Here is a 54,727-nt window from a genome sequence, read left to right on the forward strand (position 1 = left end):
ATTCCGACGGCCAGCGCGATGCCTATGCGCGGCGCGGCAACATGATGCGGCTCAACGGCGCCGATTCCGAACTGCTGGACCGCGAGGGCGTGCGCAAACTCTATCCGTTCCTGAATTTCGATGCGGCGCGCTTTCCGATCCAGGGCGGGCTCTTGCAGAAGCGCGGCGGCACTGTGCGCCATGATGCGGTAGCGTGGGGCTATGCCCGCGGCGCCAGCGATCGCGGCGTCGACGTGATCCAGAATTGCGAGGTCACGGGGATCGATATTGTCGATGGTCGCGCGGTGGGCGTGCAGACCTCGCGCGGCGCAATCAAGGCGAAGAAAATCGGCATTGCTGTCGCCGGATCGTCGTCGCGCGTCGCGGCGATGGCGGGGATGCGGCTGCCGATCGAGAGCCACGTGCTGCAGGCCTTTGTCTCCGAAGGGTTGAAGCCGATCATTCCCGGCGTCATCACTTTCGGCGCCGGGCACTTTTACATCAGCCAGTCCGACAAGGGCGGCCTGGTGTTCGGCGGCGATATCGACGGCTACAACTCCTATGCCCAGCGCGGCAATCTGCCTGTCGTCGAGGACGTCTGCGAAGGCGGCATGGCGCTGATGCCGGCGATCGGCCGCGCGCGGATGCTGCGCAACTGGGGCGGCCTCGTCGACATGTCGATGGACGGTTCGCCGATCATCGACCGCACCCACGTCAAAGGGCTCTATCTCAATGCCGGCTGGTGCTATGGCGGCTTCAAGGCGACGCCGGGCTCGGGCTTCGTCTTCGCGCATCTGCTGGCGAAGGACGAACCGCACCCTGCCGCCAATCGCCTGCTGCTGGACCGGTTTCGCTCAGGCCACATCGTCGACGAAAAGGGCCAGGGCGCCCAACCGAACCTGCACTGAGGCCCCATGCGTATCCCCTGCCCTTATTGCGGATCCCGTCACGCCTCGGAATTTTCCTATTCCGGCGACGCCACGCAGACGCGGCCGCCGGCGGAGAATGCCGATGCGATGTTCGACTATGTCTATCTGCGCGACAATCCCGTCGGCGTTCACAGGGAATACTGGTATCACGCCGCCGGCTGCCACGCATGGCTGACGGTGACGCGCAACGTCTCGACGCATGAGGTGATCGACGCCGTGCTGGCCCATGATGAGGCTGCATCATGAGCATCTCGCGTCGCCTCGCCTCCGGCGGATTGATCGACCGATCGAAGCCGATCAATTTCACCTTCGACGGCAAGACCTATGGCGGCTATGCCGGCGACACACTGGCGTCCGCGCTGCTCGCCAATGACACAATGCTGGTCGGCCGGTCGTTCAAATATCACCGGCCGCGCGGCATCTTCTCCGCCGGGCCGGAAGAGCCGAATGCGCTGGTGACGCTGCGCTCGGGCGCGCGCGCCGAACCGAACACCAAGGCCACCACAGTCGAGCTGTTTGATGGCCTGGACGCATCGAGCCAGAACTGCTGGCCGTCGCCGAATTTCGACCTGCGCGCCGTGCATCAGCTCGCCGGGCCGCTGCTCAATGCCGGCTTCTACTACAAGACCTTCATGTGGCCGGCGGCGTTCTGGGAGAAATTCTACGAGCCCGCCATCCGTGCCTCGGCGGGTCTGGGCGCACTCAGCGGTCTCGATGACCCCGATACTTACGAGAAATCGTACGCCTTCTGCGATCTGCTGGTGATCGGCGCAGGTCCCGCGGGCCTCGCCGCTGCGCTTGCGGCGGGACGCGCCGGCGCGCGCGTGATCCTCGCCGAAGAAGACTTCGTTCTGGGAGGTCGTCTGCTCGGCGACACCGCACAGATCGATGGCGTCACAGCAGCCTCATGGGCCGCGCTGGCCGAGGCTGAACTCGGCACCCTGCCGAATGTCTGCATCTTCAAGCGCACCGCAGTGTTCGGCGCCTATGACGGCGAATACGGCGCCATCGAGCGCGTCAGCGATCATCTGCCAGTGCCGCCGCCATTCATGCCGCGGCAGCGGCTGTGGAAGATCGTTGCGAAACAATGTGTGCTCGCCGCTGGCGCGCAGGAACGCCCACTGGTGTTCCCCGCCAATGACCGGCCCGGCATCATGCTGGCCTCGGCATTGCGCACTTATGCCAATCGCTTTGGCGTGGTGCCGGGCCAACGCGTTGCGATCTTCACGACATCGGATGATGGCTGGCGCAGTGCGTTCGACTTGCAAGCGGCCGGTGCCGAGATCGCTGTTGTGGTCGATGCACGGACAGACGTTGCGCCTGACGTGCGCAAACTCGCAGGCACCGTACCTCAATTCCTCGGCGCGCATGTCTCGGACACATCGGGCTATCGCCGGCTGACGAATATCGAGATCACCGACCGTGCCGGCCCAACGCGTTCTGTGGCCGTCGATACGCTCGGCGTGTCCGGCGGCTGGTCACCGAGCATCGGCATCGCCACGCATCTCGGCGGCAAGGGCAACTGGTCGGAGGAGCGATCGGCATTTCTCTGCAGCGACACGCCACCGGGCATGCAGATCGCGGGAGCCGCAGCGGCGCAATGGACGCTGACGCGGGCATTGGAGAGCGGTGCACTGGCCGGCGCGAAGGCGGCCTCGTATGTCGGCCTCGGCCTGCAGACGCAGAAGCCCATCACCGCCAGCGACGAGGCATCTGGCACCAATCCGGTCTGGCTGTTCGCGGGATCGCGCCGCAAGGCATTCGTCGATCTGCAGAACGATGTCACCGCGACCGACGTCGCCCTCGCCGCGCAGGAAGGCTTCCGTTCGGTCGAGCAGCTCAAGCGCTACACGACTTTGGGCATGGCGACCGATCAGGGCAAGACGTCCAACGTCAATGGGCTCGCGATCCTGGCCGGCGAAATCAAAAAGACCATCGCCGAGACCGGCGCGACGCGGGCGCGCCCGCCGCATGTACCCGTCGCTATCGGCGCTTTCGCGGGCCTGCACAGCGGCAAGCATTTCAAACCGGTGCGACTGACGGCGAGCCACGCGGCCTCCGCTGCGGCGGGCGCCACCTTCGTTGAAGCCGGCCAATGGATGCGCGCCCAATGGTTCAATGCGCCCGGCGAGACTGACTGGCTCACGAGCGTCACCCGCGAGGTGAAGGCTGTGCGCTCCAGCGTCGGCATCTGCGATGTCTCGACGCTCGGCAAGATCGCGTTGTGCGGATCGGATGTCGGAACGTTCCTCGATCGCGTCTATATCAACACCTTCTCGACGCTCTCCATCGGCAAGGTGCGCTACGGCGTGATGCTGCGCGAGGACGGTTTCGTCATGGATGACGGCACCACCGCGCGGCTCTCCGCCGATCACTATGTGATGACGACCACCACGGTGAATGCCGGCAAGGTGATGCAGCATCTCGAATACTGCCATCAGGTGCTGTGGCCCGAACTCGACGTGCAGATGGTCTCGGTCACCGAGCAATGGGCGCAGTATGCCGTCGCCGGGCCTAAGTCGCGCGAGCTGCTGCAGGCCCTGCTTGGCGATGCCTTTGACATCTCCAACGAAGTCTTCCCCTATCTGGCTTGCGCCGAGTTTCGTGTCGGCAACATTCCGCTGCGGCTGTTCCGCGTCTCGTTTTCCGGCGAACTCGCTTATGAGATCGCCGCGCCCGCGGGCTATGGCGAGGCGCTGTTCAACGCGCTGATGCAGGCCGGCAAGCCGCTCGGCGTTACGCCCTATGGCACCGAAGCGCTGTCAGTGATGCGGATCGAAAAGGGCCATGTCGCCGGCTCCGAACTCAACGGCCAGACCGTGGCGCGTGATCTCGGGCTTGGACGCATGATGTCGGTGAAGAAGGACTATATCGGCCGCACCATGGCGGCGCGTGAAGCGCTGATCGATCCCGACCGCCCTACGCTGGTCGGCCTGCGCCCCGTCGATCGCAGCCAGCGCCTGCGCAATGGGTCACTGCTGTTCGCGCGCGGCGTGACGCCTGCGCCGGACAACAATGCCGGATTCATCACGTCCACGGCCTTCAGCCCGGGCAATAATCACTGGATCGGCCTTGGCCTGCTGACGCGCGGACCGGAACGGCATGGCGAGATCATCCGCGCCTGGGACCCCGTACGCTCCGGCGATCTCGAACTTGAGGTCGTCGATCCCGTCTTCGTCGATGCAGAAGGAGCGCGGCTGCGTGCTTGATCTCGCTCACATCTCTGCCTTCGCTGAGTTGCGCTCCATGGGCGATGGCCGCGGCGTCATTGCGCGGGAGCGTCGCGGCATCGCCATCGCCACCGTCATGACGCGCAAAGGCCAGGATGCCGCGCTCGCTGCTGCCGTGAAGGAACAGTTCGATATCAATCTGCCACTGGGACCGCACGGTTCCGGCAGCGATGCGACCTCGTTTCTCGGCACCGGCCCCGGCCGCTGGCTGGTGACCCACGATGCGGGCACACCGCGTTTCGTCGATAGCCTTGCGCAGCAGCTCGATGGCCTTGCCTCGGTGGTCGATCAGTCTGATGGTGTGGGCCTGCTCCGGCTGTCAGGTCCGGCCCTGCTCGATGTGCTGGCCAAGGGCGTCGCCGTCGATCTCAGCGCCGCGGCGTTTCCGGCCGGCAGCGTTGCCGTCACGCAAATCGCGCATATGGGTGTGACGCTGTGGAAGGTGGATGAAGCGCCGACGATTCACATCGCCGCCGCGCGCAGCATGGCAAGGAGTTTCCTGCACTGGCTGGAAGCGTCGGCGGCGATGACGGGATTGGCGGTGGAGTAAGGGGCCTAGCGCCATTCTCTCGGTCGTCATGCCCGGCCTTGTGCCGGGCATCCACGCCTTTCTTGACTCGTCCAAAGACGTGGATGGCCGGGACAAGCCCGGCCATGACGGAGTGTTAGTAACCTCTCCCGCGATCCACCGAATCCTTCGGCTGCACACCGGCCTGTACGGCTTCCGCAGTGGCGAGGATGGTGTCGCCGATGGCGGTCATGGTGACCTCGCAGGCGTCATGCGGCGTCAGCACGATCTGCGGATGCGACCAGAACGGATGGTCCTTGGGCAGCGGTTCGGTGTGGAAGACATCGAGTGTCGCGCCGGAGAGCTGCCCGCTGGCGAACGCATCGAGGATATCCTGCTCGACGGAGTGCTCGCCGCGACCGACCTGAATGAGGTAGCTGCCGCGCGGCATCTTCGCAAACAGGCTTGCATTGAGAATGCCGCGGGTTTCCTCGGTCAGCGGCAGCAGGTTCACCAGCACCTCGGAACCCGCGAGCATCGCGTCGAGCCCGTCGCTGCTGTGGAAGCCCGTTACGCCCGGCGTCGTCGGCTTGGCCGAGCGGCTCCAGACCCGGACGGGAAAGCCGAGCATCGCCAGATCCGACGCGACACGTGCACCGATGGCCCCGTAGCCGAGAATGCCGATCGCAACCTCGGACGGGCGGCGTCCGCCGCCGAGGCGCTTCCACACGTGATCGCGCTGGTTCTGCAGATACGTCCCGAACTGGCGCTGGTGATAGATCACGTTCCAGATCACGAAGCCCGACATCATCTGCGCCTGTGCCGGCTCGACCACGCGCACCACGTCGATGCCGTCGCGCAGACTCGGACAGTTCAGGATGCTGTCGGCACCGGCGCCGATTGAACACGCCGCCTTTAGGTTCGGATAGTGATCGAACGCATCCGCATGCGGATGCCAGCTCACCGCCATGTCAATTTTAGCGGGATCGGTGCCGTCGAGGTGATCGACAAAATTGACCTTGCCGTCGAGCCGGGCGATTTCGTTGGCGAGGTATTTGCGCAGGTTGATGGTCCTGCTCAGGAAAACGCAAGTCGCGGGAGACGTCGGCATAAGGATCAGGCGGCCTGGGATGGCGAACTCTGGCCGGGGACGGCACCGAGCAATTCGCGGGTGTAGGGATGTTCCGGCGCCGCAAACAATTGCGCCGTCGGCTTCAGCTCGACGATCACGCCGCGCTGCATCACCGCGATACGGTCGCAGATCTGCGCGGCAACGCGCAGATCGTGGGTGATGAAGAGCATCGACAGACCGAGGCGGGCCTTGAGGTCTTCGAGCAGCTTCAGCACCTGCGCCTGCACTGAGACGTCGAGCGCGGAGACGGCTTCGTCGGCGACGATGATCTCCGGATCCATCGCAAGCGCGCGGGCGATGCCGAGACGCTGGCGCTGGCCGCCGGAGAACTCGTGCGGATAGCGGTCGAGCGAACCGGCATCGAGGCCGACCATGCCAAGCAGATCACGCGCACGCTGCATCGCGATCTTGGGATCGGTGCCGCGGGCGATCGGGCCATCGGTGATGATCTGGCCGACCCGGCGACGCGGATTGAGCGAGGCGAACGGGTCCTGGAAGATCATCTGGATGCGATGGCGTTGCGCGCGCAGCGCCTTGCCTTCGAGTGCCGTGAGATCGACATCGCCGATGCGCACGGTCCCGCGGTCGGCCTCGATCAGACGCATCACCAGGCGCGCCACTGACGATTTGCCCGAACCGGACTCGCCGACCAGGCCAACGGTCTCGCCCTGCATGATGGAGAACGTGACTTCGTTCGCCGCCTGCACGCGGCGATCCGGCTTGAACCAGCCGCCCGAGGTCACATAGGTCTTGTCGAGGCCGATGACCTCGACAGCCTTCGCATTTTCATCCAGCGACGCGCGCATCGGCGGGTGCATCGACGGCACAGCAGCCAGCAGCGCCTTGGTGTAGTCATGCTGCGGATTCCTGAAGACAGCGTCGATCGAGCCTTCTTCCACGATCTTGCCATGGCGCAACACCACGACGCGGTCGGCGATATCGGCGACGACGCCGAAGTCGTGGGTGATGAACATCACCGCCATGTTGCGGCTGCGCTGCAGGTTCCGGATCAGCTTGAGGATCTGTGCCTGCGTGGTCACGTCGAGTGCCGTGGTCGGCTCGTCCGCCACGAGCACCGACGGCTCCAGCGCAAGTGCCATGGCGATCATCGCACGCTGGCGCTGACCACCGGAGAGCTGGTGCGGATAGGCGCGGATGATGCGCTCGGGATCGGGCAGACCGACTTCCTTGGCGAGGCTGAGGGCCTTGGCGCGGCGCTCCTTCGGCGTCAAAAGATTATGCGCCTCGAACATTTCCATCATCTGCTCGCCAATCCGCATCAGCGGATTGAGCGCGGTCATCGGCTCCTGGAACACCATGGCGATGCCGCGGCCGCGCACTTCGCGCCAGCCGCTCTCGTCGAGCTTCAGAAGATTCCGGCCCTCGAACAGAACTTCGCCGGTCTCGGTCTTCACCGTATCCGGCAGCAGACCCATCAGCGCATGCGCGCACATGGACTTGCCGGAGCCGGATTCGCCGACAACGCAGACGATCTCGCCGGGAATGAGATCGATGGACACGCCATCGACCGCATAAGGACGTTCGGCGCTCTTCGGCAGAGCAATCTTTAGGTTCTTGATGGAAACGGCGGGCGCTTTAGACAGCACTTGGGTCATCAGCGGCTATCCTTCGCCAGGCGCGGATTGAGCGCGTCGTTGAGGCCTTCGCCGATCAGGTTCATGCCGAGCACCGAAATCAGGATGGCGACGCCGGGGAAGACTGTGATCCACCAGGCCTGCCGGATCACCGTGCGGCCCGCGCCGACCATGTAGCCCCAGGACATCAGGTTGGGATCGCCGAGGCCGAGGAACGACAGCGAGGACTCCAGCAGGATCGCATTAGCCACCATCAGCGACGCCAGCACGATCACCGGCGACAGCGCATTCGGCAAAATCTCGCGCGAGATGATCCAGGTATTACTCTGGCCGGTGACGATGGCGGCCTGGACATATTCGCGGGTACGCAGCGACAGCACCTCGCCGCGCACGAGGCGCGCCACCGGCGGCCACGAGACGATGGCGATGGACCCAACAATGGAATAGATCGACGGCTGCAGGATCGCCACCAGCACAATGGCCAGCGGGAAGCTCGGAATGGTCTGGAAAAACTCGGTGAAGCGCATCAGGGCGTCGTCGACCTTGCCGCCGAAGTAACCGGCGATGGCGCCGAGCGGCACGCCGATGGTGAGCGCCACGGTGGTCGAAACGAGACCGACCAGCAGCGACACGCGGGCGCCATAGATCAGGCCGGCAAACACATCGCGGCCCAGCGCATCGGTGCCGAGGGTCACCATGGGATTGGTGAAGGGCGGCAAGAACGGCCGCTGCACCATCCGCCAGGGCGAGGTCGGAAAGATCATCTGCCCGAACAGCGCGATGAAGATCGCAATCGTGATGATGACCAGACCGATAAGGCCGCCTGGATTGCGCAGCATCAATTTCCAGAACTTCTTCATGATGCAAACTCGATGCGTGGATCGACCAGCCGATAAACGAGGTCGGTGACGAGGTTGAAGATCAGGACCATCGCCGAGCAGACCACGAAGACGCCGAGCAGAAGGTTATAATCGCGTTGCAAGAGTGCCTCATAGAGCAGCCGGCCGATGCCGGGCCATGCAAACACCGTCTCGGTGAGCACGGCGCCGCCGACCAGCGTACCGGAATGGACGCCGGCCAGTGTCACCACCGGCAGCAGCGCGTTGCGCAGTACGTGGCGGCGCTGGATGATGTTGTCGCGCAGGCCCTTGGCGCGGGCGGTCTTGACGAAATCCAGCCGCTTGACCTCGAGCATCGAGGCGCGCGTCATGCGCGTATAGGTCGCCATGAAGAACAGGCCGATGGTCATCGCCGGCATCACCAGATGCAGAGCCACGTCTTTCACATGTGCCCATCCGGTAAAGTTTCCACCGACGGTCTCGTAGCCGAAGCTCGGCAGCCAGCCGAGATAGACCGAGAACAGCAGGATCGACATCAGCGCGACCCAGAAGATCGGCGTGGCATAGAACAGCAGCGCCGAGACAGTGATGGCGGTGTCCGCCCATGTCCCCGCAAATCTCGCGGCCAGCGTACCGAATGTGATGCCCAGTAACAGCGATATGCCGAACGCCGTCAGCGTCAGCAGCAGCGTCGCCGGCAGACGCTCGGCGATCAGCTTCGCGACCGGCATCTGCTGGCGGAACGAGAAACCGAGGTCGAGGGTGACGACACCCTTCACGTAAATGAACAGCTGCTCCGGCAGCGGTTTGTCCAGTGAGAACTTTTCGCGCAGCTGCTGGACGAATTGCTCATCGCTGGCGCCGGCCTCACCGGCCATCACCGCTGCGGGATCGCCGGGCGCAAGGCGGATCAGGAAGAAGTTCATCACGATGATCGCAAGCAGGACGAACACGCCCTTCACGATCCTCTGGGCAACGAATGACAGCATCAGAGGTCCATCGCATTCAGGTCAGAGTACACAAAGAAAACCCGTGACGATCACAGAGATCGTCACGGGCATCAGGCTGAAAGCTTACTTGTCGATCCAGGCGTCGCGGAAGCCGTCATTGACGCCGATACCGGTCGTGATCAGGTTCTTGATCTTGCAGTTGGTGATGGTCGGGAACTGCAGTTCAAGCTGCCAGGCAACAGGCACATCCTCGACGAGAATCTTCTGGACCTTCTCGTAGATTTCCTTTCGCTTCGAATCCGGCGTGGCGACGGCGCCCTCTTCGAACAGCTTGTCGACCTCAGGATTGGAATAGCCCTCGAGGTTGTTGAAGAGCTGGCCCTTGGCGATTGCGCTCGTCACGTAGTTGCGGCCAACGCCGAGCGCTGGATCGCCGTACTGATAGAGATAGGTGAAGGAGATATCGTAATCCCACTCCATGTTCTTCTGGTTCGAACCAGGCACGTCGGTGGCGATGGTCTCGATATTCATGCCGACGTCGACGAGGTTCTGCTTCACAGCTTCACCCCAACGAGACCAGGTTTCGCCGTAAGGCAGCGGCATCAGGCGGACCTTCTCGCCCTTGTAGCCGGCTTCCTTCAGCAGCGCCTTGGCCTTGGCCGGATCGTACGGGTACTTCTGCACGTTGTCGGTGTAGAACTTGATCGCCGACGAGGACGGGCCGGTAGCCACCTTGCCGAGGCCGTTCCAGATCACGTCCCTGGCGAATTCGCGGTCCACCGCATACATGATCGCCTGACGAACCTTCTTGTTGGCGAGCACTGGGGTGCGGTTGTTGAGCCACATCCAGGCCATCGGCGAGAAGAACTCCCAGCCGTCGCCGGTGACGCAGGTGTTCGGCAGCTTGCTGACGCGCGGTACGTCGAAGTTCTCGATCGAACCGCCGGGCAGCACATCAACCTTGCCGGTCTCGTAGGCCACCGAACGCGCAGCGGCGTCCGGAATGATCTGCCAGTAGATGCCGTCGATATAGGGCTTGCCCTTGACGTGGTAGTTCGGGTTCTTCACCAGCTGGATGAATGAGCCCTTCTTCCATTCCTTGAACATGAACGGGCCAGTACCGATCGGCGTATTGTTCGCCGGATTGGTCTTGACGTCGGAGCCTTCATAGATGTGCTTCGGGATGATCGGCATCGAGCCGACTTCGAAGATGCCGATGAAGGGGCCAAAGGGCTGTTTCAGCGTGAAGACGACGGTGTAATCGTCCGGCGCTTCGACCTTGTCGAGCTGTACGAGGTTGTTGCGCGCACGCGCGTGGGTCACCTTCAGCGTCTCGATGGAGAACAGCACGTCGGCAGCGGTGAACGGCTTGCCGTCATGCCAGGTCACGCCCTGCTTGAGCTTGAACGTGTAGGTTTTCGCATCCGGGCTGATGGTCCAGCTCTCGGCGAGACCAGGCTGTGGCTCCAGTGTCTTGCTGTAGCGCAGCAGGCCTTCATAGATGTTGCCCGAGACCATCTGCGTCGGGCCGTTCTGGACGAGTGCGAGCATCAGGCCCGGCGGCTCAGGCTGGATCACCGCATTGATGGTGCCGCCCATCTTCGGCTCCTGCGCGAGCGCCATTGTACTCACGGTGCTCAGGGCCAAAGCCAGTACAAATTTCTTCAACATATCTTTCCCCTTAGTGCCGGCTGGCACGTAACCCAGATCAGTTGACGATGTGTAGCGGAAGTCGGATCAATTCTTGTAATCGGCGTCCGTGCGATCGAGCATGCGCTTGAACGCTTCCCACTCGCTGTCCGGCTTGCCGCCTTCGGTGCCATGCACCTTGTCGTAACCGCGGTCATACTGGCCGGCGGTGTGTGCGGCAATGGCGTGGGACGGGCGAATGACTTCTGCGCCGGTTGAAAGAATCGCGAGCTGCGCGCGGCAGGAGCGCTCCATATTGAACATCAGCTTGAAGGCCTCACCGACCGAGCGGCCGCAGGTGAGCAGGCCGTGATTGCGCAGGATGAGAACCATCTTGTCGCCGAGATCGGCGACAAGACGCTCACGCTCGGACAGGTCCAGCGCGATGCCTTCGAAGTCATGATAGGCGATGCGATCGGTGAACTGCATCGACCACTGGTTCAGCGGCTGCAGACCGTCCTTCAGGCATGACACGGCAACACCGGCAACGGTATGCGTATGCAGCACGCACTGCGCATCGTGGCGCGCAGCGTGAACGGCGCTGTGAATGGTGAAGCCGGCCGGATTGATGCCGAGGCCGAGCGGATCGTCGACAACTTTACCGTCGACGTCGACGGTGACGAGGTTGCCGGCCGTCACTTCCTCGAAGCGCATGCCATAGGGATTAATCAGGAAGCGGTCCTGGGTGCCGGGGACGCGCACCGAAATATGCGTGTAAATGCTGTCATCGAGGCCGAGGCGATGGATCAGACGATAGGCCGCAGCAAGATCGATACGAACCTGCTTGGCGGCATCGAGGGTCGGCGTAATGTTTGCATGCATATTCACAGGCGCGGTTCCCGGCTTTTTTTAAGGTGCGGGCAGGAAACACAATCGCATGGCAGCTCGCAAGATTAAACTGTCGACAATCGACGATTAATTCTTGTACAGGGGAAGAAACGGGTCCCCCGCATGCGTTTGATGTCTCCTCCAGTTGGTCTGACCGCCCTCGCCGACACCGATCTTGTCGGGCAGGTCACACGCATCCTGACCCAGGCCATCATCAAGGGGCAGCTGCTGCCTGGCGCCAAAGTCGTCGAAGCCGGCATTGCCCGCGAGCTCGGCGTCAGCCGCGCTCCTGTCCGCGAGGCTGCACGGCTGCTCGAGCAACAGGGCCTGCTGGTCTCGCATCCGCGCCGTGGCTTCTTTGTCCGCAAGCTCGAAGCGACGGATATCGACGAGGTCTACGACCTGCGCATTTGCGTCGAATGTCATGCCGGCGTGCTGGCCTCCAAGAACATGACGCCTGCCAATCGCGACATGCTGCGCCGGCAGATCGACGTCATGCATGAGACGGCAGCGATCGACGATCACGCACGACAGATCGAGGAAGACTACAAATTTCACCGCATGATCTGCGAAATCGCCGGCAGCAAACGCCTGTTGCGCTTGTTCGACGATCTCGCTTCCGAACTGCGGATGACGATTGGCCTGATCGGCCGGCTCTATGACGATCCGCACCGTATTGCGCAGACGCATGAAGCGCTGCTCGAAGTCCTCGAACAGGGGCATCCCGATATCATCACCGCGCGGATCGACTATCACATCGGCGCTGCCTGGCGCGAAGTCGGCAAGCTGGTCCGCGAACTTCCCTCCTCAACAAATGGAGCCGCCACGTGAAGGCAGTGTATTCCGACAAGCACAAGAGCCACGATCCGCAGTTCTTCCTGGTGCGCGGTCAGGTCCGTAAAACGACCGAGCAGCCGGAGCGTGCCGAGCGCCTGCTGAAGGGCCTCGCCGACGGCAAGCACAAGCTGGTCGCGCCGACCGAATTCGGCCAGGGCCCACGCGCCCGCGTGCACTCGCCGGAATATCTGCGCTTCCTCGAAGGCGCATGGGAGGAATGGATCAAGCTGCCGGATTACGGCCCGGAGATGATCGCCAATATCCATCCGAACCGCGTGGCAGGCAGCTATCCGACCCACATCACCGGCAAGCTCGGCTGGCACACCGCGGATACCGCAGCGCCGATCGGTCCCGGCACCTGGCTTGGTGCCTGCGCTTCCACCGATGTCGCCGTCACCGCGGCGCAGATGGTGATGGACGGCGAAGATGCGGTCTACGCCCTCTGCCGCCCGCCCGGCCATCACGCCTATCGCGACATGGCCGGCGGCTTCTGCTTCATGAACAATTCGGCGATCGCCGCCGAGCATCTGCGCACCAGGCATGAGCGCGTCGCGATCCTCGATGTCGACGTGCATCACGGCAACGGCACCCAGGGCATCTTCTATGCGCGTCCGGACGTGCTGACGGTGTCGATCCATGCCGATCCCGTCGGCTACTACCCCTTCGTCTGGGGCTATGCCCATGAGAAGGGTGAAGGCAACGGCCTCGGCACCAATCTCAACATTCCGCTCGCGCTCGGCACCGGTGACGATGGCTTCATAGACGCGCTTGCTGTCGCCGAGAAGACCATCAAGTCGTTCGCACCGACGGCGCTCGTGCTCGCGCTCGGCCTCGACGCGTCCGAACACGATCCGCTGGCGGCCCTGAAGGTCACGACGCCGGGCTTCAAGCGCATCGGCGAAGCCGTGGCGCGCATGGGCCTGCCTACCGTTCTCGTTCAGGAAGGCGGATATCTCTCCGACATCCTGGGCGCCAACCTGACCTCCACGCTCGCCGGTTTCGAAGCCGCGCGGTGATTGGACTTATCGAGTGAACACCAGCACGCCGCGCTTTCTTAACCTCCCCCCGCACTGCGCGGGGAGAGGTCGCCGCGTCTTCGCGGCGGGTGAGGGGCATGGCACGGCGCTCATCGCACGCACTGCACTTGCGGATCGCAAGAGCCCCTCACCCCACCCCTCTCCCCGCAAGAGCGGGGCGAGGGAGCCTACAGCGCCCGGCGCAGCAGCCTGCTCCATCCACTGATCCACACCCAACAACATCCAAGAAAACTCGAAGGACAAACTCGCATGCCAACCAACGCAGAAATCTTCGCACGCCGCGAAGCCGCCGTTCCACGCGGCATCGGCCATTCCACTCCGATCTCGGCGCAGCGCGCGCTGAATGCGGAAGTCTGGGACGTCGAAGGCAAGCGCTATGTCGACTTCGCCGGCGGCATCGCCGTGCTCAACACCGGCCACTGCCACCCGACCATCATGGCCGCCGTGCGTGCGCAGATGGAGAACTTCACCCACACCTGCTTCCAGGTGTTGCTGTATGAATCCTACGTGACCCTCGCCGAGCGCCTGAACAAGCTGGCGCCGATCGACGGCGCCACCAAGACCGCATTCTTCACCACCGGCGCCGAAGCGACCGAGAACGCCATCAAGATGGCCCGCGCCGCTACCGGCCGCGCCGGCGTGATCGCCTTCACCGGCGGTTTCCATGGTCGCACCCACATGACCATGACCATGACCGGCAAGGTGTTCCCCTACAAGAAGGGCTTTGGCGGCGCCATGCCGGAAGTCTGGCACGTGCCGTTCCCGGCCGCGCCGCTCGATGTCACCGTTGAGGAATCGCTGAAGTATCTCAGCTTCCTGTTCAAGGCCGACATCGATCCAGCCCGCGTCGCGGCCATCATCATCGAGCCCGTGCAGGGCGAAGGCGGCTTCCATCAGGCCCCGCCGGAACTGATGCGCGCGCTGCGCAAGATCTGCGACGAGAATGGAATCGTCTTCATCGCCGACGAAGTGCAGACCGGTTACGGCCGCACCGGCAAGATGTTCGCGATGGAACATTACGACGTGAAGCCCGACCTCATCACCGTGGCGAAGAGCCTCGCCGGCGGCTTCCCGCTGTCGGGCGTGATCGGCAAGGCGAAGATCATGGACGCTGCCGATCCGGGCGGCCTCGGCGGCACCTATGCCGGCAACCCGCTGGCGATTGCCGCAGCGATGGCCGTGCTCGACGTGTTCGAGAAAGAGAAGTTGGTCGACCGCGCCAACCATATCGGCGAGCGCATCACCACGCGCCTGAAGAAGATGCAGCAGCGTAACGATCTCGTGCCGATCGCCAGCATCCGCAATGTCGGCGCCATGATCGCCTTCGACATCGTCAAGGAACGCGGCTCGGACACGCCGGACGCGGAACTGACCAAGAAGGTGACGCAGAAGGCCACCGAAGAAGGTCTGATCCTGCTGTCCTGCGGCGTTAACTTCAACACCATCCGCGTGCTCGTTCCGCTGACCGCCCAGGACGAAATCCTCGACGAAGGCATGGACAAGCTCGAACGCGCGCTGACTGCCTGAGCCCTCTCACAAGAAAAGGAAAAACAACATGGCTCTCGATCCCGCCCTCCGCGACAAGATCATCGCCGCCGTCGACAAGGGCTTTGACGCCCAGGTCAAGTTCACCCAGGATATGGTGCGTCACGTCTCGACCCGCGGCAACGAACACACGATGCAGGACTTCATGTTCCGCGCCATGAAAACGCGCGGCTACAAGATGGAGCGCTTCGAGATGGACCGCGCAGCGCTCGGGCATCATCCCGGCGCCGGCGCCTGGGACGAATTGCATTCGACCGCGCCTATCGTGGTCGGCACGCATTATCCACGCGAGGAAAAGGGCCGCTCGTTGATCATGCAGGGCCATGTGGACGTGGTGCCGGAAGGCCCGCTCGACATGTGGGCCACGCCGCCCTACGATCCCGTCATCCAGGGCGACTGGATGCAGGGCCGCGGCGCCGGCGACATGAAGGCTGGCTGCGCCTCCAACATCTTCGCGCTCGACGCACTCAAGAGCCTCGGCCTGCAGCCGGCGGCGACGGTCTATCTGCAGTCGGTCGTGGAAGAAGAATCCACCGGCGACGGCGCGTTGATGACGCATCTGCGCGGCTACAAGGCCGATGCCGTCGTGGTCTCCGAGCCGTCGCACGAGACGATCACCCGCGCCAATATCGGCGTGGTCTGGTTCCAGGTCGAGGTCCGCGGCGTGCCGGTGCATGTGCAGCGCATGGGCACCGGCGCCAACGCCATCGACGGCGCCTATCGGATCATCGGCGAATTGCGCAAGCTGGAAGCCAAGTGGAATGCGACAAAGGACCAGCACGAGCACTTCAAGAACATCGAGAAGCCGGTCAACCTGAACATCGGCAAGATCGCCGGCGGCGACTGGGCCTCATCGGTCCCGGCATGGTGCAAGGTGGACTTCCGTATCTCGCTGTTGCCCGGCAAGACGGCCGAAGCTGCGAAGAAGGAGATCACCGACTGCGTCGCCGCCTTCGCACATCAGGATCCGTTCCTGTCGAACATCCCACCGACCGTGACCTTCAACGGCTTCCAGGCCGAAGGTTACGAGCTCAAGCCGGGATCTGATGCAGAAGCCACACTGGCCGCAGCGCATGAAGCGGTGTTCGGCCAGAAGCCAAAGCCGGAAATCTCGCTCGCCTATCTCGACAGCCGCGTCTATGCGCTGTTCGACAAGGTGCCGACGTTGAACTACGGCTGCATCTCGCGCGGCGTCCACGGCTTCGACGAAGGCGTCAACCTGCCCTCCTTGAAGAAGACGACGACGGCGCTGGCACTGTTCATCGCTGAATGGTGCGGCGTGGAAGAGATCAAGGCCTGATCATTCAGGCCTCAGCCTGAAGACCGAATGGGCGGCGGAGCAATCCGCCGCCTTTTCATTTCTGCCAGCTGCAGATGCCACCTGTGCGGCACGGCCAGACCTGCACCCGCGTGTCCGCCGCATTAGCGTTCAGCGGATTGCTGCGACGGGCAACCTTCTTCTGCGCAGCGGCGCGCTGTGCCACCGGCTTCGCAGACTGCGCGCGCACAAGACGCGGTGCTGCCTTCGCCGGATCAGCTTTCACATTCGCCTTCGCATCGGCCTTGGCCTGGATCTGCACCTGCTCGAATGACGCGGGCGGGCCCAGCAGTTTCGGCGACAGCACGGCCTTCTGCAGGTCGAGCAGCAAGAATTCGCCGGGCTTGTATGTGTCCGCTTGCGCGGCACCGACGCACGCCAGCAGACTGACGCCGGCCGCAATCATACTCAAACGCTTGCAACTCATTTACGCCTCCTGAGGCCGGTTCCCGGCTTCTGGACTAACAATGTCTCTAAGTTAAGCATGGATAACGTTGAATCCAGCCTCGAGTTTCCCCGGAAAGTGCCTGCGGCGCAGGCATTTCTGGCGGTAAGACTAACCGTCCATGGCGCACCCACCGATTGATCCAGCGCAATGCGACTCCGCGCTGCTGCGCAGACCCTTCGCTCAATCACTCTCAGCAGCGGAGACCGCCATGACATCCGTCCAGCCCTATCCCGTCGTCAGCAATCTCATCGAACGCATTGGCGACTGGTTGATCCAGCGTCGCCAGCTCAACGAACTCGGTGCGCTCGACAGCGGCGAGTTCAAACGCATGGCCCATGAGCTTGGCCTTGCGCCAAGCGATCTCGATACGATCGTGCGCAGAGGCGTGAACGGTGCGGAGGAATTGCCGCAGATGCTCCGTGCGCTCGGTTTTGACGAAGCCGCCATTGCCAAGATCCGGCCGCCTGACATGATGGAGATGCGCCACGCCTGCGCCAGTTGCGCACACAAACGGGCCTGCGGCGCCGACCTCGCAGCCAAGACGGCGGCGGCGAACTACGAGAACTATTGCGCCAATGCCAACGACATCACCCTGCTGGCCCGGGCTGCGGAGTAGATTATTCTCCACCTTTACTAAAAATGCTCGAAAAGCCGGCCAGGTAAGCCTAATCGGTTAGGTTAAGATTTGGTTTAAGTTGCGACAAAACCCGGCTGGGATAGCGTCGATCGCGTCGCGCAGTGGGGTGCGGAAGTCGCTTTCCAACCCCGAATTTCAATGCACGGCACGGGACCGCCGTTATTACCTGCGTCGGCGGTCCCACCCCTTGGCCGACAATCCTGACCACCCAAACACGCAGCCGTTACCCATCACGCGACCTGCGTCGTGCTGTGACTGCGTGCGTCCGATCACGTGCAGAGCATCGGTGACGCCTAGATATCAGCGAACACCTCCAACAAATTCCCGTCGGGATCGCGAAAGAACAGCGTGCGATGTCCAAAGACCTGATCGGTCGGCGGTGACACGAGGCTGATATCTTTCCGTATCAATTCCTCGGCACACGCATCGACCTCCGCCACGGAAACCTTGAAGGCGAGCTGAAGTGCTGCACTGCCAACCGGGACCGGACGATCCGACGCGGTGCGGCTTGGTATGGCCAGAGCTAACGTGTTGCCGCCGATGCGAAATTCTATCCAGCCGGACGACAGCACGCGCTGCAGCGAAAAGCCGAGCAGCGTCTCGTAGAAGTGCCGCATCGCGTCCATGTCGCGGACGAAGATGACCGTGTAGTCGATGGCGCGAATGGCTTGAAAGGCTGACTTGGTGCCTGCACCCTGTTCATCCATTCCGGCCTCTCCATGTTCATCCCTCGAGATGATCCATCAGCGTCAAGCCTCGCACAGCCGGCTGCGCGCCTACAACTGCAAGGCACATTGCGCCTGCGCGTCATCGCAACGCAACAGAAGTACACGTTGTGAATGCTCGCAATTTAATCCGCGACACAGTGTTGCTGCGCGCAATCTTCCTTGACTTGCTCTCGCCGCACTTGGCAGTCTGTGATCACACAAAAAAGCATCGGGCAACGACCCAGATGCCTCTAGGGAGAGACACCATGGACTCATTTCTGAGGCCGCTTGCGGCTGCGAGTATGATTGTTGCTGGCGCCCTTGCTTCCACTGCTCCAGCATCTGCCCAGCAAGCGCCTATCAAGATCGGCATTCCGACGTCGGTCCAGCTGCAGGTCGGCCGCGACACCCAGAACGCCGCGAAGCTGGCCATCGAAGAGATCAATGCCAAGGGCGGGTTGCTCGGCCGCAAGCTCGAAATGGTTGTCGCTGACGAGACCGAGAATCCCGAACAGGGCATCGCTGCAATCAAGAAGCTCACCGCCGATGACAAGGTCAACGTGCTGATCGGCGGCTATACGTCAGGCGTCACACTGGCCCAGCTGCCGCATATTTCCAACGCCAAGACGATCTATCTCGGCGTCGGCGCGGCCTCCCCGGCCATCACCGCAAAGGTGAAAACAGACTATGAGAACTACAAATACATCTTCCGCGCCTTCCCCATCAACGCGGCGCATCAGGCGCGCGCGCTGGTCGACTTCATCAACGGCAAGCTGAAAGGCGAGATGGGCCTGAAAAAGATCGCCATTGTCGGCGAAAATGCAAAATGGGTGCAGGATCTCGTGCCGATCCTGAAGAAGGGCGCGACCGACGGCGGCACCGACGTGACGCTGGCCGAATTCTTCGACACTTCGACCTCGGATTTCTCGCCGCTGTTCGCCAAGGTGAAGAATTCAGGCGCGCAGTATCTGATCGTCGTGCTCTCGCATGCCTCGTCGGACATCTTCGTCAAGCAGTGGCATGACGCGCAGGTGCCGATTCCGATCGGCGGCATCGACGTCAAGAGCCAGGACGCCGACTTCTTCACCCGCGTCAGCGGCAAGGCAAATGCCGAAACCGTCGGCATGTTCGCCATCCGCGCGCCGCTGACCCCAAAGACCATTCCGTTCTGGGATGAATTCGTGAAGCGCTTCGGCACCGCGCCCGTCTATACCGGCATCGGTGCCTATGACGCCGTTTATGTCTATGCCGATGCCGTGAAGCGCGCCAACTCCATCGAGCCCGATGCCGTCATCAAGGAGCTGGAGAAGACCGACCATGTCGGCATCGCCGGCAAGCTGGTGTTCGACGAAGTACACGATGTGAAGACCGGCCCGGGACTGCAGAACCTGCTGTTCGTGCAGTGGCAGAAGGACGGCGCCCGCGTCGTGGTCTGGCCGAAGGAAGCCGCTACCGGCCCGATGATCGCACCGCCCTGGATGAGCAACTGATTTGTTGATGGCGGTCATCTGACCGCAGCGTAACCGCGCGGCCGGCGATCCCTCGCCGGCCGGAAAACGGGAGAAGCGAGCCCGAAGAAGTTCGCCCTCCGCCGTCCGGTCTTCAACAGCGGGTTCTCATGCTTCAGATTCTGATCTACGGCGCGGTCTCCAGCGCCATCTATGCGATGCTGGCCGTTGGTTTCACCCTGATCTTCGGCGTCGCCCGCATCCTCAATCTCGCCCATGGCTCGTTCTACGCACTCGGCGCCTATGCGGCCTATGTCCTCACCTCGCTGCTCGGCGTTCCGCTCTTCATCGCAGCTCCGCTGGCGGTATTGATCGTCGCAGGCTTCGGCGTGGTGATGGAGCGTTTTCTGGTGCGTCCGTTGCGCTCGTCTCAGCTCGCCGTGCTGATGATCACCCTCGCCGTCTCGCTCGCGGTCGAACAAGCGCTGTTCATCACTTTCGGCTCCGAATATCGCAACGTCCCCTCATTTGTCGCTGACAAGCTCTCGATCGGCGGGGTCGATATCTCCGGCCAGCGCCTGCTCGCCCTTGTCGCCGGTGTCCTCGTGCTGCTCGGCCTCTGGCTGTTCATCCAGCGCACGCGCCTCGGCGCCGCCATCCTCGCTGTCTCGCAGGATCCGGAAGCCGCGCAATATATGGGCATCCCGACCAACCGTATCTTCTCCATCGTGATGGCGATTTCCGCCGGCACCGCGGCGCTCGCCGGCGTGCTGGTGTCGCCCTTCCTCACGGTACAGCCGACCATGGGTCTGCTTCCGATGGTGAAGGCCTTCGCCATCGTCATCGTCGGAGGGCTCGGATCGATCCCCGGCAGTATCATCGCGTCACTGATCCTCGGCTATTCCGAGACCATCGTCGCCTATCTGATCTCGACGTCATGGACGGAGCTGGTGTCGCTGGTCGCGGTCGTCGTTACGCTGATGATACGCCCGTCAGGACTCCTCGGGCGACGGGCAGCATTCTGACATGAAACGCATCGCCCCCATCGACATCGCAGGCGGCATCCTCGTCGTCGCCTTCCTCGCTTTGCTGCCCATGTTCGCCGCCAGCAACTATCTCACGGGCGTGCTCACGGTCTGCGTGATCTACGGCATCTGGGCCTCGAGCTGGGACTTCATGTCCGGCCTCACCGGGCGCGAGAATTTCGGCCATTCGCTGTTCATCGGCGCCGGCGCCTATACCGCGGGCTTCCTGTCCTCGATCTGGTCGACAAATCCGTGGGTCAGCCTGCCGCTCGGCGTGGTGATCGCCATCGCTTTCAGCCTGCTGGTCGGCTTCCCGACATTGCGGTTGCGCGGGCCGTATTTCGCGCTGGCGATGCTCTCCGCCTCCGCGATCCTGCAGCGGCTGTGTCTGATCTTCTGGGAATATACCGGCGGCGAGGAAGGCATCTACGGCCTCGATCCCCTCATGAAGAATCCGCTGCATTACTACTGGTTCGTGCTGGCGATTCTCGTAGCCGCAGTGATCACGCTAACGTTGCTGGCGCGGTCGCATTGGGGACTCCTGCTGCGCGCGATCCGCGGCGACGAGGCGACCTGTCAGGCTGCCGGCATCAATGTCACCTTCTACAAGATCGTGTCGCTGATGATCTCGGCCGGCTTCGCCGGTCTGGGCGGCGCACTCTATGCGCATTACCAGCTGCAGGTGTCGCCGCCGCTGTTCTCGGTGGTCGTGTCGATCACGGTGATCATCATGGTCTATGTCGGCGGCATCGGCTCGATCTATGGCGCCGCCATTGCCGCGATCCTCCTGACGCTGCTCACCGAGATGCTGCGCGGCTTCGGCGAATACCGACTGTGGATCTACACGCTGACCCTGATGCTGATCCTGTTCTTCCTGCCCAATGGACTGATCGCGCCGCTCTGGCGCCGGCTGACGGAGCGCCTGCGATGACTGACCTGCTCGAAGTCAACGGCGTGACCAAGCGCTTCGGCGGCCTCACCGCCGTGAAGAATGCGAGTTTTACGCTGAAGAAAGGCGAATTCACCGGCATCCTCGGCCCCAACGGCGCCGGCAAGACCACGCTGTTCAACATCCTCACCGGCTTCATGCAGCCGACATCAGGCACGATCCATTTCAACGGCGATCTCGTCCGAGAACTCGCGCCCTACAAGGTCGTCAATCGCGGCATGGCGCGGACCTTCCAGCTCACGCGTCCCTTTGTCGGCATGAACCTGCTGGAGAACGTCCTGGTCGCCTGCATGTCGCCGCGCGCCAGTGGGGACAAGGACAAGGAGGCGCGCGCCAGCTATCTGCTGGGACAGGTCGGCCTCGGCGGCCGTGACAAGGAGCCGGTGGAGACGCTGCCTTACGGCGACCTGCGGCGGCTCGAAATCGCCCGCGCATTGGCGACGCGCCCGGACCTGCTGCTGCTGGATGAACCCTTCGCAGGGCTTGGCAGCAGCGAGATCGAACAACTGGCGCAACTGATCAGGCGTCTGCATCGCGAGGAGAACCTCACTATTTTGCTGATCGAACACAAGCTGCGCGAGTTCATGGCACTCGTATCGCGCGTGATCGCGATGAATTTCGGCGAGATCATCGCCGTCGGCCCACCGGAAGAGATCGTGAAGAACGAGAAGGTGATCGAAGCCTATATCGGCAAGACGGAGGAAGCCCATGCCTCTGCTTGAAGTCTCCGATCTCAAGGTCAGTTATGGCAAGGCGCTGGCCATAGAATCCGTCTCGATCAGGGTCGAGAAGGGTGAGCTCATTGGCGTGCTCGGCCCCAACGGTGCCGGCAAGACCACACTGCTGAAGGCCATCTCACGCAGCATCGCTTCCCAGGGCACGCTGAACTTCAAGGATGCGTCGCTGCATCCGGTCGAGCCATATAACGTCGTCGCCAAGGGCATCTGCCACTGTCCCGAGGGGCGAAAACTGTTCTCGGAATTGTCGGTGCTGAAGAACCTGCAGCTCGGCGCTTACCTGCGCAAGAACAATGCCGACGTCGAGAAGGACCTGGAGCGCGTCTTCACGCTATTCCCAGTGCTGCGCGAACGGCAATGGCAACAGTCCAGCACATTGTCCGGCGGCGAACAGCAGATGGTAGCCATCGGCCGCGCGCTGATGGGCCGGCCCGAGCTATTGCTTCTGGATGAGCCGTCCGTCGGCATCGCGCCGCGGCTGAAGGGGCTGATCTTCGACTCGATCCAGCAGATCCGGAGAGACGGCACCGCGATCTTGATCGTCGAACAGGACGCGACATCGACGTTGCGGATTGCGGATCGGGTCTATGTGCTGGAACATGGGCGGACGATCCGTGAGGGAACGTCCGCAGAGATTGCTGGCGACAAGTATATCCAGCAGATTTATCTGGGGGTGTGACGTTCACGTGCCCGCCACCTTCTTACCTCGCCCCGCTTGCGGGGAGAGGTCGGAGCCGAGCGCCAGCGAGGCTTCGGGTGAGGGGGAGGCAGCGAGTAAAACACCAGCTCTCCCTCACCCGACTTCCACGCGCTTTGCGCGTTACAGTCGACCTCTCCCCGCAAGCGGGGAGAGGTTAAGACAGCAGCGCCTTACGCCTTCCGCGTATACAGATGAAACCCGCCATAGATGCCCGAACGATCCGCAGCCAGACCTTCGGCACTGCGCGCCTCATCGCGCTGCCACGTCTCACGCAGCGATGCATGTTCCGGATCGTCCAGCGGTGACTCGGCACCGGCGGTGCGGAAGATCACTCGGATGCCGTCCTTGCCGGCGCGGTCGATCGCGTCCCACAGCGCACGGATTTCATCCGGCGCCATCCAGTCCTGCGAATCCAGCAGCACGACCGCGTCGATCTGGCGGGCTGGAAGGCTCTCCAGGAACACGCGCAGATTGGCATGCACCGGCGTGACCAGAGCGGCGCGGCTGGCGGTGTCCGCGTAGCGGCTCTGCTGCAGGTACAGCGGCAGGCATTTATCGCCGGGGCCGACATAGCTGCGGCTCAGCGCCTGCCAGGCAAAATAGTTGTTGGCGTTCGGGTGCACGTCGATCAGGGCGAGCAGACGCTGATGCAGCACTTCGTTGAGCGGCTGGTTGCCGCCCAGCAGCGTGCGCTGCTGCGGCGGGATGCCGAGGCTGAACAACAGCGCCGGCGTCTTCGTCATCATACGAGCGAGCCGCGAATGGAACAGCCAGTGCAGTCGTTCCAGCGCATGCTTGCGCGCCAGGGACTGCTTGTCCTCGTGCAACAACGCTTTGAGATCGATGCGGGCGAGCTTCGCCAGCGTATGCGCGAAGCCGATGAAACGGCCGAGCGCGCCATGACGATAGAAGCCGTCACTGAAGTAACCGTAGCGCGGGCGGCCCTGGATATCGCGCTCGTCCCAATAGCCACGCGCTTCGGCATCGAGCAGTGGCCGCAGCCGCTCGCGATAGAGGCCGACATTGGTATCGGATGCGCCTTCGCCGAAGAATTTCCAGAAGTCCTGATAGTTCGGCAGTGCGCGCAGGCCGGCAAGCTTTAGCTTCAACAGCGACAGATGCGCTTCATTCAGATCGACCGCATAGACATGTTCTGGCTTCGCCGACAGATAGGACAGCGCGTTGCAGCCACCGCTGGAGATAGTCACAATCGTCGAACCGGGCGCCAGTTTCAGCGCCGCCATATCCGCCTCCGGATCTTCCCAGATCTGCGTATAGACCAGCCGGCGGAACCAGAAGGCGAACAGCCTGTCCCAGATCGTCGTTTCCTCGCGACCACGGCTATTGCGAACGGCGTCGGCGATCAGATGCGTATTCATCGGCTTCTTGGACCCTTCGAATCGACAATCTGAAATTTTTATCAAGCGCAGACTGCGGTTTTGCGACAGTCATTCTAAATTTCAGCCGATTCCCGCGACGAAACTACTGTCACACCGCTGTCGTGTTGCGATGAAATGGATCGCTCATCCGGATGCGATGAGGTGCGCCATGACGATTGTCTCCGAATACGAAGACGGCGGTCAGCCCGCATGGTCGAACGAAGCTACGCATCGTATGAACCGGATGTACCGCTGGCAACGCTTCATCTATGACGCGACGCGCCGGTATTATCTGCTCGGCCGCGACCAGCTCATCGCCGAACTAGCGCCCGCGCCGGGCGCGACAGTGCTGGAGATCGGCTGCGGCACCGGCCGCAATCTCGTTCAGGCTGCTCGGAAATATCCACAGGCGGTATTCTACGGCATCGATATTTCCACCGAGATGCTGACCACGGCCATCGCATCAATTGCGCGCAACGAGCTCACGGATACCGTCCGTGTCGCCCATGGCGATGCGACGAATTTCGATCCGGCACGCATTTTCACCGTTCCGTCATTCGATCACATCATGATTTCCTACAGCCTCTCGATGATCCCGAGCTGGCAGGATGTGCTCGACCACGCCGTATCGCAGCTCAAGCCTGGCGGGCGACTACACATCGTCGATTTCGGCCATCAGGAGCGGTTGCCAAAGATCGCGAGCAAGCTGCTGTTGCGCTGGCTGACATTGTTCGACGTGACGCCGCGCCGCGAGCTTCTCGATGTGCTGAAGGCGCTCGCCGAGCGTCATCACGCCAATCTCGATTTCAATCGCCCGTTCCGCGGCTATGCGCAATCGGCAGTGCTGACACTGCCGAAGTAACTCAGGCGAGCTTGCGTCTGTTCACATTCCGGTAGGCTTCAACGGCGCCGAACAGCGTCAGCGACAGCACGAACGGAATCAGGTGATAGAACAGCCGGAACAGCAGCAGCACAGCTAGTAGCTGTTCGGTATGTTCGCCGCCAAGCCCGACAAGGATCGTGGCATCGAACACACCGATGCCCGCGGGTGCGTGGCTGGCGAATCCCAACAGCGTGGCGGCGATGAAGACGACGATCACCTGCGCGACGCCGACATCCATCGTCTCGGGGATCAGCACATACATCGCGAGCGCCGCCGCTCCGAGATCGACGAGCCCGATGCCAATCTGAAAGAACACGTTGCGCCCGCTCGGAACCGGCACCGACCAGTTGCGGCCACCGAGCGTCCGCATACCGTTCCATGTCCAGCCGACATAAGCGATGATACCCACGAGAATGGCCACCGCGATGAAGCGGTTGATCTCGGGCGAGAGCTGATCGATCCGGCTGATGGCGCCTGGCTCATGCAGGGTGCTGAGCGCCAGTGCGGTGAGATTGCCGAGCCAGAAGGTGAGCCCGGTCAGGAAGCAGATGCGGGCGACGCCGGCAGGACCGATGCCGTGCGGTGCATAGATCCGGTAGCGCACCGCCGATGACACCAGCAGCACGGCGCCGGTTCCGTGCGAAATCGGATAGCTGGTAAAATTGGCCAGCGCTGCAACCCTGAAGGGAATGTCCCCCCGCCCGATCATCTGCAGGGCCAACCAGTCATACAGCGTCAGGCTGCCATAGGAGATCGCCACCAGCACCAGCGAGAGCGCGATGCTGCCTGGCGGTACCATGTGCATGGCAGACAGCACGTGGGCGAAATCAACGCCCTTAAGCGCCTTGGACAGCGCCATAAACGCAATCGTAGCAATTGCTATGCTAAGGAGCGCGCCAAGCCACCTCCAGCTGAGGCGCGTACGCATCAGCTGCATGATATTTTTCAATGCGGGTGGCACATTGTTCTACTTTTCATTAGGTCTGAGCACGCCGTGATTCGCGCATGTGTTCGCGCGTTCTGTTGCACGTCCATGTGACAGCCGCGCAAAACCAGCGTTTGGCGCCGCCCAACAATCCAGTGATTTCCAGATTTCGCCCCCGCCATGTCGCATCAAGGTCATGCGGGTTCCGTAAGCCATGCGCACTGAATGCACTGATTCATCCAAGCAGGACACCATGTCGACCGAGACCGAATATCAGCTCACCGAAAACCAGTGGGACACACTGCGGATGCTTCGCCCAGCGATCCTGCCACCGGCCAAGCTGAACCGTTACGTGCTCGATCAGCTGGTTGCGATGGGACTGGTTGCGCTATCGGACACTGATCCGGCGCTGACACCCACGGGCCGCGCCGTGGTTCTGCGCGGCTGTCCGCGACTGTGGGATCTGGCAGCCTGAGCCGGGGCCTTCGCCGTTAGGGCGCTTCCGCCCGCTGAAGCAGAAATGCGAGCGCGTCCTCGCAGCGGTCTTCGACCTTGAAGCTGAGAAACTCGTCAGCGCGCGTGCGGCCAAGATTGACCGCGGCGATGGGAATCTCCGCGCGCACCGCCGCTTGCACGAAGCGAAAGCCGGAATAGACCATCAACGACGAACCGACGATCAGCATGGCGTCGGCCTTCTGCAGGTGGCCAAGCGCAGCATCTACGAATTCGCGCGGTACGTTCTCGCCGAAGAACACGACATCCGGCTTGAGGACGCCGCCGCAGATCTCGCAGGCCGGCACGACAAAGGACACGAAATCGACGCCCTCCAGATCGGCATCGCCATCGGGCGCAACAGCCGCGTCGAGATCCAGCCAACCTGTGTTCAAGCGGCCCATCTCGTGCTGGAATTCATCGCGCTGGATCCGGCGTTCACATCCCATGCAGCGCACGAGATCGAGCCGGCCGTGAAGATCGATGACCTTCTTGCTGCCTGCCGACTGATGCAGCCGGTCGACATTCTGCGTGAGCAGAACCTCGCATTTTCCGATCTGTTCGAGCCGCGCCAGCGCATGATGCGCATCGTTCGGCCGCGCCTGGCCAAACCGACGCCAGCCAATGAGACTGCGTGCCCAGTAGCGCTGCCGCGTCAGTTCCTCGCCCATGAAGGCTTGGAAAGTCACAGGCTGCGTGCGCTTCCAGTTGCCGTCGGTGTCGCGATAATCGGGAATGCCCGAATTGGTGCTGCAGCCCGCACCGGTCAGGACAAACAGACGTTGATGGCGATCGACGAAGTCGCGAAGGACATTGGGTGGGGTCATAGGGGACGTTTATCTCTCGGCAGCAAATCATGCCAAACCGCCGCGGACGCGGCATCTAGGACTGCATATGTAGGGAGGGAATTCGGCGATTCCACCACTCGAGATCACGCCACAGCGTCGAACATCGCTGGCGAGGGGATGAACCGGTTTGTTCATGAGTGGAGACAAGGTGCTTGCGACAGTAGGAATGACTTATTTTATCTCTGCAATTGATCGACGTGAATTGCTCAAAACCTTTTTACCAAGACTTCAGACCCTGGCGGAAAACATTTCCCGAAGCGCCGCGGCGCTCAGGTAAATGAACCGCAACAGAAGCGATCGATTTTCCGCATCAGCCGCTCCCAGCGCCGGATTGAATCCGTCATACTGGCAATATCTATATCAGCCAAAGCGCGCGGTCCCTTGCTAAAACGCAGTCAATGAATGCTCCGCTTGGCCCAACCGTAGGCGACCATTGCATCGTGAAGTGCATTCCTAGCGTCAACAGTGCTGACCGGATCTTCGCTCGCAGCAGCTAGCCGGCTGACGACGTCAACCCATTGAGGGGACGCGCGGGTTTCAGCTCCAACGTAGCGCTGAATCCATCTCAGCGCTGAAACAACCGACAACAGCATCCGATCACCAGTCGGAGTCTGACCAGGCGCATCAGCGGTCAAAGTGATCGGCGCGAAGATGATCTGCACCGTTACCCCGTCGGTTGATGGATGAAGTTCCAATCCGGTGTGGCGCAAAGTACAACGTATCCGCAAAGTCACGAAATTCAATTTGGAAACAGGCGCTCGTAGGACCGTGCCGATGCCCATGAACCAATATGCGAACGAGAACTCAACCGGCTGCTCGTCATCGGACTGTTCAACGTTCCATACATCTGCACGCCTCGATCGGCAGGTTCAAGATCGCGACAAAAATCGATGGCAGTTACTAGGTCCAACTCCATGCTTCGGCAGGTGGTTCCTGTCCGCCTTGCGCCATGAGCCGACCCTGGCGATGACTAGGCACGCGCAGCCTCAAACATGAATTTACTTGTCGAGCTTGAACACCATCTGTGTCGGGCGCACGAACCGCAATGCGATCAGAAGCAGCGTCATGACCATCACCATATAGATCACCGCCATGGCATCGATGGAATAGACGGGGCGAACACCACCGGCAAACATGTTGTAGAATAACGCGACGACGAGCGTCTGCGATCCACCGCCCCCGAGGAGAAATGCGAGCTCGAAATTCGATATCGTATTGACCAGCACAAGGACGCCGGCGGTCAGTATTCCAGGTACCATCAGGGGAAACAGAATCCGCCTGAAAATCTGAGCCCGGCTTGCGCCAAGCATTGACCCGCTCCATTCCAGATTGACGCTGATCTGCTCGAAAAATGGCATCAACACGAAGACGGCCAACGGGACCATCGGCACCAGGACCGCCAGAATCACGCCGACGACGGATCCCCCGACCCCATATCCGTAGAGAGTGGTCGCCAGCGGAATCCCGTAAGTCATCTGTGGGATGACCAGCGGCAGAAAATACAGCAGCAGAATGACCGATTTGAATCGGAAATTTCGTCGCGCAAGAACGTAAGCGGCCGGAAATCCAATGGCCAATGCAAGGAAGACGACAACGACTACGATGAGCAGCGTGACACCCAACACCTGCCCCAGATCGAAATTCTTCCACGCATAAGCGAACCAGTCCGTCGTATAGGCCGGCGGCAGCAGGCCGCCGAACCAACGCTTGGCAAACGAGCTCACGACAACATGCGACACGATCCCAAGCATGTTGAGGATGAAACCCACAATGAACAGATAGAGCGAGAGCTTCCACATTCTGCTTCGCATTGTGCGGCCCTATCTCTTTCCGACGCCCATGGTCGCTGCCGGCGACAACCGGCGACGGAACAGGATGATCACCAGCAGCGCTGCCAGCTGACACAGGCCCATAATCACTGCGATCGCGGAAGCAGCCGACATGTCATATTGTTCGAAGGCCTTCTGATAGGCCGCAATAGAGATCGTGCGCGTGGTACCCGCCGGCTGCCCGAGCATGATGGCCGAGGGAAAGACCGCAAAGCTCATGACGAACACCAGTGCGAATGCGATGGCAAGACCGGGCGCGATGAGCGGCAACATCACGCGTCGGAAGACAATCGAAGGTGTCGCACCAAGCATCCGCGCCGAGCGTTCAAGGCTGGGATCGATGCCGGATATGTATCCCAGCAGCATCAGGAAGCAGAACGGAAACTGCTGCATGAACAACGCCAGCATAACGCCAGCGTAGTTATGGGTCAGAATGAACGGCTCTTTGATAAGCCCTAATCCGAGAAGGACCTGATTGAACCAACCCTGCGAACCATAGAAACCCAAGATACCTTCCGACAGCAGGATCACGCCAAGCGAAATAGGCATGATCAAGATCGTCGTCACGGTCCGTTCCATGAAAATGCCCCGGCGCATGCCGTAAGCCAGCCAAAGAGCGAGCAGAAGGACAACGATCGTAGTGGGAATCGCCAGACTGAAGGTGATCCAGATCGTACCATACTGATAGGGATCGCTGAAGAAGGTGAGATAGTTCGCGAGGCTGAAGCCGCCAACCTTTTGCGGCTGAAGGCTGAGATAGACACCATACAGAAACGGATAGACGAACATGCAGAGAACGTAGAGCAAGGACGGCAGCAAACAGAAGAATGCCAGCGCGTCGAATTCGCTCTTCTCATCGTTGGCTACGGCGCGCATTATTTTCTCGCCTATTCCGCAGGAAGCAAGACGACCTTGTCGATCGGAAACTGAAGGCCAATCGTGTCGGCGGTTCGTATCGCCTCGGCGGTGCGTAACCAGACTCGCGTGTTGTCATTGATGCGTATGGCGGCTTCCTGTTCCCGACCGAGATACTCGACCACTTCGACACGGCCACTAACATCTTCGGCACCGGAAACCACCTCACCGCCCGCCCGGATATCGTCCGGACGTATCGCCATCACCATGTCGGTATCCGCTCGCACATCGACCCCTGCCCGCGCGCGAATCCGGATTCCGTCACCAACGCCCTCGGCGATCCCGTCCGACACCGACGCGATCCTGACCTTGAAGAAATTCCGAAAGCCCATGAAGTCCGCCACGAAGACGTTCTTCGGCCGGTCGTGGATTTCCTGTGGGGTGCCCGACTGCATCAGGACGCCATTGCGCAGCACCACGATCCTGTCCGATAGCGACAATGCTTCGGCCTGGTCGTGGGTCACGTAGATCGACGTCAGCCCCAGCGCGGCGTGGATCTGCTTGATCTCCGCACGCATCTCGACCCTTAGCTTCGCGTCGAGATTCGAAAGCGGCTCGTCGAACAACATCAGGCGCGGATGCAGCACGAGCGCCCGCGCAATCGCAACGCGCTGCTGCTGACCGCCGGAGAGCTGGCCCGGATAGCGCTCCTCATAGCCGGTCAATTGCACCAGCTTGAGCATCGCATCAGTGCGCTTCTTGATCTCCTCCTTGGACAATGGCTTCAAGGTGAGCCCGAACGAGACGTTGTCGAAGACCGTCATGTGAGGAAACAGCGCGTAATTCTGGAACACCATTCCGAATGCGCGCTTCTCGGGCGGCAGATGATCGACCCGCGCTCCATTGAGCCTGATCTCGCCCTCGGTGGCCGCAATCAGGCCAGCGACGATCGACAAGGCCGTCGACTTTCCGCATCCACTCGGTCCGAGGAAGGTGACGAACTCGCCCTTTCGGATATCGAGTTCAAGGTTGTCCAGCACGGTCTTGTTGCCATAGCGCTTGGTGATTCCAAGCTTCAGCGAGTCCAACGTATCTCCCGGCCCGTTCATGTCGTCCCGTTTCTGAGTAAGAAGCAACAAGGTCACCGGCGGGCCCGCACATACGGACCCGCACGCTCATTGAATGGATTACTTCTTGACCTGGTTTGCGCCCACTTCCCGGTCCCAACGATCCATCGCGTAGCTCAATTCCTTCACGCCGAGCGGCGGGGATACTTTCCATTTGGTGCCGACCTCGTCGTATTCGGGCCGCCAGAACTCCTTCACCAGTTCCTGAATCTCCTTGGGTGCCTTTTCCATGGTGGCCGCGGTGATCGTCGGCCCAATGAAGCCCGGCCAGGAAAGCACCTGCTGCTCTGGCCGGCGCATGAACTTCATGAGATCGAGAATGACGTCGACCTGTTCTTTCGGCACGCCTGTGGGGATGCACCAGTAATGTCCGTCGACCACGAAGGTCGTGTTCTGAAGGATGGTGATCTTGGAGTCCGGCGGGATGACGCTCTGGGCGCGGGGCTTCATGTCCCATTCCATGATGCCGGCAATCATCCAACGTTGCCCCTGGGCGAATTCCTTCAACGTGATCGCGGTGCCCGTCGGATAGTATTCGACGTATTGCCCAAGCTCCTTCAGATAGGCCCAGGTCTTGTCCCACCCCTTGTCGGGATCAAGCGGCTTTGAGTCATTCAGGATGTGGGCCATGCCCAGTACGATCGACCGTCCCGGTCCGCTATTCGCCGGACGCGCATACATCAGCCGGCCCGGATTTGCCTTTGCCCAGGCCAACAATTCTTCGGCGGTTTTCGGCGGGTTGGGCACCTTGCTGGGATTGTAGACGAACACCGGCCCGCCGGCGTTGCCCACCGACGGCACCATATAATCGCGGCCTTCGTCGTATAGCGCCTTGCCGGCAGGCGTCATCTCATCGCGCGGAAACAGCTTCTCAAAATCAGGAATCTTGATCAACTGGTTGTTGGCCGCGAGAAACGCACCACCGTCCTGTCCAGTCAGCACAAGGTTGATGTCCAGCCGTCCGGCATCCTGCTGAGCTTTGATCTTGGCCGGCAACTCCGGCGCCGGCGCGCGCTGAATCCTGATCTCCTTGATCTTGTCGGGATTGGCCTTTTTGTAGTTCTCGATGATGACCTGGGTAGATGCCAGATCTCCCCCGGTATCGATGATCGAGAGAACGATGGGCTCGGCGGCCTTCAGAGGTTCACCAGCGGCCGTCACGGCGAGGACAGCCACAGCGCCGGCAAACGGGCGCAATAATGCATTCGGACAGATCCGCATTTCCGATTCCTCCCTGGCATATGCACCCGCGTCGCGCGCGGTTGTCATTTATTTGTAAACATAGCATCGACGAGTTAGGCGACATCTGTCAAGCATTGGGAGATCGCAATCGGCCGATCATGAGCAGGACTTGCTGATGTCGCGATGTCGCACCTTGCCCGTCTTGCTCGCTCGCATATCAATCTGTGACTTCATAACCGCCCCTAAGAGCCGACAAGTCGGCGCCTTGAGAAGGTCGGCCATCGGGAGAGACGCATGCCAATTGGAGTCGGCCTGATTGGGCTCGGAATGGCGGTGAAGCCGCATATTCTTTCGTTGCTTGAATTGCAGGCGCAGGGACGGATTACGATCGTCGGCGGATTTGCGCCGTCAGCGGACCGGCGGTCAGCGTTTTCACAGCAGTGGGGCGTTCCGGTTTTCGATAGCCAAAAGGATTTGCTGTCGCGCTCCGATCTCGATCTCGTCCTGATACTGACGCCCCCTGGAACGCATCTGGCGACCGTTCAGGCTGCAGCCGCAGCAGGGAAGCACATTCTGGTCGAGAAGCCCGTCGAGATATCGGTTGCCAGGGGTGAGGAACTCGCGGCCGTCACGGAGGCTGCCGGCGTGCGGTGCGGCGTGTGCCTGCAACATCGCTTTCGTCCCGCAGCACGACGCCTGAAGGCGGTGCTGGATCAGGGAGATCTGGGCGATATCCTGTCGGCGAGTGCATCGATCCGCTGGTGGCGTGATGACGCCTATTTCCGTCAACCGGGCCGCGGCATGAAGGCTCGCGATGGCGGCGGCGTATTGCTCACACAGGCCATCCATACGCTCGATCTGCTTTTGCATTTCGTGGGGCCGCACAAGGACGTCGCCGGTTTTGCATCGACCTCGCCGCTCCGAACGATCGATACTGAAGACGTGACCGCGGCCGCGGTCCGTTTCCAAAGCGGTGCCATCGGCGTGCTCGATGCCACCAGTGTTGCGCGGCCCGGCTATCCGGAGCGTATCGAAATCGCGGGCACGCGCGGTTCGGCCTATCTCGAGACGTTTCAATTGGTCATCCATCGTCACGAAGGTCCGCCAGAGACCGTCGGGACTGCGCAATCCGGCGGCGGAGGTGCCGATCCGATGGCATTTGATCACGGCCCGCATCGGGGCGTGATCACCGAGATGCTGGATGCAATCGAACAACGACGCGAGCCATCCAATGGCGTGCGCTCCGCCCTTCACGTGCAGCGGCTGATCGAAGCCTGGCTGTCAGACGCCGCCGCCCGCGATTGACCGGACGCCCTCACGGCCGCTCGCGCCTCAGCAGTTTGGCCAGCGCTGCAATCCCGGATTGTCAGCGGGAGTGCACCGACTTGTCAAAAAGATGTAATGTTGCCAAAGACTGGAGCATGTTCGGAGCAAGGACGGGGTGAACATGGGCTCAACGGTCAAACGGGACGACATTCCGGAGCGCCCGGCTGTGACGGGAAAGCTTAGCGACCGCGTCTACGACCATGTCCTCAGCCAGATCACGGTCGGAATCTATCCGGTCAATTCGCGGCTCCCTCCTGAGACACGCCTGGCAGATCAGCTTGGCGTTTCGCGCCCGGTTGTCCGTGAAGCACTGATGCGGCTGCGCGATGACGGCGTCGTCGCATCGCGGCAGGGCGCCGGTTCGTTCGTGATGCGACGTCCCGCGGCAGACGTTTACAACTACGCTCCCGTGGGAAGCATTGCCGATATACAGCGCTGTTTCGTATTTCGGATCGGCATCGAAGGAGAAGCCGCCGCGCTTGCCGCGCGCGATCACGACCCGGAAGGTCTGCGCCGGATCCGCGACGCAATCGCAGCACTTGATCAAGTGATCGCAGATGCCGCGCTGGGCGTGGAGGAAGACATTGCGTTCCACCGTTCGGTCGCAGAGGCCACCGGCAACCGCTTCTTCGCCGCGACTCTCGCCGCGATCCAGTCTCAGGTGCGCGTGGGTATCACCCTCAATCGAAATCTCTCCTTGATTCAGCCTCGCGACCGACTTCTGCGTGGGCAAGAGGAGCACCGGGCCGTGCTCGATGCGATCGCCTCCAGAGACGAAGCCGGAGCTCGCGAAGCTATGCGGTCGCATATCGAGAATGCCCGCAAGCGCGTTTTTGAGGGCGGATAGCTGCGCGCAGCGGCGGCTCGCGCGCCCGAGTGGTTGTGCTCAGATGAAAATCGGGAGATTCTTGACAGACGGCGGCGCCGCAAAAGGACGCTAAGTCATTGAAATCATGGTCGGAGTGGCAGGATTCGAACCTGCGACCCCTGCGTCCCGAACGCTATGTTTCATCTTACATTCCTTGTTTTTTCAGTGGTTTTCGTCACGTTCATCGCCGTTAATCCGCGTTTGTTCACGGCGTTTCTGTCCCGGTCCTGTCCCGACATTCGCTCGGCGACATCGTGCTGATAGTCCGGGTGGTGATGGCCGTAGACCCGCTCCAATAGCTCGGGGCTCATGCCGAGCCACCCAGCAGCGTCCCAGACATTGGCACCGCGTTGCATGGCCCAGGTCGCGGCCGTGTGCCGGCAAATGTGCGGGGTGATGTGTCGGTCGATCTTCGCGGCGGTGGCGGCGGCAGCAAACGACTTGCGGACTGACACCACCGGCTTTCCGTTCCATTCGACCACGGCGTGCTTGGCGATGCCGAGACGCTCCCAGCGGCGCAGATGAGCCAGTAGACGGGATGGCAGGCGAACTGGCGGCTGGCGCTTATTGGTCTGCCGTGCGCCCTGCCGGCGCCGGTAGAACACGCCTGAGGCCGTGTCGATGTGTCCCCGCCCAACCGCGGGCGTGAAAGCCGCCGAGCAGATGGCTGCATGCCTGGTGCCAGTGTAGACGCCGACCAGGATGAAGCGAGCCACATGCCGGCCGACATCGCGATCCGTTATGCACTCTCCGAATTTCTGCTTGGCGCGCCATGCCGCCCAGATCAGCCGCGCGGCCTCTGACCGTGTCAGCCAATCCTCGCTCGGCGCGCTCTTCTCGGGCAACGCGACGCCCACAATTTCGGAGCAAAGCCCCTCATTGCGGTGATAGTTGATCGCAGAGCGCAGATCCTCCAGTTCCCGACGCGCGCCGGCGGCCGTCACCATACGGGCCGGGTTGCCTGTCTTGTCCGGCTTTGCCGTCTTGCGGGCCTGCGACGTGCGGTGAGAGACGTATTCGCGGCATGTCGAGCCGTTCACATCCGCCAAAGTCTTGTCGCCCCACCACTCCGCGATTGTCATCACCCGCGCCTTGGTGATGGACGGGTCCGAGTGCTTCGGCGCCTTGTCTGCAAGGTAAATGTTCAGCACGTCGACCACTAGGATCTCAGAGGGATGACGTCCGCGGTCGCGCGGGACTTGGTATTTGCGGGCGATGTAATCCGCGAGGGCTTGCTCAGCCCCTGCGCGGTCCGTTCGAGCGCAGCCCGTGCGCACCTTATTCTTTCCGTCTCTGACGACCCATGCTTGCCGGCGGACGAGCTTGCCTTCCGCGTCTCGCTCTTCGGGCTCGAGCCACAGTCGGGGGCCTTTCGCTGATCGCGGCATAATTCCCTCATTTGTTGGATGTAGCGCAGCGTAGTGAAGTCCTTGCCCGCCAGCTTTTCAATGACGAGCCGGCCCCGGTCGCGCTCCTTACGAAGTCCGCTTACGGACATGCCGCCTGCGGGGAACGCGAGTCTCACGGCCACGTCGAGCCGCAGCGGAGTGTCCAAATCGATGACCGGTTCAGTCGGTTGCGCATCCATGCCAGCAAAATGGCGGGCTCTTCCGACCCTGGCGAATGAAACGTTCGAAGTCGATTGTTTATAACCTTAAGCCACTGACATTACTGACTAAACGGCCGGACCGAGGCGATGCCAGATGGCCACGACTGCGGGCTCCGACATCCCCATTGTCTGCGCAACGATTGCGCAGGCCGAAAGGCGCTTCTGCGTCGTCGGGTTGCGGGTCGGTCGCAGGCCATATCGGTCCATCAGTTCGATGATCAGCGCGGTCACGCCGACATCACGGAAGAAGTTGTCTTCCTTTCGCTGGCCCGGACTTCGCTTAATGGCGCCGCGCGTCACGTCCGCGATGTAGGCGTTGAGGTAGTGACAGGTCTCGCCCTTGCTCGACATCTCGCGCCACATCTCACGCAGAGCCTCGTCAGCGGTGCCCCAGCCGTCCCGCGCGTAGTCGGCAATGATGGCCCGGTTATCGACGTGCTTGTAACCGAAACGCTTCAGCATATCGCGCACCATGCGCCGGCCGCTTTCCTTGTTGAGCGCGGCGATATCCTCGGTGCCCATGAAATCGAAGCGGCTGTTTTTTAGCCGATCGACCATCTGACGGGCGTACTGAATCGCTTCAGCGTCCTCGACATTCAGTGGCAATTGCGCCTTCGGCATTATCAGGCCCTGCGTTTCGCTCATTGTGCGGAGAGGTGATGCCCGGGACAAGCCCGGTCATTGAACATCGACTAAAGAAACCCGCCGGTTCAGGCCGGCGGGTTTCTTAGATGCTAATTTTCTAAATCGTGATCGGCGAGCTAGCCAACTTTGAGATGAGTTGATGAGCTAGCCCATCTTGAAAAGTTAGATCGTCAATATCTCGATCTCGCCAGTACCACTTAAGAAGGATGGTCGCTTTCGCCTGAATCCCAGCGACGGTGACTGGTTCGATCTCATCTATCTCATCAACAATATCGTAGATCGGATCAGCCAGTTCCTCGAGCGCGCGGTCTGCTTCCTTGCAACCAATCTCTTCGTAGAGAGCATCACATTCCGTGTGATGCTGATCGAGCGCGGCAATTAGTTTGTTCATTCTATTCTGTTTGCGTTTGCTGAACTTCTTAGAAAACATATGCTGCACGCTGAGCTTGGGCTCGCCGTACTCCAGAAGGTGCTGATCCTTTGGCAGCGCGAAGAACTCTTCCTCGTGTTCGTCTTTTAGATGCCAGTCATACTGCTTCTTGCCGCGGTTTCTGGCTATTCCGTAATTGTTGCACCAGGCCCCACGGTCTTCGCGGGTGACTCCAACTGTATCCCCCATTCGCCATCGCAAGGTTGCCGGCTTGGTTGGAATCCGATCGTCATATTCGCTAGCCAGATCGGATGCCCGAGCCAGCGCTAGTTCATAATCCGGCAAAAGGTCGAGAAACTTTCTGGTCAGCGAGATCAACTCGCCATCGAGATTCGTGTCACCCGCGTAAGAGTGCGGAATAGGAGTGGCAGCGGAAATAGTCGCAGCGCCAACGAGCATATTCATAATGGTCCTCCGGTTTATGGTTGCGGCCCCTGTGCCGCGTGAGGAATCCGCTGACCCCGCCGGTGGTTCGATCTGCTTGTGAGGGGGCTGGGCTGCAGCAGGGAGGCTATCTGGAATCACAGGCGGCCGGCACGATGTAACGGCGCCTGGGGCGCTTGCGGAGGGGGCGTGAGGCGGAGACGTGGATCTGGATAGGGTCATGAGGTCGCTCTCGGTTTAGCGGCTTTCTACGGCCGATGCCGGTGGCGGACCGGCAGCCGGGAGGTAGAAACCAGCCGAGAGACTGGCGGCGACGCTTTTAAGGGTTGCCCCTCTGGACATAGCGTGGCCCTCCCGGCCATAATGGCCAGGTTGGAGCGCACGCCAGCGCGCTACACACTTCGACCGCTGCTTCTCGCTTGCAGGCGATTAGCGGTTCCTTGCAGGGAATGCGGTCTATCTCGGTCCGGGTTTCTACGCCCACGGACATGCTCCACCTGTTCGGTTAATAAATCAACTCCCCACGGGGGCGCCGTCGCGCGCGAGTTGACGTGGACCATGCAATCAGACGATGCTGTCGAAAAATACATGGGGCGACGGGTGGATAAGCACTTCTGGGACAGCTTCTTTGGCAAAGCCAAGGAGATGGGCTTCCGTCCGCGCAACGTGATCTTGGTGATACTGGCGGGGTTTGCTTTTACCGCAATGGCGGTCGGCAAGCTTTCTCCAGGCTGGGCAATCACGGCAGTTGTGATCTTCTACTGCCTTGATGATATCCTAAAGCTGATTAAATCTGATGTACGGAAGCGGAACGTGTCGAACATCCGGGACGTTTATGAAGACCAATTCAAGCAGTTCCTTAAGGATAAGCGCCGAGAATTGAAGCAGTCCGAATTGCCATTTCCGTCCATCGACAAACCCAGGTCTGACCAAAATGACCACCACTGAAACGATCGGCTACACGCTCATTGCGGTGCTCGTCGCAGTGATCGTTGAAAGGCTTGTGTCCCATTTTGCTCGCCGCAATGCTGACGAAATCAGCAGGCTTGAGGTCGCCGCCAAGTCCATGGCCGACCAGCGCGAGGCGATTGAAGCATTGTTTCGGCGTGATACCGTTCCAGAGGTGGTCAAGCAGTTCGTATTGGATTCCGCCGAGGCGGCTCTGAAGCGCGAAGGCGCGATGATTCTGCTCGACATACTGAGTGGTAAAAAGGTCGTGGAACGATCTGACGAGGACTCGGCCGACTACAAAGAGTTCTGTGATGCGGTGGAGTATCTCCAAGAACACGACACCGAGGCCTTCGAGATTTATTGCTCGTACATTTACCGAGCACCGGTCATGGCGGTCCTGCAGCGGGCAGAAACGTGCAAGGCCCTTGCGGAGCTGAGCCTACGCATTGCTTCGGAGAGGCAGTCGGCGGCCACGCGGGATGCGGTGGCGATGCGCGGGAGCGTGTTCGCTCCGTTCATCGGGCTTCGTGCTGCCTGATGGTGAAGGTTTGGGGATCAGACAAAGGCGCCGACTTCACTTGCCCGCACTGCAAATCGGTCTACGAGACAGAGCTTCACCGATCGCCTGTGAGAGACAGTGACAGCGCTAATTGTGAGGTTTGCGGTCAGGAAATGAACCGTTGGAACAGCACGACATTCCCTGTTTACAAGCTGAAGATCCGCAGCGACGCAAAAGGCGTTTGATAGCGGCGCGATGCCTGCCCCGGACCCATTCAAGATTTTCATGAACGCGGAGCGCTTCCGGATCGCTGATAGATTATTGCGATCCGATCAGCACCGCGATTTGCTGGTAACGGTCGCCTCACCGTCGATGGTGCTGTCTGCCTTTGCTTCCGAACTGTACTTCAAGTGCATCATTGCGCTGGAAACGAAGGGCAAACCGACGCCTCAAAGCCATGATTTGGAGGCACTCTTCAAGATGCTCTCGCTGGCGTCGCGCAAGCGGCTGGAGCAACTATGGGATATTGCGGAGGCAAATCCCCAGGTGACCCGCATGCGCGCTGCGCTGCTTGCCACGACTGGCGACATGATTCCTACAGATCTGGCATGGTCTTTAAAGAACGGCCGGAGCGCATTCGTCAGGCTCCGCTATATTCACGAGGACGACGGCATGGGTTCGAGCTTCATGCTCACCGATCTTCCCGAAATGCTGCGGCAGGTCGTGGTGGAGATGCAGCCTCTTTGGCAGTTCATCACTCACGGCCCACCCAAGCCCATTCCCGGCTTCGGTCCGCTGGACGGATCCGAATAACCTGGTGCTGCGCTAAGGCAGCACATCAACCATTCACTTCCGCTTCTTGGTCGACTGCTCACGCTTGGCTAGCTTCTCGTCGATCGCATCGCGGATGAACTGTGCCATTCCCTTGTCCCCCACCAACTCGCGAATCCGATCTTTGACCTCTTCGGAGATCCGGACGTTTGTCGATCTGTTTCCCAGCGGTGGACGGCCCATACGCCCCGCACTATCCGGTGCCGTAAACTGAGTCAAATCCCCCTCCATAAACGGTGCCGCTTATTGACTTTCATAAACGGTGCCGCTTATAAATGCAACCTCGGCTCACATCGTTCGCTCAGCATCCGCTGGGAACGCAAAGGTTGCCATATGGACTGGAAGGCCGCGGATTCCGCACCGCTCATTTGCGTCGTTCTGCTCTTTGTTTTGGGGGCAACCGGACTGTCTGGAATGTACGGAGCCATCCGGTTGCTTGCCATCGCGGTTAAATGGATTGCGTCTTAGATGTCTCGCCCGCGCCGATCGGTCCAACCGAGCGTAACGCCAAACAACGTGCTGCTGGCGATGCTGCTCACTGCCCGAATCTGGCGCGAGATGTCCGTCATGACTTTGCGCGTGCTATTCGAGCCAGTATTCGACAACATCGTAAGATTGCCGGCGGGGGTATTTGCGGATTGCGTCGACACAAGCGGCGACTGAATCAAAAGGAGCGCTGCGGTCGCATTGGTAAAGAAAAACTCGCCGAGTAAATCAACTGACAAACCGGGCGGAACACTCATCGCATATAGGGTTGAGGTGGTCCCCAACGCGACTGCGTTGATATCAGTGACAGGCACGTCCCAATAAAATTCATCGCCCAGTTGGATGAACTTCGTCCACTGTGACGAGCCGTCTGTTTTCATCCCACCTATACGGCGGGACAATGTGTATGCCGCGGGGATATTTCCGCCAGTCGTCGGAGCAGACGCACTCGTCGAAATGCATACGTCAACAACGCCGGTGTCTGGACGCTGGATTTGGTAGACGTGATACCAAGTATTGATAGCAATGGTGCTGGCGTCGAGCGACCCGTTTCCAGACCCGGCCGCCCAAGCGGCCGTCGTCTTGGTGTAAGCCGAGGTCAGCGACATCATCGAGACATTGGTGCTATCCGCTGCGACACCTGCAGCAATGCCGAAGGTGGCCGTTGACCCCGCCGCGGACAAAGTCAGCCCCACTAGATTGCTCCGCAAGACAAGCTGCGATCCTGACGCCGGGTTGACGAAGAGCCGCCACACACCGTCCCCATCAGATCGCGCTGTAACACGGTCGCCAACTTTGCCGAGATAGTCGACCCTGTTGGGGCAAATGAGCTTCGCAGAGTTTTTGAAGATCGGCGCTCCCTTCGAAACAGTGATCCCGAAGCTCGTCCCTCGATGATACGTCGGCAGTGAATCAATGCTGCCGGAGCCTTGCAAGTCGTAATCATCCCCACTGAATCCTACCTGCAGCTCGCTCATGACTTCTAGCGTCCCACCATGACGATGTAGCGGCATCGGGTGATTGGTTGCCGGGAAAGAAGAAATCATGTTCGTCATTTGCTGTTCTCATGATTGGTTAGAGAAAATCCCGCGCCTGTACATCCGAGGTCGCGAAAACTGTGAAACTCATTGCACTGCTGCGTGATGTTCAGAGGCAAGCTGCCTCGCCACAGCGACCATCTCATCGGACTCGGCGTCGGTGGGATTGCGCCTGGTCAGCGTCCAATGCGTTGCAACCAGACCGGACCAGATCGCCGCCTCTTGCCATGTCACGCGATCGCCGTTGCTCATGGCCGTGTCACCAATTCTTCTAAAGCTGCGATGCGAGCCTCAAGTTTCTTCCGCTCTTTTCGGTGCACCATCGAAATTGCGTACATCTGAATCAAGAGAAGCTCGACAGCCTCACGGCCGCTATCTGCGGCCCCTTGGGTGTAGCGAACTGCCTTGTCGTTGCCCTCCCGGGTGACTCGCATGCGATCCTGAATCTTCGTCAGAACGCGCACGGCTTCTTGTTCCACAAACTTAAGATGCTCGCGCTCTTCCGCACTTAGATCTGCCAAATCTCTCACGATCGGCCCCACTTCTGGTCTTCCTTCCACCGCGTCAGCCGGTCACGAACTGCCTGTAGACATTCAGCCTCTTCCGCTTGGTTGAGATGATGCTGCCGCGCGAACTCGCGAACATTGCGCGCCGATGCGTCAAAAGCCGCGTTGAACTCGGCATCGATATCGTTACGGACGATCCCTATGCGTGCGAACTGCATCACGCCACCGCCGACCAGTCGGCACCGTCGATGTAGGCCACGGCCCCTGCCCTTCGCTTGGCAAAGGCGATGTCCGCGAGAATGCGGAGCGCGATCTGCCCGGACTGGAACATGGACACCACCGGCGCCGCGACTGTCGGCGGCGCACCCGCTACACTGAGCTGCGTGGCCGCGTCGCTCATGTGGACCGCCGTATCGTTGCTCGCGTCGATCGAAGGTGCGGGGTCCGTACCGTGCAGCAGCGACACAGGGTCGACTGCAATGATCCGGCCGTCGGGCACCGCCGTGCTGCCGAAGATCGTGACCTTGTTCGCAGTTTCTGGAAAATTGATTGGGAACGTCGTGGCGTCGACCGTTGACATGATGAACACGACCTGGCCGCTACCGCCCGCCGCCACTGCCGCCACCAAAGCGGTTAAGTCCGCCTTCATGGCAGCATCGCCACCGGCCGACGATGCGGGGATGGCAGACAGACCGTAGAGCAGCCCCGCATGCGCCGATCCAGATCCGGCCGCAGTCGAGAAATACACCGCGTCCAAGGTCGCGGCCGTGTCTTCGCGAAGCAACTGCGTGAACACTTCCTCCGCATCAGTGCGGGTGGCCATCTCGCGGGTGAAGACGGTAAGCAGCGCCAGCTTGCGGGTCGGTCCAATCGTGATCGTGCTGAGCAGCCGCTGCGCCACGGGGATGGCCCCGCCTTCGGACACCCACCCCACTGTGGCTGGCGCACCGGAGCGCGCCGGGTACTTGCCCTCCGTGAAGCCGTCGAGCAACGCCGGCACACCGAGCGCGATCAACCGGCTCGCCGCGCTGATGGGCTGCAGGTCGGTCAGGAAGGCCCGGAACGCCGTCTGCGTCAGTTCGGAAGCCCAGCCACCCTGTGTGGTCGTCGCGGGCGCCACAGTGGCGCGCTGGAGGACTGACAAGCTCTTCTCGTCGCCGGGATACAGCGAGCGCAGCACTTTCTGCGGCGCCTGGCTCTTGATGGCACCGATCACCGCCGCAAACGCAGCGCGCGCAACGTGGTTCGGACCAGACTTCGGCATAGAAATTAGCGCGCGCATGCTGCGGTCTCCAATGAGTTTCAACACTCATGGCAGGTACCGACTAGCTGTGATGTCACGCGTGACGCTGGATAGGGGGGCGGGGATCGGAAAATCGAGGGTTAGGGCGGAGCGGACCGCTGTGGGACAACAACACGCAATTCCGCAGGTTTCGAAGCGGGGGTCGTTTCTGGAAACGAGACCTACCCGCAACCTCAGACAACCGTTGCCTAAAGTCGTCTCACCTATCATCCAAGCCCGATCATCCCCCCCTCCTGGAATTGCTCTCAGCGCGAAGGAAGGTACCCTAGCGGTCCGGTCCCCTTAGCGCTCAGATTTTGGGCCGTGCCCCCCCCTCGCGATTCCATGGATGCGATGGGTCAAGCGGCCTGCCATCGATATCGACGCCTCGCTGATAACCGTTACGCTCGATGTGTTGCTTATCGTTGTTGTGGTGCGGGCGGCAGAGGCTCTGCCAGTTATTTTGATCCCAGAAGAGCGTCATGTCGCCCTTGTGAGGGATGATGTGGTCGACGGCGTAGACCGGCGTCACGAGACCACGTTTTTCACACATGACGCACAATGGGTTCGCAAGCTTGAACGCTGCTGCTGCCTTGTCCCATTTGTGGGTGTAGCCACGCTGCCGAGCGCTTAGGCGCTCACGATATGCCATTCTCTTCGTCCTCTTCGTCGGCTTTGTCGTAGTCGTTGGCCAGACCATCGAGGAAGTCTCTCAGTTTCCTGATCTCCTCTTGGTCCTGCATGCGAATGGCGCCTTGCACCACCAGCAGCCCCGCTGCGACCTCGTTCGGTATGCCGAGTGCATGGAATGCGGCCATCGTCTCGTCGATCGTCTTCTTGATCTGCTCGTTCAATCCATCGGTCTGCGTCATCATTGCCTCTCGGTTGGTGGCCTGGCGTTACGCGTGACGATCGGGTAAAACCTCAAGGAGCGCTAGATCCTCGACAAGACTGCGCGTTGCCTCGCTGATAGCTTTGCCATCATCTGCCTTGTTCGGATCAAGCCGACGGCCAGCGGTCAGCATTGCAGACAGGTTTGCTTCGTCGGTCCAGAACTCGACGCGCACGAGCCCGGCATTGCAACGCTGGCGCCGGCGCTTTTGTCGCTGAGCGGCCGACATCACGCGATCTCCCAGATCAGCACGCCACCGCGCGCGGGCTTGTCGTAGGTCATGGGATATCCAGCGGCAGACAGGACGTGCGCATGCGTGCGGTCCATGTCGCTGACGGTGGCAGCCCCAAGATTGATCAGCAGGCCAGCGCAGTCGAGGCGCGCGGCTGGTGCCACGGGATGGGCTGCGAACAGGTCATAGGCGGACCAGCCAAGTTCATCGGCGCGGGGCGCCCACTGGCCCAGGAACCACCGTGAGCTCGCAAGCATTCGGCGCCATCGGTTGTCCGCGAAGCCCTTGATTGGCTCCGCGCGCTGTTCCAGATGCGACAGGCCGTTGCGCCATTCGGTCGGACAATGGTCTAGGTTGAACGCTGCGGTCATGCTGCCACCGGGGCTGAGCCTGGTGGCGTGACGTAAGGCACGATGAACGCGTTGTAGCGAGTGCTGGTCTTCGGCAGCGGCGTTTTGATTGCCTGGTGGTATCGCCGGATTAGGTCGCCGCCGGGACTGTCGAGGTCGACGAGGTATTTACCGTTCCCAGCTGGCTTCGCCCAAGCCGGAAGCGGCGCGCGCTCACTGGAGCGCAGCGCGCCGTTTTTGGCGCCGCCAAGGTTTAAGATTTCTAGGTTTCTAGATTCAAGGTTTTGGGTGTCACCGGTGACACTAGGGTCCGGTATCGATTTGTCACTAGGGGGAGTGACATCAGGGACACTAGCTAGTGTCTCCTGTGACACTAGGGTGGTGCCTTCAGTGACACTAGCAGCCTTCGACCAGATGAAGGTGAAGCTATTCGACTGCATGCCACCACGGAGGCTCTTCGACTTAGCGCGCGATGTTCGACCGACCTTAATCCAACCATCAGCTTCGAGCTCTTTGACGGCACGCATCAGCTGTCGGCGCCCAACATTGATGCCATCGGCGAGGGTCGCGTAGCTGGGATTACACCGGCCAGTCTCGCCGTTGCGGTGCCATAGCATCCTTGCCAGTGCGAGCTTTGCGACCGGCGACAGCTTGCGATCGGTCACTGAGGCCTGGAGCAGCTTCCAGACGTCTTTGAAATCCACGGTGGTCAATGGATGGCCCTCCATACCGGAAGGCTTCCAAAGTCGCGCCCGTGCTCGGCAGCTCGGCTACACGCTTCGTTGAGACTGTCGCCATGCCATAGCGGCATTATCCCGCCGGCGCCGTCGTGCCACCGAACCTCATACCCGCCGGGAAGCGGAACCAGTTCGATGCTTTCTTCGCCCTGATGCTGCCGGCTCATCGGGCCACCGCAAATGCGAGGGCTGAGATAGCGAGGGCAGTCTCATAGGCAAAACCGAATCGCGCACGCAAACGATTGGCTTGCCGCTCCGCTCCCGTTTCGGTAATGCTGGGGGTGCTGTTATCCGAAATGCGATTGGGGGCTGCCTTTCCAGAGGCGGCCCTTCGCGTTTCTAGGGTATCGGGAGGCTTGCGGCCTTTTCTGTCCCGATAACTGTCCCGGTAAGGCTCTGAATGGCCTAAAAACGTGGTCGGAGTGGCAGGATTCGAACCTGCGACCCCTGCGTCCCGAACGCAGTGCTCTACCGGGCTGAGCCACACTCCGACTAAGAGCGCGGCTTATAGCCTTGGGTTTCGCATCCTGCAAGAACCCCGGTAAAGAAGCCTGACCAATTTTGAAGACAAGGATCTGCCCCGCATGGCCGTAGGCCTGACCACCCGGATGAGCCCCGCCGACGCCGCCCATATTGCGGAGGCGGCGCGCTGCCTGCGCGCGGGCGGGCTGCTGGCGTTCCCGACCGAGACGGTCTACGGGCTCGGCGCCGATGCCGCCAATCCGCGGGCCGTGGCGGGGATCTATGAGGCCAAGGGCCGGCCGTCGTTCAATCCGCTGATCGCCCATGTAGCCGATCTCGCCGCTGCCCGGCGCATTGCCCGATTCGATGCGCGCGCGCTGGCGCTTGCCGAGGCGTTCTGGCCGGGGCCGCTGACGCTGGTGCTGCCCAAGGCGGCGGACTGCCCGGTGGCCGATCTGGCCACCGCCGGCCTCGACACCATTGCCATTCGTGTGCCGGCCCATCCCGTGGCCCACGCGCTCCTGCAGGCCTTTGGCGGTGCCGTGGTGGCGCCGTCAGCCAATATCTCCGGGCATGTCTCGCCGACCACCGCAGCCCATGTGCTGAGCGATCTGGATGGCCGGATCGACATGATTCTCGATGGCGGACCGGTTGAAGTGGGCGTTGAATCCACCATCGTCGGTTGTTTCGACACGCCGATGCTGCTCCGCCCCGGTGGCCTGCCGCGCGAAGCGATCGAGCGGGTGTTGGGCCAGCCGCTGGCGAGCCCGCCGGACGACCCCGCAAGCGATACAAACCAGCCGCTGGCGCCGGGCATGCTGGCCTCACATTATGCGCCGCGGACACGGGTGCGGCTGCTGGCCGAGGCCGTGAATCCCGGCGAGGCGCTACTGGCTTTCGGATCGGCCCCGCTCCCGGGCATCGAGTCCGCCGCCGCTGTCCTGAATTTGTCTGAACAGGGCGATCTCGGGGAAGCCGCCACCAATCTTTTCGGCTATCTTCGCGCGCTCGACGCCGCTGCTATGGCTTTGGGCGCGAGCGGCATCGCGGTGATGCCGGTGCCAAATCACGGACTCGGCGAAGCCATCAATGACCGGCTGCGCCGCGCCGCCGTGTAACTCGAACGCAAGACCAAGAAACGCGCTTAGGGAATAGTTATGAATATCGTCCAGCCGAAGCCGCCCACGCTTTCTCCCGAAACCATCGCGCGCTTCCGGGCCATCGTCGGCGACAAATACGCCATCACCGATCAGGCCGACGTGCACCAATACGTCACCGAGGATCGCAACCTGTTTTTCGGCACCTCGCCGCTGGTGCTGCGCCCGGGCTCTACTGCCGAAGTCGCCGCGATCTGCAAGCTCGCCACCGAGACCCGCACCGCACTGGTGCCGCAAGGCGGCAATACCGGGCTCGTCGGCGGCCAGACGCCTTATGGCGGCGAGGTCGTGCTGTCGATGCGCCGGATGGACAAGGTGCGCGATCTGGACACCTCGTCCAACACCATGACGGTGGAAGCCGGCCTCGTGCTGCAGGTCGCGCAGCAGCGCGCCGCCGAAGCCGACCGGCTGTTTCCGCTGTCGCTGGGCTCCGAAGGCAGCTGCACCATCGGCGGCAATCTCTCCAGCAATGCCGGCGGCACGACCGCCCTCGCCTATGGCGTTGCGCGCGAAATGGCCCTCGGCCTCGAAGTCGTGCTCGCCGATGGCCGCATTCTCAACGGCCTGTCGAAGCTGAAGAAAGACAATACCGGTTACGACCTGCGCAATATCTTCATCGGTGCCGAAGGCTCGCTCGGCATCATCACTGCGGCAACGCTGAAGCTGTTTCCGAAGCCGCGCGCGGTCGAGACCGCCTTTGTCGGCCTGAAGTCGCCAGACGATGCGCTGAAGCTGCTCGGCATCTCCCGCTCTGAGGCCGGCGGCAACCTCACCAGTTTCGAACTGATCGCCGATATCGCGGTGGATTTCAGCGTCCGCCATGGCATCGGCATTCGCGACCCGCTCTCCAGCAAACACGCCTGGTATGTCTTGATGGAATTGTCGTCGGGACGCGACGATGCCCGCGCGACACTGGAAGCGATCCTCGAACGCGGCTTTGAAGACGGCATCGTGGATGACGCCGTGATCGCCGAGAATATCGCCCACCGTCAGGCGTTCTGGAAACTGCGCGAGGAAATCTCGCCGGCACAGAAGCCGGAAGGCGGATCGATCAAGCACGATATCTCCGTGCCGGTCGCTTCCGTGCCCGCCTTCATCGCGGAAGCCAATGCTGCCGTCGTGAAGCTGATGCCCGGCGCACGTCCGGTGCCATTCGGCCATCTCGGCGACGGCAACATCCACTACAATGTCACGCAGCCCAAGGAAACGCTCGGCGACAGCGACGGCCGCGAGAAATTCCTGGCGCGCTGGCACGACGTCAACGAAGTCGTCTTCGACGTTGTGCTGCGCATGGGCGGTTCGATCTCCGCCGAACACGGCATCGGCCAGATGAAGGCGGCTGAGCTGCCCTCGGTGAAGGACCCCGTCGCCATCGAGCTGATGCGCAGCTTGAAGGCGATGCTGGATCCGCTGAACATCCTCAATCCGGGCAAGGTGCTGCTGCCGGTGCAACATTGAAAGTTGCCCGGCTCGTCGACACCGACATTCAAGCGGTCGTTCAGCTCTGGCTGCGCTGCGGACTGGTGCGGCCCTGGAACGATCCGGAGGCCGATATCAGGCTGGCGCGCGCAGGCACCAATGCCGATGTCCTGGTCGGTCGCAAGGGAAGGACCATCGTCGCCTCCGTGCTGGTCGGCCATGATGGCCATCGCGGCTGGGTCTATTACGTCTCGGTCGATCCCGACCACCAGCGCCAGGATTTCGGCCGCGGCATCATGAGTGCAGCCGAAGACTGGCTGCGCGAGCGCGGCATCGAGAAGATGCAGCTCATGGTGCGCTCGGATAATACCAAGGTGCAGGCGTTTTATGAGTCGCTCGGCTACGGCGAACAGAAGCGCGTGATCTATGCCAAGTGGCTCGACGGACGGCCGCTGACGCCCTGAACTAGAACAATGATCCCTGCCCGTCGTCCTCGACCACCACGACCTTGCGCGGCGCCCTCATCGGCTTCACCTGCTCCACAGCGGCCTCTTCCGCCGAGATCGGCAGGATCAGTTGCGCATCGTCATTGGCCACCTTGTTGACGGCCATCGCCACCGGATGCCAGGCGAAGGTGCCGTCTGCGGGCGCAGCGAGCATCGTCATCACGTCGGACGCGCTATCCGAACTGCAATCGAGCCACTGGCCGAAATGATCGGGTGCGATCGTCACCGGCACGCGATGGTGCAGTACCGACATGCCCGTGCTGGCTTCCGCGGTGATGATCGCAACCGTGTCGACTTCTTCGCCGTTCGGTCCCATCCAGGTCTCCGCAAGACCTGCGAATCCCATAGGCCCGCCTGCACGTGGGTGGATAAAATACGGTTGTTTGCGTTCACCGCGATTTTGCCATTCGTAATAGCCATCGGCCGGAATCAGACAGCGGCGGCGACGAATCGCGTTTTTGAAGGCCGGCTTTTCTTGCACCGTCTCGGCGCGTGCATTAATCAGAAGCGTAAACTTCCGCGGGTCCTTGACCCAGGAGGGCAAAAGGCCCCATCGCATTAGACGGAAATGCCGGGATCCGTTTTCAACGATGACAACAGGAACCGGCTGCGTCGGCGCAATATTGTACCTCGCAGGAAAATTCGGTTGCTCGATATAACTGAATACCTGCCGTAACGCTTCCGGCGCTGATGTAATGACAAACCGCCCGCACATTCTCGATCCGCAATCCTGCCTCTTCAGGCGGTTTTAACCCAAAACACCAACAGTGCGACATATGACCCTGACGGCCATACAACCGGCGCAGCATGACCATCACGATCTGGCCAGTGCCGGTGCCGGCCCCGTCGCGTCCGCTGCCGAGCTGATGGCCGCCAATATCAATCCACGCACGGGTCTGGCGACCGACTATCTCAATCACTTCAATGAAGCCATCATGTTGCTCGAGCTGATCCCGGACATGCCGGACTGCTATGAGCTGTTCCTGGAATGGCAGCCGCTCAGCTATGCCGAGCACTTCATCAAATCCAACTTCAAGGCCCGCGATCTCGCCATCGCATCCTATGAGGCTGCACGCCCGGCCATCCGTGCAGAATTCGATACGCTGGTGGCGAACATGACGCAAATCCTGACGACTGTCGGCGAAGCCATGCGCACCGTGCAGCAGGACCGGACCCGCGCTATGCTGGCCGAGCAGGCTGCCGGCTGGGTCAAGCCGATGGTCGGAACGGCCGGCGGCATCATCAACGGCCGCGATCAGGAATCCGACGTCGACAGCATCATGGCGCAATGACCTCGTGACCGACACGCCTCCCGCTCATCCACAACTCGCCACCAGCGCCGCCATCTTCCGGGATGGCAAGGTACTGCTGGTCCGCCGCGCCCGTTCGCCCGGCAAGGGCTTCTATTCACTGCCCGGCGGACGCGTGGAATTCGGCGAATCCCTCGCCGTCGCTCTCGCGCGCGAGGTGATGGAGGAAACCGGACTGACCATAGACATTGTCGGCCTGTCCGGCTTTCGCGAAGTGCTGCCGAACGACAAGGTGGCCGGCCACTACCTGATCATGGCCTTTGCCGCTCGCTGGGTGGCTGGCGAGCCCGAGCTGAATGACGAACTTGACGATTTCCAGTGGGTCGCGCCGGACGATCTCGGCGCCTTCAAGACCACCGATGGCCTCGGCCCGATCCTCGCCATGGCGGAAGATCTGGTCGGACCATAGATAGCTCCTTGCGGCACCAGAAGCGTTGCCTTGCTTCAGGCGCCTTGAAAAGGCATATCAGCCGGGTTCCGGGACCATTCATGTTGAAGCATCTGCTCATTATTCTGACGGTCGTGACGTTTTGCGCGGGCTCTGCCCGGGCGCAGGACGCGGCCGCGCCGTTCGACAATGACCTGCAGCGGATGTCAGAAATTCTCGGCGCGCTGCATTACCTGCGCGGCATCTGCGGCAATAACGAAGGCAACAAGTGGCGCAACGAGATGCAGGCGCTGGTCGATGCCGAAACGCCGTCCGGCGAGCGCCGCGCCCGCATGATCGCCGGCTTCAACCGTGGCTATAACGGCTTCCAGCAGACCTACCGGACCTGTACGCCTGCTGCCAGTATCGCGATCCGCCGCTATATCGACGAAGGCTCGCGGATCTCGCGCGACCTCACCGCAAGGTATGCGAACTAGATGAAATCACCTGCGATCGACACGGTCTTCTTCGACCTCGACGGGACGCTGACCGATCCCAAGATCGGCATCACGGGCTCGATCCAATATGCGCTCGGCAAGCTCGGGCTTCCCGTCCCGACACAGGACGAACTGACCTGGTGCATCGGCCCGCCGCTGCGTACCAGCTTCGTGGCACTGCTTGGCGGCGAGAAAGATGCCGATCGCGGCGTTGAGCTCTATCGCGAACGCTTCGGCACTATCGGCCTGTTCGAGAACACGCTTTATGATGGCGTCATCGCGACGCTCGATACGTTGCACGCAACAGGCCGCCGGCTGTTTGTCGCCACCAGCAAGCCACACGTGTTCGCCGATCGCATCGTCGATCACTTCGGCCTGCGCAAGTATTTCACGCGTGTGTTCGGCTCGGAACTCGACGGTACCCGCGTCGACAAGAGCGATCTGCTGCGCTACGCGCTCGATGAAACCTCGACCGATCCCGCACGTGCGATCATGATCGGCGACCGCAAGCACGATATCATCGGCGCAGCGAATAACGGCATTCCGGCGATCGGCGTGCTCTATGGCTATGGCGGCCGCGAGGAGCTGACGAGCGCCGGGGCGAAGCATCTGGTGGCTTCGCCTGTGGAGATTCCGGGTCATATCAACTAGTTGTAGGATGGGTAGAGCGTCTTCGCGAAACCCATCAATCACACACGACCAAAAGATGGGTTTCGCTGCGCTCTACCCATTCTACAATAATCGCAATTTCAATGCTTCCCCGCGCCCATATAGCCGAACAGGAATCCCGCGACCTTGCGTTTCTGGATTTCTTCGCTGCCTTCCGTGATGCGGTAGCGGCGGTGATGGCGATAGATGTGTTCGAACGGCTTGTGCCGTGAATAGCCCATGCCGCCGTGCACTTGCATGGCGCGGTCGGCAGATTCGCAGCACAGTCGGTTGGCCCAGTAATTACACATGGACACCTTGTCCGACAGCGTATGCTCGACCTGCGCCTGGGTGAGCTGATCCATCTCCCACGCCGTCTTGCGGATCAGGAGCCGCAACATCTCCGCCTGCGTCGCCAGCTCGACCAACGGAAACTGGATGCCCTGGTTGCGCGCCAGTTCCTCGCCGAACGGCTTTCGCTCGCGCGCGTATTTCACGCTCTCATTGATGCAATAGACCGCGGCGCCGAGCGAACTCGCCGCCTGACGGATGCGGTTCTCATGCACGAAGCACTGCGCCAGCGACAGACCACGACCGATCTCGCCGAACAGCGCATCATCCGGCACAAATACATCGGTGAAGGACACGCGCGGATGGTCCGTGGGCATGTTGAAGGTCCACATATATTCTTCGATCTTTACGCCTGCGGCCTTGGCCGGCACCAGGAAACAGGTGATGCCGCGCGCATCGCCATCGTTCCCCGACGTGCGCGCGAACAGCGCGCAATGCGTGGCCACGTGCATGCCCGTGGTCCACATCTTCTCGCCATTGATGACCCAGCCCTTGACGCCGTCACGCGTCGCCTCGACTGCCGTCGTCTCCATATGCGTGGCGTCAGAACCATGCTCGGGTTCGGTGAGGCCGAAGGTGATGCGATATTTGCCGGTGATCGAGCCCTCGATCATCTCCTTCTGGTCGTCGCGGCCATAGCGATCCAGCATTGTCACCAGCGGAAGATTGCCGACGATGGAATGTTCGTTCTGCAGGTCGTTGTGCAGGCCAAGGCCCTTCGACGCGAAATGCTCGCGGATCACGGCCATCCAGAGATTGCTGCCGTCTTTGCCGCCATAGCGCTTCGGGATTGCGAAGCGCAGATGGCCGGCGCCGTCGGCGAGATTCTTCGCCTGACGCAGCAACTGCTCCCATTCATGTCGCGGCAGCCCGCCATTGTCGAAATCGGTGCGCGCCCATTCGCGGCGATGATCGAAGAAGCGGATATTGTCATCCCGCTCTTCGAGCGGCTTGATCTCGCGCAGGATGAATGAATCGAGTTCAGCGAGATAGGCGACCAGGTCGGCCGGCAGGGAAAAATCCAAGGCGCTCTCCCGATTGTTTTCCGAGCTTTGTTGCTCTTGTTAATCGAGCGATTAAGATGGCATCGTCCGATCAAGTCAAGCGCGCCCGCGCGGCGTAAATTCTGCCTAACGAAAAACAAAAGGGAGGCCGCGATGGCTCTGCAATTCTCAACCGTGACCCGCAAGGGACCGATCACCATCGTGACGCTGTCGCGTCCGGAAGTTTACAACGCACTGCACACCGATGCGCATACCGAGTTGCACGAGGTGTTCAACGACTTCGCTAGCGATCCGGAACAGTGGGTGGCGATCGTCACCGGCGCCGGCGACAAAGCGTTCTGCGCTGGTAATGACCTCAAATGGCAGGCCGCCGGCGGCAAGCGCGGCTGGAACACGTCGGGCTTCGCCGGCCTCACCGCGCGCTTCGATTGTGACAAGCCGATCATCGCTGCGGTGAACGGCGTCGCCATGGGCGGCGGCTTCGAGATTGCGCTGGCCTGCGACCTCATCATCGCTGCGGAAAATGCGACCTTTGCCCTGCCCGAGCCGCGCGTCGGCCTCGCCGCACTCGCCGGCGGCCTGCAGCGCCTGCCGCGCCAGATCGGCATGAAGCGCGCCATGGGCATGATTCTCACCGCACGCCATGTGAAGCCGCAGGAGGGCTATGAGCTCGGCTTCGTCAATGAAGTGGTGCCCCAGGGCGAGGCCCTGAATGCCGCGCTGCGCTGGGCCGAGACCATCTGCCAGAACTCACCGATGTCCATCCGCGCCTCCAAGCAGGCGATCCAGAAAGGCATGGCGGTGTCGCTGGAACAGGCGATTACCGAGCAGCGCGAATATCCCGCGGTGAAGGCCATGGCAGCGTCGGAGGATTATGTGGAAGGGCCGAAGGCGTTTTCGGAGAAGCGCAAGCCGAACTGGAAGGGGAAGTAGCGCCGCGGCGCTTACTTCGGTTCCAGCTCGCGTTTGTACGCCGCGTAATTCGGCTGATCGACGGCGAGCTTCGCCAGTGTCGTCTGCCACAGATGCTCTTTCACACCAGGCGTCGTGAGATCGATGTCGCCTTGCGCGATGCGGTCGGCAAGATCCTGGTTCAACCCGTCGAGCGTGCCATGCACGCCGAGCAGCATCGTCAATCCATGTAGCTCGGCGGCGTCGCTGTCGCCGGCGAGCGTGAGCTGCCGGGTCACCAGATCGAGCGCGTTGATCGCGACCCGCAGCTTGAACGCCGCATGGCCCGAGATCTGAGGCGCAATGTCGTTGCGGAGAAAATCCGAGACGGCCTTCACCAGTTCATCGGGTCTCGGTTCATCTTGCATGTCATCACCTTGTTTTGCGCATGATCTGATCCGAA

Annotated in this window: 62 protein-coding genes and 1 tRNA gene (1 of these 63 running past the window's edge); 29 read left to right on the forward strand and 34 right to left on the reverse strand. The window is 61.3% G+C overall.

The features are described from left to right. The 4 genes in view from AB7951_RS23125 to AB7951_RS23140 are tightly spaced (at most 6 nt apart) and all read left to right on the forward strand, a layout consistent with a single transcriptional unit that may run on beyond the window. On the forward strand, nt 1-887 hold the 3' portion of the coding sequence (locus tag AB7951_RS23125; protein WP_439062219.1) for a sarcosine oxidase subunit beta family protein. Its footprint begins 364 nt before the window's first position; only the last 887 of its 1,251 coding nucleotides appear in the window; its start codon lies off the left edge, out of view; it ends in the stop codon at nt 885-887. A 6-nt stretch (nt 888-893) separates the two neighbouring features. After that, nucleotides 894-1,154 carry a sarcosine oxidase subunit delta gene (locus AB7951_RS23130; RefSeq protein WP_439062218.1) on the forward strand — a complete coding sequence of 87 codons (261 nt, stop codon included), beginning with the start codon at nt 894-896 and terminating at the stop codon, nt 1,152-1,154. Next, nucleotides 1,151-4,117 carry a sarcosine oxidase subunit alpha family protein gene (locus AB7951_RS23135; protein ID WP_439062217.1) on the forward strand — a complete coding sequence of 989 codons (2,967 nt, stop codon included), beginning with the start codon at nt 1,151-1,153 and terminating at the stop codon, nt 4,115-4,117. Before AB7951_RS23130 ends, AB7951_RS23135 begins: the two co-directional genes overlap by 4 nt. Then, entirely contained in the window at nt 4,110-4,688 is a 579-nt protein-coding gene (locus AB7951_RS23140; protein WP_439062216.1) for a sarcosine oxidase subunit gamma, read from the forward strand. Before AB7951_RS23135 ends, AB7951_RS23140 begins: the two co-directional genes overlap by 8 nt. 115 nt (nt 4,689-4,803) lie before the next feature. Here the strand turns inward: AB7951_RS23140 and AB7951_RS23145 are convergent, their stop codons facing one another. From AB7951_RS23145 to AB7951_RS23170, 6 genes are all read right to left on the reverse strand, one after another. Further along, entirely contained in the window at nt 4,804-5,757 is a 954-nt protein-coding gene (locus AB7951_RS23145; protein WP_439062215.1) for a 2-hydroxyacid dehydrogenase, read from the reverse strand. 5 nt (nt 5,758-5,762) lie between these two features. After that, nucleotides 5,763-7,394: an ABC transporter ATP-binding protein gene (locus tag AB7951_RS23150; protein WP_439062214.1), complete on the reverse strand. Its 1,632-nt coding sequence runs from the start codon at nt 7,392-7,394 to the stop codon at nt 5,763-5,765. Further along, nucleotides 7,394-8,233, reverse strand: a complete 840-nt coding sequence (locus AB7951_RS23155; protein ID WP_184513560.1) for an ABC transporter permease — start codon at nt 8,231-8,233, stop codon at nt 7,394-7,396. The genes AB7951_RS23150 and AB7951_RS23155 overlap by 1 nt, the downstream gene beginning before the upstream one ends. Then, a complete protein-coding gene (locus AB7951_RS23160) occupies nt 8,230-9,201 on the reverse strand; it encodes an ABC transporter permease (protein ID WP_120288470.1) in 972 nt (323 codons plus the stop codon). Before AB7951_RS23160 ends, AB7951_RS23155 begins: the two co-directional genes overlap by 4 nt. Nucleotides 9,202-9,285: 84 nt before the next feature. Further along, nucleotides 9,286-10,833: an ABC transporter substrate-binding protein gene (locus AB7951_RS23165; RefSeq protein ID WP_439057201.1), complete on the reverse strand. Its 1,548-nt coding sequence runs from the start codon at nt 10,831-10,833 to the stop codon at nt 9,286-9,288. 66 nt (nt 10,834-10,899) lie between these two features. Continuing rightward, nucleotides 10,900-11,673 carry a class II aldolase/adducin family protein gene (locus tag AB7951_RS23170; RefSeq protein WP_439062705.1) on the reverse strand — a complete coding sequence of 258 codons (774 nt, stop codon included), beginning with the start codon at nt 11,671-11,673 and terminating at the stop codon, nt 10,900-10,902. 138 nt (nt 11,674-11,811) lie between these two features. Between AB7951_RS23170 and AB7951_RS23175 the strand changes: the two genes are divergently transcribed. The 4 genes from AB7951_RS23175 (at nt 11,812) to AB7951_RS23190 (ending at nt 16,398) form a co-directional block, all read left to right on the forward strand. Beyond that, nucleotides 11,812-12,510, forward strand: a complete 699-nt coding sequence (locus AB7951_RS23175) for a GntR family transcriptional regulator (RefSeq protein ID WP_439062213.1) — start codon at nt 11,812-11,814, stop codon at nt 12,508-12,510. Beyond that, nucleotides 12,507-13,532, forward strand: a complete 1,026-nt coding sequence (locus AB7951_RS23180) for a histone deacetylase family protein (protein WP_439062212.1) — start codon at nt 12,507-12,509, stop codon at nt 13,530-13,532. Before AB7951_RS23175 ends, AB7951_RS23180 begins: the two co-directional genes overlap by 4 nt. A 270-nt stretch (nt 13,533-13,802) precedes the next feature. Next, nucleotides 13,803-15,080, forward strand: a complete 1,278-nt coding sequence (gene gabT / locus AB7951_RS23185) for a 4-aminobutyrate--2-oxoglutarate transaminase (protein WP_175368798.1) — start codon at nt 13,803-13,805, stop codon at nt 15,078-15,080. Nucleotides 15,081-15,108: 28 nt separating this feature from the next. Beyond that, the gene (locus AB7951_RS23190; RefSeq protein WP_439062211.1) at nt 15,109-16,398 is read left to right on the forward strand and encodes an ArgE/DapE family deacylase; all 1,290 of its coding nucleotides are present in this window, start codon (nt 15,109-15,111) and stop codon (nt 16,396-16,398) included. Nucleotides 16,399-16,453: 55 nt separating this feature from the next. Here AB7951_RS23190 and AB7951_RS23195 read toward each other — a convergent pair whose 3' ends face one another. Next, on the reverse strand, nt 16,454-16,843 hold the full coding sequence (locus AB7951_RS23195) for a hypothetical protein (RefSeq protein ID WP_246297870.1): 390 nt from the start codon (nt 16,841-16,843) through the stop codon (nt 16,454-16,456). A gap of 229 nt (nt 16,844-17,072) precedes the next feature. Here AB7951_RS23195 and AB7951_RS23200 point away from each other — a divergent pair, with 229 nt between their 5' ends. Beyond that, the gene (locus tag AB7951_RS23200; protein ID WP_089262161.1) at nt 17,073-17,480 is read left to right on the forward strand and encodes a hypothetical protein; all 408 of its coding nucleotides are present in this window, start codon (nt 17,073-17,075) and stop codon (nt 17,478-17,480) included. Nucleotides 17,481-17,794: 314 nt separating this feature from the next. On the opposite strand, the gene AB7951_RS23205 is transcribed toward AB7951_RS23200, so the two are convergent. Continuing rightward, complete coding sequence (locus AB7951_RS23205; RefSeq protein ID WP_439062210.1) at nt 17,795-18,208, reverse strand: VOC family protein; 414 nt, start codon at nt 18,206-18,208, stop codon at nt 17,795-17,797. Nucleotides 18,209-18,474: 266 nt separating this feature from the next. Here AB7951_RS23205 and AB7951_RS23210 point away from each other — a divergent pair, with 266 nt between their 5' ends. The 5 genes from AB7951_RS23210 to AB7951_RS23230 all read left to right on the forward strand — a co-directional run bounded on the left by AB7951_RS23210 (nt 18,475) and on the right by AB7951_RS23230 (nt 23,046). Beyond that, the gene (locus AB7951_RS23210) at nt 18,475-19,698 is read left to right on the forward strand and encodes an ABC transporter substrate-binding protein (protein ID WP_439062209.1); all 1,224 of its coding nucleotides are present in this window, start codon (nt 18,475-18,477) and stop codon (nt 19,696-19,698) included. A gap of 128 nt (nt 19,699-19,826) precedes the next feature. After that, nucleotides 19,827-20,681, forward strand: coding sequence for a branched-chain amino acid ABC transporter permease (locus AB7951_RS23215; RefSeq protein WP_068733337.1), 855 nt, complete (start codon nt 19,827-19,829; stop codon nt 20,679-20,681). Nucleotide 20,682: 1 nt separating this feature from the next. Then, nucleotides 20,683-21,612 (forward strand): branched-chain amino acid ABC transporter permease, encoded by a 930-nt coding sequence (locus AB7951_RS23220; RefSeq protein WP_439062208.1) that lies wholly within the window; start codon nt 20,683-20,685, stop codon nt 21,610-21,612. Beyond that, on the forward strand, nt 21,609-22,352 hold the full coding sequence (locus tag AB7951_RS23225; protein ID WP_439062207.1) for an ABC transporter ATP-binding protein: 744 nt from the start codon (nt 21,609-21,611) through the stop codon (nt 22,350-22,352). Before AB7951_RS23220 ends, AB7951_RS23225 begins: the two co-directional genes overlap by 4 nt. After that, a complete protein-coding gene (locus AB7951_RS23230) occupies nt 22,339-23,046 on the forward strand; it encodes an ABC transporter ATP-binding protein (RefSeq protein ID WP_439062206.1) in 708 nt (235 codons plus the stop codon). Before AB7951_RS23225 ends, AB7951_RS23230 begins: the two co-directional genes overlap by 14 nt. Before the next feature lie 191 nt (nt 23,047-23,237). On the opposite strand, the gene AB7951_RS23235 is transcribed toward AB7951_RS23230, so the two are convergent. Then, nucleotides 23,238-24,446, reverse strand: coding sequence for a DUF3419 family protein (locus tag AB7951_RS23235; RefSeq protein WP_439062205.1), 1,209 nt, complete (start codon nt 24,444-24,446; stop codon nt 23,238-23,240). A 169-nt stretch (nt 24,447-24,615) separates the two neighbouring features. On the opposite strand from AB7951_RS23235, the gene AB7951_RS23240 reads away from it, so the two are divergent. Further along, nucleotides 24,616-25,308, forward strand: coding sequence for a class I SAM-dependent methyltransferase (locus tag AB7951_RS23240; protein ID WP_439062204.1), 693 nt, complete (start codon nt 24,616-24,618; stop codon nt 25,306-25,308). Between the two features lies 1 nt (nt 25,309). Here AB7951_RS23240 and AB7951_RS23245 read toward each other — a convergent pair whose 3' ends face one another. Further along, the gene (locus tag AB7951_RS23245; RefSeq protein WP_439062203.1) at nt 25,310-26,188 is read right to left on the reverse strand and encodes a lysylphosphatidylglycerol synthase transmembrane domain-containing protein; all 879 of its coding nucleotides are present in this window, start codon (nt 26,186-26,188) and stop codon (nt 25,310-25,312) included. A gap of 319 nt (nt 26,189-26,507) precedes the next feature. Between AB7951_RS23245 and AB7951_RS23250 the strand changes: the two genes are divergently transcribed. Continuing rightward, the gene (locus tag AB7951_RS23250) at nt 26,508-26,729 is read left to right on the forward strand and encodes a hypothetical protein (RefSeq protein ID WP_092139391.1); all 222 of its coding nucleotides are present in this window, start codon (nt 26,508-26,510) and stop codon (nt 26,727-26,729) included. A 16-nt stretch (nt 26,730-26,745) separates the two neighbouring features. On the opposite strand, the gene AB7951_RS23255 is transcribed toward AB7951_RS23250, so the two are convergent. From AB7951_RS23255 to AB7951_RS23280, 6 genes are all read right to left on the reverse strand, one after another. Beyond that, the gene (locus AB7951_RS23255; protein ID WP_439062202.1) at nt 26,746-27,573 is read right to left on the reverse strand and encodes an NAD-dependent protein deacetylase; all 828 of its coding nucleotides are present in this window, start codon (nt 27,571-27,573) and stop codon (nt 26,746-26,748) included. Nucleotides 27,574-27,989: 416 nt separating this feature from the next. Further along, entirely contained in the window at nt 27,990-28,376 is a 387-nt protein-coding gene (locus AB7951_RS23260; RefSeq protein WP_439062201.1) for a hypothetical protein, read from the reverse strand. A gap of 216 nt (nt 28,377-28,592) precedes the next feature. Further along, nucleotides 28,593-29,405: an ABC transporter permease gene (locus AB7951_RS23265; protein ID WP_439062200.1), complete on the reverse strand. Its 813-nt coding sequence runs from the start codon at nt 29,403-29,405 to the stop codon at nt 28,593-28,595. Between the two features lie 9 nt (nt 29,406-29,414). Next, a complete protein-coding gene (locus AB7951_RS23270; RefSeq protein WP_120288454.1) occupies nt 29,415-30,299 on the reverse strand; it encodes an ABC transporter permease in 885 nt (294 codons plus the stop codon). 11 nt (nt 30,300-30,310) lie between these two features. Beyond that, nucleotides 30,311-31,366 carry an ABC transporter ATP-binding protein gene (locus AB7951_RS23275; RefSeq protein ID WP_439062199.1) on the reverse strand — a complete coding sequence of 352 codons (1,056 nt, stop codon included), beginning with the start codon at nt 31,364-31,366 and terminating at the stop codon, nt 30,311-30,313. 99 nt (nt 31,367-31,465) lie between these two features. Next, the gene (locus AB7951_RS23280) at nt 31,466-32,626 is read right to left on the reverse strand and encodes an ABC transporter substrate-binding protein (RefSeq protein WP_439062198.1); all 1,161 of its coding nucleotides are present in this window, start codon (nt 32,624-32,626) and stop codon (nt 31,466-31,468) included. A 255-nt stretch (nt 32,627-32,881) separates the two neighbouring features. On the opposite strand from AB7951_RS23280, the gene AB7951_RS23285 reads away from it, so the two are divergent. After that, nucleotides 32,882-33,892 carry a Gfo/Idh/MocA family protein gene (locus AB7951_RS23285; RefSeq protein WP_439062197.1) on the forward strand — a complete coding sequence of 337 codons (1,011 nt, stop codon included), beginning with the start codon at nt 32,882-32,884 and terminating at the stop codon, nt 33,890-33,892. 142 nt (nt 33,893-34,034) lie between these two features. After that, nucleotides 34,035-34,760 (forward strand): FadR/GntR family transcriptional regulator, encoded by a 726-nt coding sequence (locus tag AB7951_RS23290; protein WP_439066635.1) that lies wholly within the window; start codon nt 34,035-34,037, stop codon nt 34,758-34,760. A 161-nt stretch (nt 34,761-34,921) separates the two neighbouring features. Here the strand turns inward: AB7951_RS23290 and AB7951_RS23295 are convergent, their stop codons facing one another. From AB7951_RS23295 to AB7951_RS23305, 3 genes are all read right to left on the reverse strand, one after another. Further along, nucleotides 34,922-35,941: a tyrosine-type recombinase/integrase gene (locus AB7951_RS23295; RefSeq protein WP_441256050.1), complete on the reverse strand. Its 1,020-nt coding sequence runs from the start codon at nt 35,939-35,941 to the stop codon at nt 34,922-34,924. A gap of 515 nt (nt 35,942-36,456) precedes the next feature. Then, the gene (locus AB7951_RS23300; RefSeq protein ID WP_441256051.1) at nt 36,457-37,035 is read right to left on the reverse strand and encodes a hypothetical protein; all 579 of its coding nucleotides are present in this window, start codon (nt 37,033-37,035) and stop codon (nt 36,457-36,459) included. A gap of 97 nt (nt 37,036-37,132) precedes the next feature. After that, nucleotides 37,133-37,870, reverse strand: coding sequence for a hypothetical protein (locus AB7951_RS23305; RefSeq protein ID WP_441256052.1), 738 nt, complete (start codon nt 37,868-37,870; stop codon nt 37,133-37,135). A 537-nt stretch (nt 37,871-38,407) separates the two neighbouring features. Here AB7951_RS23305 and AB7951_RS23310 point away from each other — a divergent pair. From AB7951_RS23310 to AB7951_RS23320, 3 genes are all read left to right on the forward strand, one after another. Continuing rightward, on the forward strand, nt 38,408-38,797 hold the full coding sequence (locus tag AB7951_RS23310; protein ID WP_441256053.1) for a hypothetical protein: 390 nt from the start codon (nt 38,408-38,410) through the stop codon (nt 38,795-38,797). Further along, nucleotides 38,784-39,338 carry a hypothetical protein gene (locus AB7951_RS23315; RefSeq protein WP_441256054.1) on the forward strand — a complete coding sequence of 185 codons (555 nt, stop codon included), beginning with the start codon at nt 38,784-38,786 and terminating at the stop codon, nt 39,336-39,338. Before AB7951_RS23310 ends, AB7951_RS23315 begins: the two co-directional genes overlap by 14 nt. A 246-nt stretch (nt 39,339-39,584) precedes the next feature. Beyond that, nucleotides 39,585-40,112, forward strand: a complete 528-nt coding sequence (locus AB7951_RS23320; protein ID WP_441256055.1) for a hypothetical protein — start codon at nt 39,585-39,587, stop codon at nt 40,110-40,112. A 33-nt stretch (nt 40,113-40,145) separates the two neighbouring features. On the opposite strand, the gene AB7951_RS23325 is transcribed toward AB7951_RS23320, so the two are convergent. The 12 genes from AB7951_RS23325 to AB7951_RS23380 form a co-directional block, all read right to left on the reverse strand. Further along, complete coding sequence (locus tag AB7951_RS23325; RefSeq protein WP_441256056.1) at nt 40,146-40,349, reverse strand: hypothetical protein; 204 nt, start codon at nt 40,347-40,349, stop codon at nt 40,146-40,148. A gap of 245 nt (nt 40,350-40,594) precedes the next feature. Beyond that, complete coding sequence (locus AB7951_RS23330) at nt 40,595-41,671, reverse strand: hypothetical protein (RefSeq protein WP_441256057.1); 1,077 nt, start codon at nt 41,669-41,671, stop codon at nt 40,595-40,597. A gap of 69 nt (nt 41,672-41,740) precedes the next feature. Next, nucleotides 41,741-41,905, reverse strand: a complete 165-nt coding sequence (locus AB7951_RS23335) for a hypothetical protein (RefSeq protein WP_441256058.1) — start codon at nt 41,903-41,905, stop codon at nt 41,741-41,743. Continuing rightward, nucleotides 41,902-42,195, reverse strand: coding sequence for a hypothetical protein (locus AB7951_RS23340; protein ID WP_441256059.1), 294 nt, complete (start codon nt 42,193-42,195; stop codon nt 41,902-41,904). The genes AB7951_RS23335 and AB7951_RS23340 overlap by 4 nt, the downstream gene beginning before the upstream one ends. Further along, nucleotides 42,180-42,377, reverse strand: coding sequence for a hypothetical protein (locus AB7951_RS23345; protein WP_441256060.1), 198 nt, complete (start codon nt 42,375-42,377; stop codon nt 42,180-42,182). The genes AB7951_RS23340 and AB7951_RS23345 overlap by 16 nt, the downstream gene beginning before the upstream one ends. Further along, nucleotides 42,377-43,441 carry a hypothetical protein gene (locus tag AB7951_RS23350; RefSeq protein WP_441256061.1) on the reverse strand — a complete coding sequence of 355 codons (1,065 nt, stop codon included), beginning with the start codon at nt 43,439-43,441 and terminating at the stop codon, nt 42,377-42,379. The genes AB7951_RS23345 and AB7951_RS23350 overlap by 1 nt, the downstream gene beginning before the upstream one ends. Nucleotides 43,442-43,751: 310 nt before the next feature. Next, complete coding sequence (locus AB7951_RS23355) at nt 43,752-44,093, reverse strand: HNH endonuclease (protein ID WP_441256062.1); 342 nt, start codon at nt 44,091-44,093, stop codon at nt 43,752-43,754. After that, on the reverse strand, nt 44,080-44,313 hold the full coding sequence (locus tag AB7951_RS23360; protein WP_441256063.1) for a hypothetical protein: 234 nt from the start codon (nt 44,311-44,313) through the stop codon (nt 44,080-44,082). Before AB7951_RS23360 ends, AB7951_RS23355 begins: the two co-directional genes overlap by 14 nt. Nucleotides 44,314-44,340: 27 nt before the next feature. After that, a complete protein-coding gene (locus AB7951_RS23365) occupies nt 44,341-44,562 on the reverse strand; it encodes a hypothetical protein (RefSeq protein WP_441256064.1) in 222 nt (73 codons plus the stop codon). Further along, on the reverse strand, nt 44,562-44,936 hold the full coding sequence (locus AB7951_RS23370; protein ID WP_441256065.1) for a hypothetical protein: 375 nt from the start codon (nt 44,934-44,936) through the stop codon (nt 44,562-44,564). Before AB7951_RS23370 ends, AB7951_RS23365 begins: the two co-directional genes overlap by 1 nt. Further along, nucleotides 44,933-45,619, reverse strand: coding sequence for a helix-turn-helix domain-containing protein (locus tag AB7951_RS23375; RefSeq protein WP_441256127.1), 687 nt, complete (start codon nt 45,617-45,619; stop codon nt 44,933-44,935). The genes AB7951_RS23370 and AB7951_RS23375 overlap by 4 nt, the downstream gene beginning before the upstream one ends. Before the next feature lie 447 nt (nt 45,620-46,066). Continuing rightward, a tRNA-Pro gene (locus tag AB7951_RS23380) sits at nt 46,067-46,143 on the reverse strand. Between the two features lie 93 nt (nt 46,144-46,236). Here AB7951_RS23380 and AB7951_RS23385 point away from each other — a divergent pair. Genes AB7951_RS23385 through AB7951_RS23395 form a run of 3 tightly spaced genes read left to right on the forward strand, consistent with a single transcriptional unit; the run spans nt 46,237 to nt 49,154 of the window. Further along, a complete protein-coding gene (locus AB7951_RS23385) occupies nt 46,237-47,232 on the forward strand; it encodes an L-threonylcarbamoyladenylate synthase (protein WP_439062193.1) in 996 nt (331 codons plus the stop codon). Nucleotides 47,233-47,271: 39 nt separating this feature from the next. Continuing rightward, nucleotides 47,272-48,729, forward strand: a complete 1,458-nt coding sequence (locus AB7951_RS23390) for an FAD-binding oxidoreductase (RefSeq protein ID WP_439062192.1) — start codon at nt 47,272-47,274, stop codon at nt 48,727-48,729. Beyond that, nucleotides 48,726-49,154 carry a GNAT family acetyltransferase gene (locus AB7951_RS23395; RefSeq protein ID WP_092139459.1) on the forward strand — a complete coding sequence of 143 codons (429 nt, stop codon included), beginning with the start codon at nt 48,726-48,728 and terminating at the stop codon, nt 49,152-49,154. Before AB7951_RS23390 ends, AB7951_RS23395 begins: the two co-directional genes overlap by 4 nt. Nucleotide 49,155: 1 nt before the next feature. Here AB7951_RS23395 and AB7951_RS23400 read toward each other — a convergent pair whose 3' ends face one another. Then, nucleotides 49,156-49,911 carry an SOS response-associated peptidase gene (locus tag AB7951_RS23400; RefSeq protein WP_120288446.1) on the reverse strand — a complete coding sequence of 252 codons (756 nt, stop codon included), beginning with the start codon at nt 49,909-49,911 and terminating at the stop codon, nt 49,156-49,158. A gap of 61 nt (nt 49,912-49,972) precedes the next feature. Here AB7951_RS23400 and AB7951_RS23405 point away from each other — a divergent pair, with 61 nt between their 5' ends. From AB7951_RS23405 to AB7951_RS23420, 4 genes are all read left to right on the forward strand, one after another. Next, nucleotides 49,973-50,488, forward strand: a complete 516-nt coding sequence (locus AB7951_RS23405) for a hypothetical protein (RefSeq protein WP_439062191.1) — start codon at nt 49,973-49,975, stop codon at nt 50,486-50,488. A gap of 4 nt (nt 50,489-50,492) precedes the next feature. Next, nucleotides 50,493-50,915: an NUDIX hydrolase gene (locus AB7951_RS23410; RefSeq protein ID WP_244558193.1), complete on the forward strand. Its 423-nt coding sequence runs from the start codon at nt 50,493-50,495 to the stop codon at nt 50,913-50,915. 80 nt (nt 50,916-50,995) lie between these two features. After that, complete coding sequence (locus tag AB7951_RS23415) at nt 50,996-51,370, forward strand: TIGR02301 family protein (RefSeq protein WP_439062190.1); 375 nt, start codon at nt 50,996-50,998, stop codon at nt 51,368-51,370. A gap of 15 nt (nt 51,371-51,385) precedes the next feature. After that, nucleotides 51,386-52,021, forward strand: a complete 636-nt coding sequence (locus tag AB7951_RS23420; RefSeq protein ID WP_441256128.1) for an HAD hydrolase-like protein — start codon at nt 51,386-51,388, stop codon at nt 52,019-52,021. A 98-nt stretch (nt 52,022-52,119) separates the two neighbouring features. On the opposite strand, the gene AB7951_RS23425 is transcribed toward AB7951_RS23420, so the two are convergent. Then, nucleotides 52,120-53,394, reverse strand: a complete 1,275-nt coding sequence (locus AB7951_RS23425) for an acyl-CoA dehydrogenase family protein (protein WP_184513523.1) — start codon at nt 53,392-53,394, stop codon at nt 52,120-52,122. 132 nt (nt 53,395-53,526) lie between these two features. Here AB7951_RS23425 and AB7951_RS23430 point away from each other — a divergent pair, with 132 nt between their 5' ends. Next, a complete protein-coding gene (locus AB7951_RS23430; protein ID WP_439062189.1) occupies nt 53,527-54,306 on the forward strand; it encodes an enoyl-CoA hydratase-related protein in 780 nt (259 codons plus the stop codon). A gap of 11 nt (nt 54,307-54,317) precedes the next feature. Here the strand turns inward: AB7951_RS23430 and AB7951_RS23435 are convergent, their stop codons facing one another. After that, entirely contained in the window at nt 54,318-54,692 is a 375-nt protein-coding gene (locus tag AB7951_RS23435; protein WP_184513521.1) for a DUF6285 domain-containing protein, read from the reverse strand. Between the last annotated feature and the right edge of the window lie 35 nt (nt 54,693-54,727).

The sequence above is a fragment of the Tardiphaga sp. 285_C5_N1_2 genome (assembly GCF_052076065.1).
Taxonomy (GTDB): domain Bacteria; phylum Pseudomonadota; class Alphaproteobacteria; order Rhizobiales; family Xanthobacteraceae; genus Tardiphaga; species Tardiphaga robiniae.

Bases quoted from the DNA above. Each gene is read 5' to 3' on its own strand.
- AB7951_RS23130 (WP_439062218.1), top strand. From the start codon at position 894: ATGCGTATCCCCTGCCCTTATTGCGGATCCCGTCACGCCTCGGAATTT.
- AB7951_RS23285 (WP_439062197.1), top strand. From the start codon at position 32,882: ATGCCAATTGGAGTCGGCCTGATTGGGCTCGGAATGGCGGTGAAGCCG.
- AB7951_RS23220 (WP_439062208.1), top strand. From the start codon at position 20,683: ATGAAACGCATCGCCCCCATCGACATCGCAGGCGGCATCCTCGTCGTC.
- AB7951_RS23260 (WP_439062201.1), bottom strand. From the start codon at position 28,376: ATGGGCATCGGCACGGTCCTACGAGCGCCTGTTTCCAAATTGAATTTC.
- AB7951_RS23200 (WP_089262161.1), top strand. From the start codon at position 17,073: ATGACATCCGTCCAGCCCTATCCCGTCGTCAGCAATCTCATCGAACGC.
- AB7951_RS23315 (WP_441256054.1), top strand. From the start codon at position 38,784: ATGACCACCACTGAAACGATCGGCTACACGCTCATTGCGGTGCTCGTC.
- AB7951_RS23235 (WP_439062205.1), bottom strand. From the start codon at position 24,446: ATGAATACGCATCTGATCGCCGACGCCGTTCGCAATAGCCGTGGTCGC.
- AB7951_RS23210 (WP_439062209.1), top strand. From the start codon at position 18,475: ATGGACTCATTTCTGAGGCCGCTTGCGGCTGCGAGTATGATTGTTGCT.
- AB7951_RS23300 (WP_441256051.1), bottom strand. From the start codon at position 37,035: ATGAGCGAAACGCAGGGCCTGATAATGCCGAAGGCGCAATTGCCACTG.
- AB7951_RS23335 (WP_441256058.1), bottom strand. From the start codon at position 41,905: ATGAGCAACGGCGATCGCGTGACATGGCAAGAGGCGGCGATCTGGTCC.
- AB7951_RS23310 (WP_441256053.1), top strand. From the start codon at position 38,408: ATGCAATCAGACGATGCTGTCGAAAAATACATGGGGCGACGGGTGGAT.
- AB7951_RS23170 (WP_439062705.1), bottom strand. From the start codon at position 11,673: ATGCATGCAAACATTACGCCGACCCTCGATGCCGCCAAGCAGGTTCGT.
- AB7951_RS23385 (WP_439062193.1), top strand. From the start codon at position 46,237: ATGGCCGTAGGCCTGACCACCCGGATGAGCCCCGCCGACGCCGCCCAT.
- AB7951_RS23175 (WP_439062213.1), top strand. From the start codon at position 11,812: ATGTCTCCTCCAGTTGGTCTGACCGCCCTCGCCGACACCGATCTTGTC.
- AB7951_RS23190 (WP_439062211.1), top strand. From the start codon at position 15,109: ATGGCTCTCGATCCCGCCCTCCGCGACAAGATCATCGCCGCCGTCGAC.
- AB7951_RS23225 (WP_439062207.1), top strand. From the start codon at position 21,609: ATGACTGACCTGCTCGAAGTCAACGGCGTGACCAAGCGCTTCGGCGGC.
- AB7951_RS23270 (WP_120288454.1), bottom strand. From the start codon at position 30,299: ATGCGCGCCGTAGCCAACGATGAGAAGAGCGAATTCGACGCGCTGGCA.
- AB7951_RS23330 (WP_441256057.1), bottom strand. From the start codon at position 41,671: ATGACGAACATGATTTCTTCTTTCCCGGCAACCAATCACCCGATGCCG.
- AB7951_RS23415 (WP_439062190.1), top strand. From the start codon at position 50,996: ATGTTGAAGCATCTGCTCATTATTCTGACGGTCGTGACGTTTTGCGCG.
- AB7951_RS23390 (WP_439062192.1), top strand. From the start codon at position 47,272: ATGAATATCGTCCAGCCGAAGCCGCCCACGCTTTCTCCCGAAACCATC.
- AB7951_RS23250 (WP_092139391.1), top strand. From the start codon at position 26,508: ATGTCGACCGAGACCGAATATCAGCTCACCGAAAACCAGTGGGACACA.
- AB7951_RS23150 (WP_439062214.1), bottom strand. From the start codon at position 7,394: ATGACCCAAGTGCTGTCTAAAGCGCCCGCCGTTTCCATCAAGAACCTA.
- AB7951_RS23205 (WP_439062210.1), bottom strand. From the start codon at position 18,208: ATGGATGAACAGGGTGCAGGCACCAAGTCAGCCTTTCAAGCCATTCGC.
- AB7951_RS23435 (WP_184513521.1), bottom strand. From the start codon at position 54,692: ATGCAAGATGAACCGAGACCCGATGAACTGGTGAAGGCCGTCTCGGAT.
- AB7951_RS23355 (WP_441256062.1), bottom strand. From the start codon at position 44,093: ATGGCATATCGTGAGCGCCTAAGCGCTCGGCAGCGTGGCTACACCCAC.
- AB7951_RS23165 (WP_439057201.1), bottom strand. From the start codon at position 10,833: ATGTTGAAGAAATTTGTACTGGCTTTGGCCCTGAGCACCGTGAGTACA.
- AB7951_RS23405 (WP_439062191.1), top strand. From the start codon at position 49,973: ATGACCCTGACGGCCATACAACCGGCGCAGCATGACCATCACGATCTG.
- gabT (WP_175368798.1), top strand. From the start codon at position 13,803: ATGCCAACCAACGCAGAAATCTTCGCACGCCGCGAAGCCGCCGTTCCA.
- AB7951_RS23280 (WP_439062198.1), bottom strand. From the start codon at position 32,626: ATGCGGATCTGTCCGAATGCATTATTGCGCCCGTTTGCCGGCGCTGTG.
- AB7951_RS23245 (WP_439062203.1), bottom strand. From the start codon at position 26,188: ATGGCGCTGTCCAAGGCGCTTAAGGGCGTTGATTTCGCCCACGTGCTG.
- AB7951_RS23265 (WP_439062200.1), bottom strand. From the start codon at position 29,405: ATGCGAAGCAGAATGTGGAAGCTCTCGCTCTATCTGTTCATTGTGGGT.
- AB7951_RS23160 (WP_120288470.1), bottom strand. From the start codon at position 9,201: ATGCTGTCATTCGTTGCCCAGAGGATCGTGAAGGGCGTGTTCGTCCTG.
- AB7951_RS23430 (WP_439062189.1), top strand. From the start codon at position 53,527: ATGGCTCTGCAATTCTCAACCGTGACCCGCAAGGGACCGATCACCATC.
- AB7951_RS23290 (WP_439066635.1), top strand. From the start codon at position 34,035: ATGGGCTCAACGGTCAAACGGGACGACATTCCGGAGCGCCCGGCTGTG.
- AB7951_RS23360 (WP_441256063.1), bottom strand. From the start codon at position 44,313: ATGACGCAGACCGATGGATTGAACGAGCAGATCAAGAAGACGATCGAC.
- AB7951_RS23195 (WP_246297870.1), bottom strand. From the start codon at position 16,843: ATGAGTTGCAAGCGTTTGAGTATGATTGCGGCCGGCGTCAGTCTGCTG.
- AB7951_RS23320 (WP_441256055.1), top strand. From the start codon at position 39,585: ATGAACGCGGAGCGCTTCCGGATCGCTGATAGATTATTGCGATCCGAT.
- AB7951_RS23215 (WP_068733337.1), top strand. From the start codon at position 19,827: ATGCTTCAGATTCTGATCTACGGCGCGGTCTCCAGCGCCATCTATGCG.
- AB7951_RS23350 (WP_441256061.1), bottom strand. From the start codon at position 43,441: ATGCGCGCGCTAATTTCTATGCCGAAGTCTGGTCCGAACCACGTTGCG.
- AB7951_RS23255 (WP_439062202.1), bottom strand. From the start codon at position 27,573: ATGACCCCACCCAATGTCCTTCGCGACTTCGTCGATCGCCATCAACGT.
- AB7951_RS23230 (WP_439062206.1), top strand. From the start codon at position 22,339: ATGCCTCTGCTTGAAGTCTCCGATCTCAAGGTCAGTTATGGCAAGGCG.
- AB7951_RS23145 (WP_439062215.1), bottom strand. From the start codon at position 5,757: ATGCCGACGTCTCCCGCGACTTGCGTTTTCCTGAGCAGGACCATCAAC.
- AB7951_RS23135 (WP_439062217.1), top strand. From the start codon at position 1,151: ATGAGCATCTCGCGTCGCCTCGCCTCCGGCGGATTGATCGACCGATCG.
- AB7951_RS23305 (WP_441256052.1), bottom strand. From the start codon at position 37,870: ATGAATATGCTCGTTGGCGCTGCGACTATTTCCGCTGCCACTCCTATT.
- AB7951_RS23345 (WP_441256060.1), bottom strand. From the start codon at position 42,377: ATGCAGTTCGCACGCATAGGGATCGTCCGTAACGATATCGATGCCGAG.
- AB7951_RS23155 (WP_184513560.1), bottom strand. From the start codon at position 8,233: ATGAAGAAGTTCTGGAAATTGATGCTGCGCAATCCAGGCGGCCTTATC.
- AB7951_RS23365 (WP_441256064.1), bottom strand. From the start codon at position 44,562: ATGTCGGCCGCTCAGCGACAAAAGCGCCGGCGCCAGCGTTGCAATGCC.
- AB7951_RS23370 (WP_441256065.1), bottom strand. From the start codon at position 44,936: ATGACCGCAGCGTTCAACCTAGACCATTGTCCGACCGAATGGCGCAAC.
- AB7951_RS23240 (WP_439062204.1), top strand. From the start codon at position 24,616: ATGACGATTGTCTCCGAATACGAAGACGGCGGTCAGCCCGCATGGTCG.
- AB7951_RS23400 (WP_120288446.1), bottom strand. From the start codon at position 49,911: ATGTGCGGGCGGTTTGTCATTACATCAGCGCCGGAAGCGTTACGGCAG.